Origin of the sequence: Nocardioides sp. (assembly GCF_964229035.1) — a bacterium.
Lineage (GTDB): Bacteria > Actinomycetota > Actinomycetes > Propionibacteriales > Nocardioidaceae > Nocardioides.
The window spans coordinates 110844-166155 of record NZ_CAXRAZ010000033.1 but is presented as its reverse complement, the minus strand read 5'-3'; the positions used below and the strand labels follow the sequence as shown (position 1 = coordinate 166155).

The following is a 55312-nucleotide window of genomic DNA, read 5'->3' as shown; positions in this document are numbered from 1 at the left end:
TCCAGTTCCACTTCTTCTTCCCCGCCGACGGCGAGCAGTTCGTGCTCGACTCCGGCCAGGGCGCCCTGCTCACCGCCTTCCTGGTGCTGGCCACCGTCAACGCCGTGAACTTCGTCGACGGCCTGGACGGCCTGGCGGCCGGCGTGGTGGGCATCTCGGCGCTGGCCTTCTTCGTCTACTGCTACGAGCTCTCCAGCGCCAACGGCATCACCCGCGCCACCACCGGCGCCCTGCTGACGGCCGCGCTGGCCGGCGCCTGCGCGGGCTTCCTGGCGCACAACTGGCACCCGGCCCGCCTGTTCATGGGCGACTCCGGCTCGATGCTCCTGGGGCTGGTGCTCTCGGCCTCGGCGATCACCGTCACCACGCAGTTCTCGCCCGAGGACATCGCGCTGGGGGCCGACGGCACCCGCGCCAGCCTGCTGCCGATGCTGCTGCCCGCCGCCCTGCCGATCCTCATCCTCATCGTGCCCCTGGCCGACCTGGTGATGGCGGTCGTGCGGCGCACCCGCGCCGGCCGCTCGCCGTTCGCCCCCGACAAGCAGCACCTGCACCACCGACTGCTCGAGATCGGGCACTCCCACCGCCGGGCCGTGGCGATCATGTGGCTGTGGGCGGGCCTGATCGCCTTCTCCACCGTGTTGGCGAGCCTGCGCACCGGTCCCTCGGTCTGGCTCAGCATCGCCGGCTGCTTCGGGCTCACCCTGGTGCTCACGTTCGTGCTGCCGGTGCTGCACCGTCCCGGTCAACCGGCGCCGGAGGGCCCGGTCGCCACCCCGTCCGGTGAGAGCGGCGGACCCGATGCCGGGGCGCCGGAGACTTTGTGATAACTTTCACGAGCACCTGAGGAACACCTGAATCCCCCCTCCCAGACCGCACAGATCGGCCGCCGACGATGACGACCGCCACCTCCCGCACCGACCCGCAGTCGCGGGTCGTCGCTGCGCGAGTGCTGTTCGGTTCGGCGCTGGTCACCCTCGCCGGGGGCCTGGTCGTGGCGGTGGCGGGTCTGGTGCTCGACGGTCCCGGGGCCGCCGGCGCGGCCCTGGTCGGTGCGCTCGCCGCGACCCTGGTCATGGTCACCGCCGCGATGGCGGTCGACGTCGTCGCCACCGTGCGGCCCGCGTGGTCGCTGCTCGTGGCGATGCTGACCTACCTGCTCGTCGTCGTGGCGCTGGCGGCGTCGCTGACCGTCGTCTCCGACGCCGAGCGGTGGCCCGAGGGCCTCCCGGTGTCCTGGCTCTCGGCCGGGATCCTCGGCGTCGCCCTCACGTGGACCGTCGCCCAGGTGCGCCTGGCGACCACCGCGCGCATCCCGGTGTTCGACCTCCCGCAGGCGGGTGAACGATGACCCGGACCGGCTGCTATTGTCCGGCTCGCGATGAGTCAGTCGGACGACACCCCGAAGGGCGACCCGTGGCTGGCCTTCGGCTACCTCGTGTCGGGCGTACTCCTGTACGGAGGCGTGGGGTGGTTGCTCGACCGATGGTGGGGCACCGAGTTCATGGTGATCCTCGGCATCCTGCTGGGCGCCGGCCTCGCGCTGTACCAGACCTTCGCACGATTCCGAGCCCCCTCGGACCCGAACTAGTCCAGAAACAGGAGTGCCCATGCTGAGCCTGGTCCTGACCGCCGCGAGCGGCGAGGGAGAGAGCGAGGGGTTCACCCCTCCCAGCCCGGCCGACTTCAACCTGCCGCCCATCGGCGGGAGCACGAGCTCGAGCACCTTCGAGTTCCTGGGCCAGGCCAACTACGCCGGCGTCACCAAGCCCATGGTCCAGCTCGTGCTGGTCGCGATCCTGGTCTTCGCCCTCTTCTACGCCGCCTCGCGCAAGCGCGCGATGGTGCCCGGCAAGCTGCAGTACGTCGGTGAGGAGGCGTACGGCTTCGTGCGCAACTCCATCGGCCGCGACATCATCGGCAGCCACGACTTCCAGCGCTTCGTGCCCTACCTGTTCGCGCTGTTCTTCTTCGTGCTGTTCAACAACTTCGCCGCCACCGTGCCGTTCCTCCAGTTCCCGACGTTCTCCCGATCGGGCCTGGTCTACAGCCTCGCCCTGCTCTCGTGGGTCGTCTACAACGGCGTCGGCATCAAGAAGCACGGCTTCGTCGGCTACTTCAAGCTGCAGAGCGTGCCCTCGGGCGTGCACGGCCCCATCCTGGCCCTGCTGATCCCGCTGGAGTTCCTCTCCAACATCCTGGTCCGCCCGGTCACGCTGGCCCTGCGTCTGTTCTGCAACATGTTCGCCGGCCACCTGCTGCTCATCCTGTTCGCTCTCGGCGGCGAGTACCTCATCGCCGAGATGGGTGGCGCCTACATCGGCGTCGGCCTGCTCTCCTGGGTGCTCTTCATCGCCGTCGCCTTCCTCGAGGTCCTGATCCAGTTCCTCCAGGCGTACGTGTTCGTCCTGCTCACCGCGATGTACATCGCCGGTGCGCTGGCCGACGAGCACTGAGCACCACCACGCAGCACCCAGCCCGCCCCAGTTCTGCACCACCCCAGTAGTTCCAAACCGAAAGGGATCCCATGATCAACGCGCTCGCGATGACCGGTGAGCTGAACGGCTCGCTCAACATGATCGGTTACGGCCTGGCCGCCATCGGCCCGGGTATCGGTATCGGTCTGATCTTCGCCGCCTACATCGCCGGTGTCGCCCGCCAGCCGGAGGCCCAGAGCCGCCTGCAGTCGATCGCCATCCTGGGCTTCGCCCTCGCCGAGGCGCTCGCCATCATCGGTATCGCCCTTGCGTTCGTCCTGAGCTGACCAAGCCCTCGTAGGACCTGGAAGGACCTGCCATGCAGATTCTCAACGCACCCCTGGTGCTGCGGGCGGCCGGGGAAGACCTCAACCCGCTCGTGCCGCACCCGGTCGAGCTCGTGCTCTCGATCGTCGTCTTCGGTCTGCTCTTCCTCGCGGTCAAGAAGTTCATCGTCCCGAACTTCGAGGCCACCTTCGAGGAGCGCACCAAGGCCATCGAGGGCGGCCTGTCCGCCGCCGAGAGCAAGCAGGCCGAGGCCGACGCCAAGCTCGCCGAGCTCGAGGCCCAGCTGGCCGAGGCCCGTCACGAGGCCGCGCGCATCCGTGAGGAGGCGCGCGAGCAGGGCGCCGCGATCGTGGCCGAGATGCGTGAGCAGGCTCAGACCGAGGCTGCCCGGATCGTCGAGCACGGCAAGACCCAGATCGAGGCCGAGCGCCAGCAGGCGGTCACCTCGCTGCGGGCCGAAGTCGGCACCCTCGCCACCACCCTCGCGGGTCGGATCGTGGGGGAGAGCCTGGAGGACGACGAGCGCCAGTCGCGCGTCGTCGAGCGGTTCCTCGCCGACCTCGAGACCGGTAAGTCCGGGGCCCAGTGATGGATCTGCGGGGCGCCTCCGCGGAGGCCCTGGTCACGCTGACCGAGGAGCTGGCGGGTCACACCGCCGACGCCGCGGCAGCGACCCAGGTCTCGGCGGACCTGTTCGACCTGGCGCAGACGCTGCGCCGTGAGGGGGCGCTCCGGCGCTTAGCGACCGACGCCTCGGTGCCGGTCGCGGCCAAGCAGGGCCTCGTGGCCGAGGTCTTCGGGCCCCGGTACGGCGCCGGCGCGGTGGCGGTGCTCAGCGCCGCCGTCGCGCGCCGGTGGACCGCCACCCGTGACCTCGCCGACGTGCTCGAGCACCTCAGCGTCGTCGCCACGGTGACCTCCGCCGGTGCGGAGTCGGGTCGCCTGGTGGACGAGCTGTTCTCGGTCGGCCAGACCATCCGGACCACCCCGGAGCTGCGCGACGCGCTCTCCGACCCGGCCCGGTCCGAGGCCGACAAGGTGACGCTGCTGTCCTCGCTGCTCGAGGGCAAGGCGCTGCCGGCCACGGTCACCCTCGCGGTCCGCTCCCTGGCGGGCACCTACCGCACCGCCCTCGCGGCCCTCGCGGCCTACGAGAAGGTCGCGGCCCAGGTGCACGGTCAGAGCGTGGCCACCATCCGAGCGGCCCGCCCGCTCTCGGAGGCCGAGCTCGACCGGCTCGGCGGCGCCCTGGCGTCGCAGTACGGCCGACCGGTGCACCTCAACCTGGTCGTCGATCCCACGGTGCTCGGTGGCATCCGCGTGGAGATCGGTGACGACGTCATCGACGGGACGGTGTCCAGCCGCCTCGACGACGCCCGCCGGCGACTCGTCGGCTGAACCCACGTACCCACATTTCAAGGTCAGAGAGAAGGAAGACGATGACGGAGCTCTCGATCCGTCCGGAGGAGATCCGGGACGCACTGCAGAAGTACGTCGCCGACTACAAGCCGGAAGCGGCCAGCAAGGAGGAGGTCGGCACCGTCTCGCAGGCGGCCGACGGCATCGCCCGGGTGACGGGCCTGCCCTCGTGCATGGCCAACGAACTCCTGGAGTTCGAGGACGGCACGCGCGGCCTCGCCCTCAACCTGGAGACCCGCGAGATCGGTGTCGTCATCCTCGGTGACTTCGACAAGATCGAGGAGGGCCAGACGGTCCGCCGCACGGGCGAGGTGCTCTCCGTGCCCGTCGGTGACGCGTTCCTCGGTCGCGTCGTGGACCCGCTCGGCACCCCGATCGACGGCCTCGGCGAGATCGCCGCGTCCGGCCGCCGCGCCCTGGAGCTCCAGGCGCCGACCGTGATGCAGCGCAAGTCGGTGCACGAGCCCCTCGCCACCGGCATCAAGGCCATCGACTCGATGACCCCGATCGGCCGTGGCCAGCGTCAGCTGATCATCGGCGACCGCGCGACCGGCAAGACGACGATCGCGATCGACACGATCATCAACCAGAAGCAGAACTGGGAGTCGGGCGATCCGACCAAGCAGGTGCGCTGCATCTACGTCGCCATCGGCCAGAAGGGCTCCACCATCGCCTCGGTGCGCGGTGCCCTCGAGGAGGCCGGCGCGCTGGAGTACACCACCATCGTCGCCTCCCCGGCCTCCGACAGCGCCGGCTTCAAGTACCTCGCCCCGTACACCGGCTCGGCCATCGGCCAGCAGTGGATGTACGACGGCAAGCACGTGCTGATCGTCTTCGACGACCTCACCAAGCAGGCCGAGGCCTACCGTGCGGTGTCGCTGCTGCTGCGTCGTCCCCCGGGCCGTGAGGCCTACCCCGGTGACGTCTTCTACCTGCACAGCCGGCTGCTCGAGCGCTGCGCGAAGCTCTCCGACGAGCTCGGCGCGGGCTCGATGACCGGTCTGCCGATCATCGAGACCAAGGCCAACGACGTCTCGGCGTTCATCCCGACCAACGTCATCTCGATCACCGACGGTCAGATCTTCCTCCAGTCCGACCTCTTCGCGGCCAACCAGCGCCCCGCCATCGACGTGGGCATCTCGGTGTCGCGCGTGGGCGGCTCGGCGATGACCAAGGCGATGAAGGCCGTCACCGGTTCGCTCAAGGTCGACCTGGCTCAGTTCCGCGCGATGGAGGCCTTCGCGATGTTCGCCTCCGACCTCGACGCCGCCTCGCGCCAGCAGCTCGACCGTGGCCAGCGCCTCATGGCGCTGCTCAAGCAGCCGGCCTACTCGCCGTACCCGCTCGAGGAGATGACCGTCTCGCTGTGGCTCGGCACCACCGGCCGCCTCGACGTCCTCGACGTGGCCGACGTGCTGCGCTTCGAGGCCGAGTTCCTCGACTACCTGCGTCGCTCGCACGCCGGCCTGCTCGCCGGCATCCGGGAGACCACCAAGTTCGAGGACGAGGCCGGTCTGGTCGCGGCGTACGACGCGTTCCTGCCGCAGTTCCAGAGCGAGGGCTGAGCATGGCCGTCTCGCTGCGCGAGTACCGCGCGCGGATCAGGTCGACCGAGTCGATGAAGAAGATCACGCGTGCCATGGAGCTCATCGCTGCGTCGCGCATCATCAAGGCCCAGCAGCGGGCGCAGGCGGCGGCGCCGTACGCCCGCGAGCTCACCCGGGCGGTGTCCGCGGTGGCGACGTACTCCAACGTCGACCACCCGCTCACCACCGAGGTCGCCGAGCCCACCCGGGCCGCGGTGCTGGTCGTGACCAGCGACCGCGGCCTGGCGGGTGCCTACTCCTCCAACGTGCTCAAGGAGGCCGAGCGCCTCGGCGAGCGCCTGCGGGGCGAGGGCAAGACCGTCAGCACCTACGTCTGCGGCCGCAAGGGCGAGGCGTACTTCAAGTTCCGCCAGCGTCCGATCGTGCAGGCCTGGACCGGGTTCTCCGACCAGCCCGACTACGACACCGCCGCCGAGGTGGGTCAGACCCTGATCGACGCCTTCCTCGCCGAGGTGGCCGAGGGCGGGGTCGACGAGGTGCACGTCGTGTACACGCAGTTCAAGTCGATGCTGACCCAGGAGCCCGCCGCCATCCGGCTGCTGCCCCTGGAGCTGGAGGACGGCGACGCGCCGGCCGACGGCGAGGTGCTGCCGCTGTACGAGTTCGAGCCCTCGGCCGAGGCCGTCCTCGACGGCCTGCTCCCGCAGTACGTCCAGAGCCGCATCTTCTTCTGCCTCCTGCAGGCGGCGGCCTCCGAGCTCGCCGCCCGTCAGAAGGCGATGAAGTCGGCCACGGACAACGCCGAGGAGCTGATCAAGAAGTACAAGCGGATCGCCAACCAGGCCCGACAGGCCGGCATCACGCAGGAAATCAGTGAGATCGTCGGTGGCGTGAACGCGCTGGCCGACGCGACGTCCGCCAGCGAGTGACCCGAAGGTAAGTGAGAGACATGACCGCAACGGTTGAAGAGACCACCCAGTCCGGTTCGGGCAGCGTCGGCCGTATCGCCCGCGTGATCGGCCCGGTCGTCGACATCGAGTTCCCCGTGGACTCGATGCCCGAGATCTACAACAAGCTCGAGGTCGAGGTCACCCTCGGCGGCGAGACCACCATCCTGCCCCTCGAGGTGGCCCAGCACATCGGTGACGGCATGGTCCGCGCGATCTCGCTGAAGCCCACCGACGGCCTCGTGCGCGGTGCCCAGGTGTCCGACACCGGCGGCCCGATCACCGTGCCCGTCGGCGACGCCACCCTCGGCAAGGTGTTCAACGCCACCGGCGACTGCCTCAACCTCGAGGCCGGTCAGACCCTCGAGGTCAACGAGCGCTGGGGCATCCACCGCAAGGCCCCGGCCTTCGACCAGCTCGAGTCGAAGACCCAGATGTTCGAGACCGGCATCAAGGTCATCGACCTGCTGACCCCGTACGTGCAGGGCGGCAAGATCGGCCTGTTCGGCGGCGCCGGCGTGGGCAAGACCGTGCTCATCCAGGAGATGATCGCGCGTGTCGCCAAGGACCACGGTGGTGTGTCGGTGTTCGCCGGTGTGGGCGAGCGCACCCGCGAGGGCAACGACCTGATCGTCGAGATGGAGGAGGCCGGCGTCATCGGCCAGACCGCCCTCGTGTTCGGCCAGATGGACGAGCCGCCGGGCACCCGGCTGCGCGTCGCGCTGTCCGCGCTGACGATGGCGGAGTACTTCCGCGACGTCCAGAACCAGGACGTGCTGCTGTTCATCGACAACATCTTCCGGTTCACCCAGGCCGGCTCGGAGGTCTCCACCCTGCTCGGCCGCATGCCGTCCGCGGTGGGCTACCAGCCCAACCTGGCCGACGAGATGGGTCAGCTCCAGGAGCGCATCACCTCCACCCGTGGTCACTCGATCACCTCGATGCAGGCGAGCTACGTGCCGGCCGACGACTACACCGACCCGGCGCCGGCCACGACGTTCGCCCACCTGGACGCCACCACCGAGCTGTCGCGCGAGATCGCCTCGCTGGGCATCTACCCGGCCGTGGACCCGCTGACCTCCACCTCGCGGATCCTCGACCCGCAGTACATCGGTCAGGCGCACTACGACTGCGCGATCCGGATCAAGCAGATCCTGCAGCGCAACAAGGAGCTGCAGGACATCATCGCGATCCTGGGTGTCGACGAGCTGTCCGAGGAGGACAAGATCATCGTCTCCCGCGCGCGCCGCATCCAGCGGTTCCTGTCGCAGAACACCTACGTGGCCAAGCAGTTCACCGGCATCGAGGGCTCGACCGTGCCCGTGGCCGACACCATCGAGGCGTTCAACAAGATCGCCGACGGTGAGTACGACCACGTCGCCGAGCAGGCGTTCTTCATGTGCGGTGGCCTCGACGACGTCGAGGCCAAGTGGGCCGAGATCCAGAAGAACCTCTGATCATGGCCGACGCTGAAGTCCTGCAGGTCGAGCTCGTCGCCGCCGACCGGACCGTGTGGTCCGGCTCGGCGACGATGGTGGTGGCCCGCACGGTGGAGGGTGACGTCGGGATCCTGCGGGGCCACGCCCCGCTGCTCTCGCTGCTCACCGACGCCACCGTGGAGATCCTCGCGGTCGACGGTCCGGCGGTCATCGCCGTCGCCGACGGCGGGTTCATCTCCGTGGCCAACGACCGGGTCTCGATCCTCTCCGAGCACGCCGTGCTCGCCGAGGAGATCGACGTCGACCAGGTGCGCATCGACCTCGAGGAGGCCCAGGCGCACGCCCTGGACTCCGCCGACGAGGGCGAGCGCCGCATCCGCCAGGCGGAGGCCCGGCTGAGGGCGGTCGAGAAGGCGCGAGCCTGACCCGCTAGTGTTCCCAGGGTCGAGAGGGGGCGCAGCGTGGCGTGGTGGCAGTGGGTCATCGATGCTGCCGGCGTCGTGCTGCTCCTCGTCCTCCTCGGCCTGGTCGCCCTGGTGGTCCGCCGTCGCCTGATCGGGCGTCACGGCGGCACCTTCGAACTCTCACACCGCGTCCGTCCCTCCGGGGACGGGCGCGGTTGGGTTCTCGGGATCGGCCGCTACTCCGGCGAGCGGCTGGAGTGGTTCCGCATCTTCACCCTCTGGCCCGGTCCGACCCGGGTCTGGGAGCGCGACGAGCTGACCTACGACGGTCGTCGCGAGCCCGTCGGCGCCGAGCAGGCGCTGCTCTACCCCGACCACCTGGTCATCCGCTGCCAGGGGTCCACCGGTGAGGTCGAGCTCGCGATGAGCGTGGCCTCCCTCACCGGCTTCCAGGCGTGGCTCGAGGCGCGCCCACCCGGCACGGACTGGGATCAGTCGCTGCTGCGCTGACCGCCCGGCACCCACAGCACGTCGCCGCTGCCGCGGTTGGCGTACCGGGCCAGGATGAAGACCAGGTCGCTGAGGCGGTTGAGGTACGTGATCGCCAGGACGTTCATCGACTCGCCGTGCACCTCGTAGGCCGCCCACGCCGCCCGTTCGGCGCGGCGGATCACGGTGCGGCACACGTGCAGCTGGGCGGCGGCCGGGGTGCCGCCGTTGAGGATGAAGGACCGCAGGGCGGGCAGGTCCTCGTTGTAGTGGTCGCACCAGGCCTCGAGTCGGTCGACGTAGTCCTGCGTGATGCGCAGCGGCGGGAAGTCGGGCTCGGCCACCACCGGGGTGCAGAAGTCGGCACCGACGTCGAACAGGTCGTTCTGCAGGTGGGTGAGCACGCTGACGACGTCGTCGTCCAGGCCGCCCGTGGCCAGCGCGACGCCGAGGTGGGCGTTGGCCTCGTCGACGTCGGCGTAGGCGTGCAGTCGCAGGTCGTTCTTCGTGGTCACGCTCATGTCGCCGAGGCGGGTCTCTCCGGCGTCGCCGGTGCGGGTGTAGATGCGGGTGAGGTTGACCATGGTCCGACCGTAGCGCGTCGGACGGGGTACCGATCGGGTGGTCAGGCAACCGGAACGGCCTCCAGCACGTCTGAAGGAGTGAGGGCTGTCATCGGACTCGGGAGGACCCATGGACGTGAGCACCGACGGTGCCGTGGTGATGTTGCACGGCGACTTCGACGCGCGCTCGACGCACGAGGTGCGCGACGTCGTGTACGACACCCTCGACCGGCACCGCGCCGTGGTGGTGGACCTCTCGGACGTCCGCGCGGTCGACGTCACCGCCCTGCGGCTGCTCGCGGCGGCGACGTTCGTGGCGCACCGGGCCGAGCGCCGGGTCACGCTGCGGGGCTGCAACGGGTCGGTGCGGCGGCTGCTGCACCGCACGCACCTGATCCGGCTGGTGCACCTGGACCGCGCTACCGCGTGCTGAGCACCGGGCGGGCCTCACCGACCCGCAGGGTCGCGGCCGGGCTCACGACGTCGAGCGTGGCCGGGATCGTGCTCCAGGGGCCGTTCCCCAGGCGGTAGCGGCCCTCGTAGGTGGTGGTGAGCCCGAGGCTGACCCGGCCCGGGGTGGTGTAGGTGTGGGCGAGGTCGAGGTGGGGGTAGCCGCGGCCCGGGGCCGTCGTGGAGCGGGTCGTCCCGTCGCCGTGGCTCCAGGTCCAACCGACCGCCGTGGCCTCGATCGTGATCCGCTGCCCGAGGAGGGTGAGCGTGCGCCGGTGGGGCTCGGTGTTGGTCGTGAACAGGTTGGTCGGGAGGTTCACCAGGGTGCGACCGTTGGTCGGCTGGACCTGCAGGTCGCTCGCCGGCCAGTCCAGGGCCCGGAACTCCCGCTCGATGCGGGCCGGGGTGAGCACCGGGGCCGCGGGCTGGCCGGGCGCGTCGGTCACGCAGGTCTGCCCGAGGTACGTGTCGCCGCGGTAGATGTCGTAGAGGAAGCCGTCATACCCGTCCTCCACGCACGCGGAGCGTGCGAAGCAGAGGGCATCGCCTCCGATGTCGCAACTCGGCTCGTATCGGATGGGTTGCGATCCACCAGTACCGACGGTCTCCAATCCTGGAGTGCCCTCAGGAACTTGACCCTGCGAGCCGGAGACACTCTGAAGGCTGGCGTCTACGTCGATGGGGCTCGGATCCGCAGAAAGCATCAGAATCCAGGCGGCTGCCGCAATCACACTCATGCTCGGTCCACCTCGCCGAACCTGACAATGAACCAGCCGCCACGCGATCTGACCACGTTGACCTGGAAGCGCTCCACGCCCCCGGGAAATCGCTGGTCGACCTCACCTTGCGAGTCCCTTACGACTGTCGGCGCAGTCTCTAGGTCGTACTCCAGGATCGTGACCTTCCCGGGGGTGCCCACCAGGCTTAGGTCCTCAATCTTGGGGAGCTCGACCTCGATCTCGCCGCCCTCCCGATAGATCGAGGTAACGGAGTCGGCCAGATCTGAGCACTGACGACACTCGCGAGACATCGCAAGGTACTGGGAAGTGTCTCCCGTTTGCTGCATGCGAAAGGCTTCCACTTGCCATCGCACGACGAATTCTTCCGCGGTTTCGGGCGGCAGATCTGATGCGACCGGATCGGTAGGCCGTGGGCTGGTCGATCCAGCGGTGTCGCTGGGCTCCAGGGGTGGCGGCTTGGGGGCGGGCGAGCTGGTGCAGGCCGAGAGGGCCAGCAGGAGGGCCGTGAGGGTGGGCAGGGTGGTGTGGAGGCGTGTGCGCATCGTGGTGGTGCCTTCCGAGAAACGATGTGCGACGACCCTAGAACGGGTCGGGCCGGGCGTCCATGGAGTCGGGGTGGGGCTGTGGACGCGGTCGTGCGGCGCGGGCGGCCCTCGGGGAGTGGCCTATCTCCCATCAAGACAGCGGTTACTAATGGTTAACAACGTCGTAGGCTTCGCGCCATGGCTGAGAAGGACCGTCCCTGGGTGATGCGGACCTACGCGGGGCACTCGACCGCCGCGGCGTCCAACAAGCTCTACCGCACGAACCTCGCCAAGGGGCAGACCGGGCTGTCGGTCGCCTTCGACCTGCCGACGCAGACCGGGTACGACCCCGACTCGGTGATGTCGCGCGGCGAGGTCGGCAAGGTGGGTGTGCCGGTGCCGCACCTGGGTGAGATGCGCAAGCTGTTCGACCAGATCCCGCTCACCGAGATGAACACCTCGATGACGATCAACGCCACCGCGATGTGGCTCCTGGCGCTCTACCAGGTGGCGGCGGAGGAGCAGAACCCCGACCTCAGCCCCGAGGCGGTGGCGCACCAGCTGGCCGGCACCACCCAGAACGACATCATCAAGGAGTACCTCTCGCGCGGGACCTACGTGTTCCCGCCGGAGCACTCGCTGCGGCTGATCAGCGACATGATCGCCTACACCGTCCACCAGATCCCCAAGTGGAATCCCATCAACATCTGCAGCTACCACCTGCAGGAGGCCGGCGCGACGCCCACCCAGGAGCTCGCCTACGCCCTGTGCACCGCCATCGCGGTGCTCGACCAGGTCAAGAACTCCGGCCAGGTCTCCGAGGCCGACTTCCCCAAGGTCGTGGGCCGCATCTCCTTCTTCGTCAACGCCGGGGTGCGGTTCATCGAGGAGATGTGCAAGATGCGCGCCTTCGTCGAGCTCTGGGACGAGATCTGCCGCGAGCGCTACGGCGTCGAGGACCCCAAGATGCGTCGCTTCCGCTACGGCGTGCAGGTGAACTCCCTGGGCCTCACCGAGGCCCAGCCCGAGAACAACGTCCAGCGCATCGTGCTGGAGATGCTCGGGGTCACCCTGAGCAAGAACGCCCGCGCGCGGGCCGTGCAGCTGCCCGCCTGGAACGAGGCGCTGGGCCTGCCGCGGCCCTGGGACCAGCAGTGGTCGCTGCGCCTGCAGCAGGTGCTGGCCTTCGAGTCCGACCTGCTCGAGTACGACGACATCTTCGACGGCTCCACCGTGGTGGAGGCCAAGGTGCGCGAGCTCATCGACGGCGCCCGCGCCGAGATGGACCGCGTGCAGGCCATGGGCGGTGCGATCGCCGCCGTCGAGTCCGGCTACATGAAGCAGGAGCTCGTCTCGGCCCACGCCGCCCGCCGCGCCCGGATCGAGAACGGCGAGGAGATCATCGTCGGGGTCAACAAGTTCGACACCACCGAGCCGTCCCCGCTGACCGCCGACCTCGACGGCGCGATCATGGTGGCCGACCCCGCCGCCGAGCAGGCCGCCCGTGACTCGGTCGAGCAGTGGAAGGCCGGGCGCGACGAGGCCGCCGTCGCCGAGGCCCTGGCCAAGCTGGCCGCCGACGCCAAGACCGACGCCAACCTCATGGCCGCCACCCTGGCCGCCGCCCGGGCGGGCGCCACCACGGGGGAGTGGGCCGGCACGCTGCGCGAGGTGTTCGGCGAGTTCCGTGCCCCCACGGGCGTGAGCGGCGCCGTCGGCGTCGCCGAGGCCGGTGCCGAGCTCACCGCCGTCCGCGAGCGGGTCACGGCCACCGGCGACGAGCTGGGGGGCCGGCTCCGCCTGCTCGTCGGCAAGCCGGGCCTGGACGGGCACTCCAACGGTGCGGAGCAGGTGGCGGTGCGCGCCCGTGACGCCGGCTTCGAGGTCATCTACCAGGGCATCCGGCTGACCCCCGAGCAGATCGTCGCCGCGGCCGTGGCCGAGGACGTGCACTGCGTGGGTCTCTCGATCCTCTCCGGCTCGCACATGGAGCTCGTGCCGGCGGTGCTCGACGGCCTGCGCGCCGCGGGCCTCGACGACGTCCCGGTGATCGTGGGCGGCATCATCCCCGAGTCGGACGGCAAGCGGCTTCTCGAGCAGGGTGTCGCCGCGGTCTACACGCCCAAGGACTTCGGCCTCACCGAGATCATGGACGGGATCGTCAGCGTCATCCGTCGCGCGAACGACCTGGACTGATCCGGTCCTTCGGCCACCCAGGAAGGCTTGCCTCACATAAGTGAGGCAAGCCTTTCCTTTGTGTCGTATGCTGTGCTCATGGGCAAGAAGAGCAAGGGCAAGGCGAAGGTGCCGAAGCTCAAGTGCTGCGAGTCGAAGTCGAAGTGCGGGCGCTGCCCGCTGCGCATGCTCAAGGAGGGCTCCCTGCCCTCGGGCTACACCGTCAAGCGGCGCGTCGTCGTGCGCCTCGACGGCGGCAAGGTCACCAAGAAGAAGCTGGCCAAGGCCGCCTGAACCCTGCGTCGGGGGTGAGGCGACCCTTCGCGGTCCCCGCCTTCCCCGTGCTGAGAGAATTCCTGACGTGACTGCAACCCGATTCGCCGAGGCGCTCAACGCCCAGATCGGCAACGAGCTGGCCGCCCACAACCAGTACCTCGCCGTGGCGGTGCACTACGACGCCCTGACGATGCCGCGCCTGGCGTCGTTCTTCTACGCCCAGGCGCTGGAGGAGCGCGAGCACGCCATGATGATGGTGCAGTACCTCCTCGACACCGACGCCGAGGTCGTCATCCCCGGCGTCGAGGCGCCGGTGCCGAGCTTCGACGGCGTCGTCGCGCCGATCGAGCTGGCCCTCGCGCAGGAGAAGCGCGTCACCGACCAGATCAACAACCTGCTGCGGATCGCCCGCGAGGAGAGCGACTTCGCCTCCGAGCAGTTCATGCAGTGGTTCATCAAGGAGCAGGTCGAGGAGGTCGCCACGATGAGCGACCTGCTGACCGTCGCCACCCGCAACGCCGAGAACCTCGAGCGCATCGAGGAGTACGTGGCCCGCGAGCAGGGCGGCGAGGGCGAGGACGCCACCGCCCCCAAGGCGGCCGGCGGCGCCTGAGCCGTCCCCGGACACCGATCGGGCCCCGCAGCAGCCGCTGCGGGGTCCGATCGCGTCACGGCGCGGTGTGGGGGCTCAGAGGTCGTCGAGCTTGGTGTCGGGGTCCTCGCCGTCGCAGCCGGTGAGGGCGGCGTCGGCGGCGATCTTCTTCTGGTCGTCGGTGAAGGAGTCCCACTGCTCCTTGTCGCTGTCGGACCCGTTCTGGTCGACCTCCTGGTCGATGAGGTCGATGCGCTCGGAGTCGGACATCTTCGTGAACTCACCGCAGGTGGTGTCGCCGGGGGAGTCGGAGCAGGCGGTGAGCGAGGAGCCCAGGAGCACGGCGCCCAGGACCATCGCGGCGGGGGTGCGCAGCAGCACCCGGGTGTCGGGGATCGAGATCATTGGCGGAGCCTAGCCCGCCCCGGACCCGCTGTCTGCGGTGCGCGCCGCGCTCAGTCGACGATCTCGGCGAAGGTGGTGTCGGGGTCTTGGTCGGCGCACACCGCACGGCCCTCCGCCGCGGCCTTCGCCTGCTGCTCGGGGGTCAGGGCGTCCCACTGCGCGCGGTCGGCGTCGTTGCCCTTGCGCTGGACCTCCCGGTCGACGAAGGCCACCTGCTCCTCGACGGTCATCGCGAGGTACTCCCCGCAGGTCGTGTTCGCCGCCTCGGTCGTCATGAGGTCGGACTCGGTGGTCACGGCCTCGGACGGGGTGGGGTCGTCGGAGGCCACGGTGTCGTCGCCGCCGCAGGCGGCGAGGGACAGGAACAGCAGGGTCGCCGCGGCCACAGGGGCGAGGGAGCGTCGCAGGGAGGTCACCGCAGCAGGGTAGTCGGCGCGACTCACTGCAGGTCCGCGAGTGCCGGATCGTCGGTCGCCGCCCTGCACCGGGTGACGTCGGCCTTCACGGCCGCCGCTCGTGCGTCGTCGTCGAGGGCCTCCCAGGCCTTCCGGGCCTCGTCCTGCAAGTCCTCGGCGATGTCGTCGAGGGTCGCCAGGCGCTGCGTGGGCGCCTGGGCGAGGAACTCGCTGCAGGTGACCTCGCGCGCGGTGTCGCTGCACGCCGCGAGGAGGGGCAGGGCCACGGCCACGGCCGCCACCGCGGATCGGAGCCGGGTGCGGGCGGGCTGCGTGGTCACGCGGCGAGCGTAGCCAACGCCCCGGGGGCACCGATCTCCCCGTCGTCCACAGGCCCGGCTCTCCCCGTTCGGAACTGGCGGTGCTTGCGGGTGGACTGGCCAGATGCAGATGGGCGCGGGTGGGGTGCGGGAGTGGGCACGGGTTGCCGATGACGCGCTGGCCCACGCCCTGGCTGCGCCGGCGTGGTCGACCGGTGCGGAGGACACGCGGGAGGCGTTGCTGGAGCTCGCGCGGGTGGAGGCTCGTGCGGCGGCGCTCAAGGCGCGGCTCTTGGTGCACGCCGAGGAGATCGGGGCGCATCAGGAGTCGGGTGCGGAGTCGGTCGCGGTGTGGCATGCCCGCGCGACGCGGACCACGGTCGCTCAAGGTCGGGCGGCGCTGCGGGAGGCGGTGGCGCTAGAGGCGCGGCCGGACGTCGCCTCGGCGTTGGCCGGCGCGGAGATCAACCCGGCGCAGGCGAAGGTGATCGTCGACGCGGTCGCGGAGGTGCCGGAGGAGGACCGCGACCGGGCCTCGACGTACCTGCTGGAGAAGGCGGGGACGCATCACGCGAAGGACCTGCGGGTCCTGGGCCGCCGCGTGTGGGAGGTGCTGGACTCGGTCGCGGCGGATGCGCGGGAGTCGGCGGCGTTGGAGCGGCAGGAGGCGCGTGCTGCGCAGCGGGTGCGGTTCTCGATGGTCGAGCACGACGACGGCACGATGGAGGGCTGGTTCCGGGTGCCCGTGCTGCATGGCGCGATGCTGCGGAAGATGCTCATCTCGATCGGTGCCCCGAAGGCTCGTCGTGCGGCGGAGGGTGCGGGTTCCTACGACCCGACTATCAAGACCCCGGCGCGGTGGGGGCAGGCGTTCTGTGACCTGATCGAGCGGATCGAGGACAAGGACCTCCCCGACCGGGCCGGGTGCGGCGCGACCGTCGTGGTGACGATGACGATCGAGAACCTCCAGGGACAGTTGGAGCAGGCCGGGCTGCTGGACACCGGCGAGAAGATCTCCGCCACCGCTGCCCGGCGCGTCGCTGCGAGGGCCGGGATCATCCCCGCCGTGCTCGACGGCACCGGCATGGTGCTCGACTGGGGCCGGACCCGCAGGTTCCACACCAGGGCGCAGCGGATGGCGATCGCGACGGTGCACCGCACGTGCGTCCACCCCGACTGCGACGTCCCTGCCAGTCACTGCGAGATCGACCACGACCCACCCTGGGAGTCCGGCGGCGGCACCGACCTCACCGGCAAGCCACGATGTCCCCGCCACCACCGTGAACGACATCGGGACAGGGGCACCGACCCGCCGGACGACTGAGCGCGGGTGATCTCCGCACTTCCTCGACGAACGTGGGGAAGGACGGTCGTCGAGGAGCGAGCGCAAGCGAGTGTCACGAGACGCCCGCACCCGACAGGCCGCCGTCCCCCGACGCCGACTCTTCCCTCGCCGCGCCCTGTGACGGCGCCGGGGCGCCTCCTCGACAAACGTGCGTGGCCCGGTGCCGAACACCGTGGAGAAAGACGGTCGTCGAGGAGCGAGCGCAAGCGAGCGTCACGAGACGCGCGCACCCGGCAGACCGCCGTGGCTCGACACCGACTCTGGTCTCGCCGCGTCTCGTGACGGCGCAGGGCGCCTCCTCGACGAACGTGAGTGGGCACGGTCGGCGGAGTGCGCGCGGGGCGGTCCGGTCAGAACAGACGCTCGGTCGGGTCGTCCAGACCTCGTAGCGCGTCACAGTCCATGAGTGCGCACGTGATGCCCTTGTCGGTGGCCAGCACTCTTGCCTGGGGCTTGATCTCCTGCGCCGCGAAGATGCCGCGCACCGGCCCCGTGACGGTCAGGAGCGGGTCTCGGTTCAGCAGATCCACATACCTTTCCAACTGGAGAACGCCTCAGCTGCGGCGGCCTACTCCCAACCGTTCTTGGCATAGGACTTCATGTCCCAGTCAAGGTCGGTCGTGTAGGTGCCCCAACCTTGATATTCGTAGTACTTCGTCATCGCCTCGACGTGGGTGGAGGCGTCGACGGTCCACACGACCTTCGCATCCGATGACAGCAGCGCACGGGCTTGGTCTCCGTGAGGTCCTGCGAGGCAGAACATGAACCGGCCCTCTTCGAGTGGGTCGTCCCAAAGTTCGTGAAGCACGACGTCTTCTAGGTCAGAACAACCGCTCCGTGGGGTCGTCCAGCCCGCGGAGTGCGTCATAGTCGACGAGCGCGCACGAGATGCCCTTGTCGGTCGCGAGCACGCGCGCCTGGGGCTTGATCTCCTGGGCGGCGAAGATGCCGCGGACCGGGCCCTTGGCGGTCAGGAGGGGGTCGCGGTTGAGGAGGTCGAGGTAGCGCTCGAGTTGGAGGACGCCGTCGATCTCGCCGCGGCGCTTGATCTCCACCGCGACGCTGAGGCCCTCGGAGTCGCGGCACATGAGGTCGACGGGGCCGATGGCGGTGGGGTACTCGCGGCGCACCAGGGTGAGGCCGTCGGCGAGGGTGGCGGGGTGGTCGGCCAGCAGCTCCTGGAGGTGCTTCTCGACGCCGTCCTTCTGCAGGCCCGGGTCGACGCCGAGGTCGTGCAGGGAGTCGTGCTCGATCGACTCGATGGTGATGCGCAGGGTGTCGTCGGTCTTGGAGGTGACGACCCACTCGATGCGGCCGTCCTCGGTGGTGCCCTCGCGCAGGGTGCAGGGCGGCGACATCCAGTTCAGCGGCTTGTACGAGCCGCCGTCGGAGTGCACCAGCACCGAGCCGTCGGCCTTGAGCATGAGGACCCGGGTGGCCATGGGGAGGTGGGCGGAGAGCCGCCCGGCGTAATCGACCTGGCAGCGAGCGACGACGAGTCTCACGCAGGTGACCCTAGACGGTGACGCCGACGGGGCCGGCCGCGGTGTGCGGCCGGCCCCGTCGGGAGGTGCTCAGGAGTCCTGGCAGAGGGTGAAGGTCTTCTCGAAGAACGCCGAGATCTTGTCGAGGTCGTCCTTCGGGAACACGTCCTGCGGGTCGCCGCTCTCGCTGAGCTTGGTGACGTCGTCGCCCTCGATCCCGGACAGGAAGTCGACGAACGCCACGAAGCCGTCGCGGGCGTCGCCGCTGATCTCGGCCGGCGTGCCGACCTCGGCGAGCTTCTTGCCGTAGTCCTGGATCTGCTCGGCCGACGGGTCGTCGAACTGGCTGTCCGCGTTGAAGGCGGTGCAGTAGTCCTCGACCGAGGCGTTCTCGGGGGAGCCCGCCGCGTCGTCGCCGCCGCAGGCGGTGAGCGAGAGGACGAGCAGAGCGGGTGCGGTGGCCGCCGCGAGGCGGCGGAACGTGCTGGTCATGCGCGCACCATCTCAGAATCCCCCGATCGGCGCCATCAGGGGGTGACCTCGGGCATCTCCGGCATGTCGGGCATGTCGGGCATGTCCTCCATCATCTGGTCCGCGCAGAGGGAGAAGCCCTCCGTGAGGTACGACTCGACCTTCGTGCCGTCCTCCTCTCCGAACACGTCGGCGGCGTTCTCGGCGTCGTCCACGGCGTTGACGTCGTCGACGTCGCTGAAGTAGCCGAAGAAGATCTCGAAGCCGTCGCGGGCGTCACCGCTGATGTCGGCGGGGGTGCCGACCTCGATCACCTTGTCGGCCCACGCGTTGACGGCGTCGGCGTCGGGGTTGTCGGAGTCCAGCGGGCTGTTGTCGAGCAGGGCCGCGCAGTAGTCCTCCACCGAGGCGTCGGTGGGGGAGTCCTGCGCGGCGGCCTCGCCGCCACCGCCGCACGCGCCGAGGGCGAGGAGGAACGGGACGGCCGCGATCGCGAGGCCGCGGCGCTGGGTGACAGTCATGGTGAACCTTTCCTAGGGGGTCGGCGCGAGCCTCGCGGTCGTACCGACCGAGGTCAACCCGTCGCGGGTGAACGGCGTGCGTCGCCGCGACGGATCCCGGGCTGGGGCGCCGGGACCATGCCCCGTCGGCGGCGGCTGACACCTCCCCGCCCGTGTCGGTGGCGCCTAGGGTGGCGGGATGGAGGTGCGCGTGATGTCCGCCCGGCCCCGCGACCTGCGGGCCCTGGCCGCGATCGAGGACGCCGGTCTGGCGTTGTTCCTCGACTGGTTCGGCCCCGGGGTGCAGGAGGGTCCGCTGGCCGGCCCGGCGCCCGACGGTCGGGACCGCGCGCTCGTCGGACGGCTGCTGGTGGCGGTCACGCCCACCGACGACGTCGTCGGGTTCGCGCACGTCGTGCCCGGCGACCCCGACGACGCCGGGGACTCCGCCCACCTCGAGCAGCTCTCGGTCCACCCGGCGGCGGGCCGCCGCGGCGTCGGCGCGCGGCTGCTGGCCGCCGTCCACGAGGAGGCCCGCTGGGACGGCGTGCGGCACCTGACGCTGTGCACGTTCCGCGACGTGCCGTGGAACGCGCCGTTCTACCGGCGGCACGGCTACGCCGAGGTGCCGGAGCCGCAGGGCGCCCTCGCCCGCCGGCGTGACCACGAGCGGCGGATCGGACTCGACGACGTCGGCGCCCGGGTGGCGATGGACAGGCTGCTCGCGCGGGCGTGACGTATCACACCCTGAACGCGGTTACCCGTGGGTAGAACTCATGTCATCCTTCCGTGCATGACCCAGGCTGAGCAGTTCACGGACACGTTGGTCCTGCCGTACCTCAACCACGCGGTGCGGATGTACGAGGCGTCCTACGCCTCCCGCGGTGACATCGACGCCGCCATGCGCTTCGGCTGCGGCTACCCCAAGGGTCCGCTGACCACGCTGGACGAGCTCGGCCTCGACACCGTGCGCGACGCGCTCGCCGCCCGCTACGCCGAGACCGGCGACCACCTGCACCAGCCCGCCGACCTGCTCGAGAAGCTGGTCGCCGAGGGCCGCACCGGCGCGAAGTCCGGCCGCGGGTTCTACACCTGGGCCGAGGGCGCCGTGGTCGCCGACGACGAGACCCCCTCGGCCGACGACGCCCCCCAGCTGCGCCACGAGATCACCTCGGTCGGCGTCGTGGGCACCGGCACCATGGCCTCCGGCATCGTCGAGGTCTTCGCCAAGGCCGGCTACGACGTCGTCTACGTGGGTCGCGGCGAGGACAAGGTCGCCGGCGTGCGGGCCTCGATCGAGAAGTCGCTGGACAAGGCGATCGCCCGCGGCAAGCTGGAGGAGGCCGAGAAGGCCGCCGTCCTGGGTCGCCTCACCGGCGCCACCGAGCGCAGCGCCCTGGCGGGCGTCGACCTCGTGGTCGAGGCGATCGCTGAGGACCTCGAGATCAAGAAGCAGCTCTTCCGCGACCTCGACGCCATCTGCAAGCCGGGCGCGATCCTGGCGACCACCACCTCCTCGCTCCCCATCGCCGAGTGCGCGGCCGTGACCGAGCGCCCCGCCGACGTCATCGGCATGCACTTCTTCAACCCCGCCACGATCATGAAGCTGGTCGAGGTGGTCACCACCGAGCTCACCGGCGCCGAGGTGGACGAGACCGTGCGGGCGCTGTGCGCGAAGGTCGGCAAGGTGGCCGTGTCCTGCGGCGACCGCGCCGGCTTCATCGTCAACGCCCTGCTCTTCCCCTACCTCAACGACGCCGTCACCCTGCTGGAGTCCGGTGTCGCCGACGTCGTCGAGCTCGACGCCGCGGTCAAGGAGGGCACCGGCTTCCCGATGGGTCCCTTCACCCTGCTCGACGTCGTCGGCAACGACGTGTCGCTGGCCATCCAGAAGGAGCTCTTCGCGGAGTTCAAGGAGCCCGGCTTCAAGCCGGCCGCCTCCCTGGAGCAGGCCGTCGCCGAGGGCCGCCTGGGCCGCAAGACCGGCGCCGGCTTCCTCACCTACTGATCCGCTGCTGAACCGCTGCTGATCCGCCCGCGAGCCCGGGTGCCCCGTGTCACACTCCTGACATGAGGCGCTCGGGCTCGTTGCGGTCGGTGGTCCTGCTCCTGCCGGTGATCCTGCCGGTGATCCTGGTGGCGGGCCTGCTCGCCGCGTCCGCCACGCCGGCCGGGGCGTGGGAACCGCTGCCGGCCGACGTCGACGCCGACTACCAGCTCGGTGGCAACGCCGCGCTGCCCGACGACGTCGGCGTCGTCGTGCGCGACCGCCGGGCCGCCCCGGCGCCCGAGCGCTACAACGTCTGCTACGTCAACGCCTTCCAGACCCAGCCCGACGAGAAGGCGTTCTGGCAGGCCCGACCCCGGCTGCTGCTCACCGACGCCGACGGGGACCGCGTGGTGGACGCGGCCTGGGGGGAGTGGCTGCTCGACCTGCGCTCCGCCCCCGACCGCCGCGACCTCGTGCGCATCGTCGGACGCTGGATCGATCGCTGCGCGGCCGACGGCTTCGACGCCGTGGAGTTCGACAACCTCGACTCCTTCACCCGCAGCCGCGGCCTGCTCACGCGCGCCGACGCCCTGACCTACGCGCGGGCGCTCGTGGTGCGCGCCCACGCCGCCGACCTGGCGGTGGCCCAGAAGAACCTCGCCGGCTACGACGGCCGCCGCCTCGGCTTCGACTTCGCGATCGCCGAGGAGTGCGGCCGCTACCGCGAGTGCGCCGCCTACGTCGAGGACTACGGCGACCAGGTGCTCATGGTGGAGTACGGCGACGCGGGGTTCGCGCGGGCGTGTGCCGAGTTCGGGGACCGGGTCTCGGTGGTGCGCCGCGACCGCGCCCTCGCGCCGTCGTACCGACCGCGGTGGTGCTGAGGTCCGGGACCGTTCAGCGGTAGCGGGTCGTGCAGGCGTACCCGAGGATCTTGTCGGGCCCGGAGAGGCGGCGCTTCGCCGAGGCGATCGCCGCGGGACGGGTACGTCCGTAGCCGTAGTCGATCTTGCTGATGAAGCCGTCGGCGCCGGTGCGGTAGGCGATCGCCGCGCAGGCGTTGCGGAACCACACGATCTTGCGGCAGGTGCCGGGGAAGTCGGCGGTGCGCCGGCACGTGGCGTAGGCGTCGCGGATCGCGCCGGACTTGGTGCGGCGGTCCAGCGCGTAGGCGAACGCGCCGTCGGCGGAGACCGAGATCGAGCCGTAGTAGTCGCGCGCCCGCTCCAGCGGAGCCGGCGCGGCGACGGCCACGGTCGGGGACGTCGTGGTGACCAGCGTGGCGAGCAGGGCCGCGAGGAGCGCGGTCACCAGGACCAGCGGCAGGCGGTGGAAGGGGATCGTCATGGCGGTCGTCCTTCCCCCGGGGGCGGGGGTCCGAACCGGCCTCAGGACCCGCCGGTCTGCTCGCCGGTCTGCTCGGCCTGGCGGGCGCGGTAGGCGGCCACGGCGTTGCGGTTGCCGCAGGCGGTGGAGCAGAAACGGCGCGAGCGGTTGCGGGAGAGGTCGAGCACGATGCCCTCGCAGCCGTCGTCGGCGCAGGTGCTCAGGCGTGTCATCTCGTCGGCGCGGATGACGTCGACCATCGCCATCGCGGCCTCGACCAGGATCCTCACGTGGAGGGGCTCCTCGGTGGACACCGCGTGCAGGTGCCAGTCGAACTCGTCGTGGCGCTGCAGCTGGGGGAGTGCACGGTTCTCGCGCAGGAGGTCGTTCACGTGCTCGACGGCGGCGTCGCGGTCGGCGGTGAGCAGGGCGTACAGACGTCCGCGGATCGCCCGGACACCGTCGAGCTCGGAGTCGTCGTGGTCGCGTCGACCGGAGTAGCGGTACTCGGTGCAGAACGCGTCGAGCTCCTCGCGCTCGGTGAGCGTGTCGGGCTCCAGGCCCGAGTTGGCGAGGTGGACCGCCGCCTGGAGCGCGAGCTCGGTGTCATGGGTGAAAACCACTTTGACATCTTACCGCCTCGCGCGTAGCGTCATGACCCATGGCGACGATGACTCATGACGCGCGTGCGACGGCGCACCGCACCCCGGCCGCCGGCGGTCTGCTGATCGCGCTGGCCTCCGCGCTCTCCTTCGGCATGTCGGGCGGTCTGGCCCGCCCGCTGCTCGAGGCCGGCTGGACCCCGGGCGCCATCGTCACCGTCCGCATCGCGCTCGGCGCCGCCGTCGTGGTGCCCTTCGGCCTGCGCGCCCTCGGCGGCCGCTGGCACCTCGTGCGTCGCAACGCCGGGCTGATCGTGCTCTACGGCCTGCTCGCCGTGGCCGGGGCGCAGTTCTGCTACTTCTCCGCCGTCTCGCACATGCAGGTCGGCCCGGCCCTGCTGATCGAGTACACCGCCCCCGCGGCCGTCGTCGTGTGGCTGTGGCTGCGCCACGGCCAGCGTCCCGGCGCGATCACCCTGGTCGGCGCCGTGATCTGCGCCGTGGGTCTGATGCTCGTGCTCGACCTGTTCTCCGGGGCCGACCTGAGCCTGGTCGGCGTCGCCTGGGCGCTGGGAGCCATGGTGGGCTGCGCCGCCTACTTCATCATCTCCGCCGACGACACCACCGGCCTGCCGCCGCTGACCCTCGCGGCCGGCGGCCTCGTCGTGGGCGCCGTCCTGCTCGGCGGCCTCGGCGCCGTGGGTGTGCTGCCGCTGGCGGCCTCGACCGCCGCGGTCACCTATGCCGGCGTCGACGTCGCCTGGTGGGTGCCGCTGCTGGTGCTCGGGCTCGTGACCGCCGCGCTCGCCTACGTGCTGGGCATCGCCGCCGGGCGCGCGCTCGGCTCGCGGCTGGCCTCGTTCGTCGCGCTGAGCGAGGTCGTGGCCGGCGTCGGCTGGGCCTGGCTGCTGCTCGGCGAGCTGCCCGGTCCGGTGCAGCTGCTCGGCGGACTGCTGATCCTGCTCGGCGTCGTGGCGGTCAAGCTCGGCGAGCCGGGCGAGGACGGCGCGGCGGGCCCGCTGGACACCGCCGAGCCGGTCCTGACCTGAGACGCGGCCCGGGGCGCAGCGCGCTCAGCGCTCGTCCTGGCGGGCCACGACGACCTCGCGCACGAGCAGCAGGATGGCCGCCGCGGTCGGGATCGCGAGCAGGGCGCCCACGATGCCCAGCAGGGCGGTGCCGACCAGGGCGGCGATCACGGTGACCGCCCCGGGCACGTCCACCGACCGCTTCATCACGCGCGGGTAGAGCACGTAGTTCTCGACCTGCTGGTAGATGACGTAGAAGACCACGCAGGCGATGCCGATCTGCACGTCGGTGGCGAAGCCGATCGCGCACACCACCACGGCGCCGAGCGTGGCCCCGATCATCGGGATCACGTCGAGCAGGGCGACGACCACGGCGAGGGCGACGGCGTACTCGGGGAGGCCCACGACGAGCAGGAAGACCAGCGAGGACACCCCGGCGCACAGCGCCACCACGAACGCACCGGAGACGTAGCCGCCGATGCTGCGGATGATCTGGTCGGTGATCCGGGTGACGCGGTCGCGCCGCGAGGCGGGCGCGAGCTGGTAGAGGGCGTGGGTGGTGGTCTTGAGCGAGGCCAGGAAGTACAGCGTCAGGACCAGCACGATGAAGGCGTTGAACAGCACCGAGAGCACCCGCAGGCCGAAGCCGAGCGCACCGCCGAACAGGCCCGAGATGAAGTCGCCGTTCTCGATGTAGTCGCGCAGCTTGGTGAGGAGGTCGTACTCCTGGTCCAGCTGCTGGATCGTCTCGTTGCCCTGCAGCTGGTCGATCCAGATCGGCACGTTGTCGTTGAGGGCGGTGATCTGGTCGGTGATCACCGGCACGAGCGCCACGACGAACAGGGCGACCGCCCCGAGGGCGGCGACGATCACCGCCGCGCACGCGAGGGAGCGCCGCAGGCCGCGGCGCTCGAGGAACTCCACCGAGGGGTTGAGGCCCGCGGCGAGGAAGAACGAGACCACCACGAGGATGAGCACCGAGCTGATGCCCGCCAGAGCGGAGGCGAGGAAGAAGGCGAGCATGGCCCCCAGGCCGCCGACCAGCCCCATGTAGAAGGGGCTGCGGCGGTCCAGGGGCGCCCCGAGCCGGCCGAGGGCGGGCTCGGTGTGCTCGGTGATCTGCTCGGCGACCTGGTCGACGGTGTGCTCGACCTTGCCGACGGCGACGTCGAGGTGGTGCCCGCTCTCGGCGAGGTCCTCGGCGACGTGCTCGACCCGGTCGGCGGCGTCCTCGACGCGCTGCGCGGCGTCGGTGACCCGGGCGGCGGCCTGCTCGGCCGGGCCCGGCTCACTCACTCCGATTCCTCGCCGAACCCGGCGACGACGTCGCGCAGTGAGGCCAGCTGGGCCGTGATCGCGTCGCGGCGCTTGGTGAGCCGCTCGAGCTCGGCGCGGGTGGCCGCGATCTTGCGCTCCTGCTCGTCGTCGGCCGCGGTGGTGATGGACTCGGCCTTGAGCTCGGCCGAGGTCACGATCTGCTCGGCCTCGCGGTGGGCCCGCTGCAGCAGCTGCTCGGCCTCGGTCTGCGCCGCGGCGCGGGCGGCGGCGGCGGCCTTGGTGGCCTCGGCGGCCCGCTCCTCGGCCGCCAGGGCGCGCTGCTCGGCCTCGGTGACCAGCCGCTGGGTCTCGGCCACGGCGGTGCGGTGGTGGTCGGTGGCCTCGCGGGCCAGCCGCTCCTTCTCCACCGCCAGGGTGCGCCGGGCCTCCTGCACCTCGCGGTCGACGGCGGCGCGGGCCTGTTCGACCTCGCGCTCGACGCCCGCCCGCTGCTGGGAGGTCTCCTGCTGGGCGGCGAGCCGGACCTGGTCGGCCTCGCGGCGGGCCGCGCCCTTGAGGTCCTCGGCCTCGGCCAGGGCGACCGCGCGCGCCTGGTCGGCCTCGGCCTTGAACCGCTCCCGGGCCTCGTCGAGCTCCTTGAGCTGGACCATCTTCATGTCCTGCGCCTCGCGCTGGGCGTCGGCGCGCACGGCCTTGGCGTCGCGCTCGGCCTGGGCCCGGATCTCGGTGGCGTCGCGCTGGGCGATCTCGCGGATCTGGTCGGCCTCCTCCTCGGCCAGGCGCAGCATCGTGCTGGCCCGTCCGCCGAGGCCGGCGTAGGTGGGGGAGGTGGCCTCCTTGAGGTCGGAGCGCAGCTGCGCGAGCTGCTCCTCCAGCTCCAGCACCCGCTGCTCGGACTCGGTGAGGCTGGCGCTCAGGCCGGCCTTCTCCGAGGACAGCTGGTGGAGCTTGACGTCGACCGCCGCGCGGTCGTAGCCGCCGCGGCGCACGATCGGGAAGGCGTCGACCAACGGGCGCGAGACGCCGCCGATCGGGGCGCCGCCGGCCGCAGGGGCCGGTGCGGCCGCCGCGGGGGCGGCCGGGGCCGCGGGGCGCGCGGCCGGGGCGGCGGGGCGTGTGGTGGGGGCGGCCGGCTTGGTCACCGGGATGACCTGGGTCTTCTCCGCGTCGGGGTCCGCGCCGGCGGGGGTGGGGGAGTCCTCGTCGAAGATGGACAGGCCGTCGTCGGTCATGGAAGAAAACCTCTTCGTTGCAGGGGTGGGTGTGCTCATGATCCCCGATGGTGGTGACGACGCGCGACCCGGCCACGCCGGGCCGAGACGACTCGGCCCCCACGGTCCCGGTGTTCCGGGGCCGTGGGGGCCGAGCGGGTGGATCAGCGCCGGTCGCGCGCGGGATCAGACGCCGCGGAAGCGGTTGATCGCCGGCAGGTGCTTCTCGCGCAGCTCGTGGTTGCGCACACCCAGGCCCTCCTCGGGGGAGAGGCAGAGCACGCCGACCTTGCCCTGGTGGGCGTTCTTGTGCACGTCGAGCGAGGCCTGGCCGACCTCCTCCAGGGCGTAGGTCTTGGACAGGGTCGGGTGGATCTTGCCCTGCGCGACGAGGCGGTTGGCCTCCCACGACTCGCGGTAGTTGGCGAAGTGGCTGGAGACGATCCGCTTGAGGTTCATCCACAGGTAGCGGTTGTCGTACTCGTGCATGTAGCCCGAGGTCGAGGCGCAGGTGGTGATGGTGCCGCCCTTGCGGGTCACGAACACCGAGGCGCCGAAGGTCTCACGGCCCGGGTGCTCGAAGACGATGTCGATGTCCTCGCCGCCGGTGAGCTCGCGGATCTTGGCGCCGAAGCGCTTCCACTCCTTGGGGTTCTGGGCGGTGTTCTCCTCGTTCCAGAACTTGTAGTCCTCCTCGGAGCGGTTGATGACCAGCTCCGCGCCCATGCTGCGGGCGATCTGCGCCTTCTCCTCGTTGGAGACCACGCAGACGGGGGTGGCACCGCCGTTGAGGGCGTACTGGGTGGCGAAGCCGCCCAGACCGCCGGAGGCGCCCCAGATCAGGACGTTGTCGCCCTGCTTCATGGCGCCACCGTTCTTGGAGACCAGCTGGCGGTAGGCGGTGCAGTTCACCAGACCCGGCGACGCGGCCTCCTCCCAGGTGAGGTGCTCGGGCTTGGGCATGAGCTGGTTGGCCTTGACCAGGGCGAGGTCGGCCAGGCCACCGAAGTTGGTCTCGAAGCCCCAGATGCGCTGCTCGGTGTCCATCATCGCGTCGTCGTGGCCGTCGGGGCCCTCGAGCTCGACGGAGAGGCAGTGGGCGACGACGCGGTCGCCGGCCTTCCAACGGGTCACGCCCGGGCCGACGGCCAGCACGACGCCGGACAGGTCGGAGCCGACCACGTGGTAGGGCAGGTCGTGGCGCTTGGTGAGCTCCGAGACCCGGCCGTAGCGCTCGAGGAAGCCGAAGGTGGAGACGGGCTCGAAGATCGAGGTCCACACCGTGTTGTAGTTGATGGCCGAGGCCATCACGGCCACGATCGCCTCGCCGGGGCCGAGCTCCGGGGTGTCGACCTCGCCGATGTGGATCGACTTGCGCGGGTCCTTCTCGCGCGAGGTCAGACCCTCGAACATGTCCACGTCCTCCTTGCGCACGTAGGCGGCGCGGTAGGACTTCGGGATCTCGAGGGCGGCGAAGTCCTGCGACGTGGCGTCGTCGGCTTGGATCGCATCGAGGATGTGCTGCACGGGTGTTCTCCTAGCAGGGGCCGGGGCGTGACCCGGGAAAGATACCGGTCGGTAACCCCGTCGTGGGTTCGGTGTGTCGGACGTCTCAGGGGGTCAGTGGTGCGAGGCGGCCGGCTGGACGATCTCGACCAGCACGCCGCCGGCGTCCTTGGGGTGCACGAAGTTGATGCGCGAGTCGGAGGTGCCGCGCTTCGGGGCGTCGTAGAGCATCCGCAGGCCGCGCTCGCGGAGGAGGGCGGAGACCTGCTCGACGTCGGTGACGCGGTAGGCGATCTGCTGGCAGCCGGGGCCGTTGCGGTCGATGAACTTGGCGATCGTGGACTGCTCGTTGAGCGGGGCGAGCAGCTGCACGCACGAGGTGGAGTCGCCCACGGCCATCATCGCCTCGCGCACGCCCTGCTCCTCGTTGACCTCCTCGTGCGCGAGGGTCATGCCGAAGACGTCGCGGTAGAACGCGATCGCGGCATCCAGGTCCGGCACGGCCATGCCGACGTGGTCGATCGCGGTGAACAGGTGCTCGGGCAGGTCGAGGGGTGCGCTCATGGCCCCCATGATGACCGAGGACGAGTGTGAGGCGCGCCTCACGGCTGCTCGCCGGACACCCTCCCCTTCCGGGCGTACCCGTCGGTAGTGTCCACGGCATCGGCACAGCGCCGTCACGCCCGCGACGGGCGTGCCGCGGCGCTTCTCAACTCTTCCTGCGGAGGCACCATGTCCGGATCCGTCATCGTCGCCGGAGCGCGTACGCCCATCGGCCGCCTGCTCGGTGGTCTGAAGACCCTCTCGGCCGCCGACCTCGGTGGCGTGGCCATCAAGGGCGCGCTGGAGAAGGCCGGCGTCAGCGGCGACCAGGTCGACTACCTGATCATGGGCCAGGTCATCCTCGCCGGTGCCGGCCAGAACCCGGCCCGCTCGGCCGGTCTCGCGGGCGGCATCCCGTGGAACGTCCCCTCGATCACGATCAACAAGGTCTGCCTCTCGGGCCTGAACGCCATCGCGATGGCCGACCAGATGATCCGCGCCGGCGAGGCCGACATCATCGTGGCCGGCGGCATGGAGTCGATGACCAACGCCCCGCACGTGCTGCCCAAGTCCCGCGAGGGCTACACGTTCGGCGACACCAAGCTGATCGACTCCATGGCCTACGACGCCCTCTACGACCAGGCCACCAAGCAGGCCATGGGCGGGCTCACCGAGCAGATCAACGCCAACAAGCTCTCCCGCGAGGAGCAGGACGCCTTCGCCGCCGCCTCGCACCAGAAGGCCGCCGCGGCGCAGAAGAACGGCGTCTTCGACGACGAGATCGTCCCCGTGTCGATCCCGCAGCGCAAGGGCGACCCGATCGTCGTCACCGCCGACGAGGGCGTGCGCGGCGAGACCACCGCCGAGTCGCTCGGCAAGCTGCCCCCCGCCTTCGCCAAGGACGGCACCATCACCGCCGGTTCGGCCTCGCAGATCTCCGACGGCGCCTGCGCCGTCGTCGTGATGAGCAAGGCCAAGGCCGAGGAGCTCGGCCTGGAGTGGCTCGCCGAGATCGGCGCGCACGGCATGGTCGCCGGTCCCGACTCCAGCCTCCAGCTGCAGCCGGCCAACGCCACCGCCAAGGCCTGCGAGAAGGAGGGCATCACGCCCGCCGACCTCGACCTGGTCGAGTTCAACGAGGCCTTCGCCGCGGTGGGCATCGAGTCCGCCCGGGCGCTCGACCTCGACGACGCCAAGGTGAACGTCAACGGCGGCGCCATCGCCCTGGGTCACCCGGTCGGCATGTCCGGTGCCCGCGTGGTCCTCCACCTGGCCCTCGAGCTCAAGCGGCGCGGCGGCGGCATCGGTGCCGCGGCGCTGTGCGGCGGCGGTGGCCAGGGCGACGCCCTGATCGTGCGTGTCCCGAAGAACTGAGTCCGTCCAGGACCTGATCGCGCGCGCCCGGGGCGGTGAGCCCCGGGCGGTCGCGCGGTTGATCTCGCAGGTCGAGGACGAGTCCCCGAGCCTGCGCGAGGTGATGGCCGGGCTCGCCCCCCACACGGGGCGGGCCCAGGTCATCGGACTCACGGGGGCTCCCGGCGTCGGCAAGTCGACGTCGACCAACGCCCTGATCCGCGCCTTCCGCGCGCGCGGTCGCACCGTCGGCGTGCTCGCGGTCGACCCCTCCTCGCCGTTCTCCGGCGGGGCCCTGCTCGGCGACCGGGTGCGGATGGGCGACCACGCCCTGGACGCCGGGGTCTACATCCGCTCGATGGCCTCGCGGGGCCACCTCGGCGGTCTCGCCTGGTCGACGCCGCAGGCGATGCGGGTGCTCGACGCGGCCGGCTACGACGTCGTGCTGGTGGAGACCGTCGGCGTGGGGCAGAGCGAGGTCGAGATCGCCGGCCTCGCCGACACCACGGTCGTCCTGCTGGCCCCCGGCATGGGGGACGGCATCCAGGCCGCCAAGGCCGGCATCCTGGAGGTCGGTGACCTCTACGTCGTCAACAAGGCCGACCGCGAGGGGGCGCCCCGCACCGCCCGCGAGCTGCGCGGCATGCTCGCGCTGGCCGATCGTGCCCGCGACGCCTGGACCCCCCCGATCCTGCTCACCACCGCCCAGGCCGGCACCGGCGTGGACGAGGTGGTCGAGGCCCTCGACGCCCACCACGCGTGGCTGCACGAGACCGGGGAGCTGCGACGACGCCGCGAGCGGCGGGCCGCCGCGGAGATCGAGGCGATCGCCGTCGCGTCGCTGCGCGCGCGCTGGGCCCACCTGGACGGCCACCGCGACCTCGCGTCGCTCGCGGCCGCGGTCGTGTCCGGCGCCAGCGACCCCTACGCCGCGGCCGACACGCTGCTGGGCACCGACCGAGGCTGAGCCCGTCGGTTTCAGCCGCTGCCAGGCGGGCACCGCCCTGGGGGGAGGTGGCCGTGTACGGAGACACGACGGTGATCCGCCGACTGGCGGGACGGATGGACGAGCGCGCCGGCGAGCTGCGGCGCACCGCGACGCGGCTGGGCGCCGCCGCCGAGGGTGCGCACTGGTGGTCGGTGAGCGCGGAGGCGATGCGGGCCCGCGTGGAGGAACGGGCGGCGGTGCTGGAGCGCCTCGCCGCCGACTACGAGGAGGCCGCGGGCGCCCTGCGGCACCACGCCGACGAGGTGGACGAGGTCAAGGCGCTGATCGCGCACATCGAGCGAGCCGTCGGCAACCTCGTCGAGGGCGCGATCGACCGCCTCCGGGCCGCGGGGCACACGATCGTCGAGGGCGTCAAGGACGGCGTGAAGGCCGTGGGGCGGCTGGTCGGGATCGGCGACGACGAGCCCGATCCGCACGACGTGCGACTGGCCGGCTTCACCCCACCGCCGCCGGGGGACCGGGCCTGGCTCGAGGCGCCCGACCAGCTGGGGGTGCGGGTCTGATGCCGGTCGTGACGCTGGGCCGCGTCGGCCCCCCGCGCGACGTGGTCGTGCCCGGACGCGAGCGCCTCGAGCTGGTCGAGGTGGTGCGCCTGGCCCGCGAGGTCGGGGTGGTGCTGCCGTGGCGCACCGACCTCGTCGACGCCGTGCTGGACCGGCCCGACCTCCGGGCCGTACGGACCGGGGAGGCGCGTCGTGCCTGGTTCGCGCGGCTGGGGGAGGACGCCCGGCCGCCGGAGGACGCCGTGGCCGCACTGCTGGAGGAGCAGGCCCGCCGGGTGGAGGAGCGGGCCGAGGAGCGGGCCCGCGACGACGCCGACGCGGGGGCGCAGGCCCGGCGCGCGGCGCTGAGCGCCTTCGGGGCGGCCGAGGTGCTGATCGAGCTCGACGTCGCCCTGGCGCTCGGCCCGACGCACCCCGACCGGATCCGTGCCTGGGTCGGGGCGCACGGCGAGGCGGCGGTGTCGCTGGCGACGCTGACCGGTGTCGACGTCGAGCTGGCCTGGGGCGCGGTCGGCGCGCTGCCGGAGATGCTCGCGCACCTGGTGCGGCTGCCCGCCACCACGAGGGACGCCGACCCCGAGGACGACCGCGCGCCCCTCGGCGCGTTCACCCTGCCGGTGGAGCTGATGGCCGCGGCCGACACCGGGGAGCGACGCGACGACCTGCTGCCCGCCCTCGCGGCGCGGTTCCCCGGCGGCTCGACGCGCGACGGCGCGCCGGTGGACGCCGCCGGCGCCGCGGCGCTCGCGGTCCGGCTGCGTGACGGCCTCACGGCGCGGCTGCGCGCCGTCGTGCGTCGTCGCGACGACAGCGAGCGGGCCGGCCTCGTGGTGTGGCTGCGCGTGGAGGACCGGTGGTTCTCGCTGACCCCCGGGCGCACCGCGACGGGGGTCGCGCTCGCGCAGGGACGCGCGGTGGATCCCCGCGACCTGGCCCGCGACCTCGGCCCGGTGCTGGCCGGGGTGTGGGGCCGGGACGCAGGTGCGCCGTGAGTGAGCCGCCGATCGTCTCGGTGACCGGCGGGGCCGGTGGCATCGAGGCGCGCTACGAGGACCTGGAGACCCTGGCCCGACTCTTCGACGACACCGGCGACGGTCTGCGATCCGCCGCGTGGGACGACAAGGCGATCGCCGCGAACGGCGACCTGCTGGAGTCGGCGGTCCTCTCGCCGGGCTCCTTCGCCGACGCCGAGGGTGCCGTGCTCGGAGCGACCGTGGGCCCGGACGGTCTCGCGGTCTCGGCGGTCGGCTTCGAGGTCGACGCCCTCGGCATCCGCGCCAACGTCGGCATCCTGCGCGGAGTGGACGACCTCCAGCGCCGGCTCTTCGAGGGCCTGGACTACCTCGCCGGCCGGGCGCTGGGCACGATCCTGCCCGGCCTGCTGCTGGTCGGGGGTGCGGGGCTGCTCACCCTCGCGGCCAGCAACCCCGCCCTGGCGGCGCTGGTCGCGGCGCACCGCGACGAGCTCGCCGGGATGGGGAAGGAGGAGCTGATCGCCTTCCTCGAGGACCATCCCGAGGTGGTGCAGCACCTCATCAACGGCAGCGGCGGTCTGCTGGACGGACTGCTGAGCAACGTGCCCCCCGGCCTGCGGGGACCGCTGCTGGCCGGTCTCGGGCTCGACCCCCTCCACCCCACCCTCAACGGTGCCGCCGGCGACCTCGCCGGGCTCTTCGGCGACACCGGGTACGAGGTGACCCCCGGCGGCGCGGCGGACGCGCAGCGCGAGTTCGGGGCGCCGACCTCGCTCGCGGACCTGATCCGGTCCCTGGACGCCACCAACGGCGGCATGCCGGACGCCACGGGGGAGGTGCCTGCGGAGAGTCGGCCCGGCGACGGCGAGATCGACATCATCACCATCGGCGAGCCTCCCGACGTGCGCTACATCGTCAACCTGCCCGGCACCGACGACTTCGGGGTGACCGGCGACGCCGTGCGCGACTCCCGGGCCAACCTGGAGCTGATCGGCGGTCAGGGCACCGCCTACGCCGCGGGGATCCGGGCGGCGATGGAGCAGGCCGGCATCCCGCCGGGCGCACCGGTCGCGCTGGTCGGCCATTCCCAGGGCGGCATGACCGCCGCCTACCTCGCGAGCGACCCCGGGTTCCGCGACGCCTACGACGTGCGGCACGTCGTCACCGCCGGCGCCCCCACCGCGCAGATCCCGGACCTCCCCGACGACGTGCAGGTGCTCTCGCTGGAGAACACCGGCGACGTCGTGCCGCTCACCGACGGCGAGGACAACCCCGACGAGCCCAACCGCACCACGGTGCGGTTCGACGGCGCGACGGGCGACATCGCCCGCAACCACGGGCTGGACGTCTACACCGAGGGCGCGGCCGCGGTGGACGCCTCGACCGACCCGTCGCTGACCGAGTCGCTGGACCAGCTGCGCGAGGACGGCTTCCTCGGCAATCCCGGCCCGACCTCGACCTCCACCTACACGATCAGCAGGTCCGGCGGATGAGGGCGACCCGGACCGCGGTGACGGGTCTGACTGTTCTGACGGGTCTGCTGGCCCTCGCCCTGACCGGCTGCGGCACCGACGAGCGCGACCGGTTCGACGACCGGGTCGACGAGCTCACCGGCGCGGTGCCCTCGTGCGTCGCCGACGGGTGCGTGCCCGAGGTCGACGCCCTGCGGGCCCCGCTCGCCGCGCTGCCGGGCGTGGAGGGCATCGAGGCCCTGGGCTACCTCGAGGCCAGTGCGACCGACGGGGCGTCGGTCGGCGGCCGGCTGGTCGTCGCGCCGGGTGTGGTGTGCCAGGACCTCGCCGAGCGGGTGGCCGAGCTCGCGTGGCGCTCGTCGGTCGCGCCGCTGGACGCGGTGCAGTTCCAGTGCGTCGAGCCCGGGGCCGCACCGCAGGACGGTCCGGCGAACAACCTCTCCGCGCTGGTGCGCCCGGCCTCCGAGGACCAGCTCGCGGCCTGGGGGGAGCGGGGCACGCTGGGCCGGTGAGGGCGCCGAGGGGGCGCCACTAGGATCGTCGTCATGACGCAGCAGCCGTTCACCCGACGTGGCGCCATCGACCTCTCCGCCCTCAAGCGGCCCGCTCCGGCGGCCCCCGCCGGCGCCCCCGCGGCCGGCGGCGGTGCGCCCGCAGGAGCCGGCGCGTACACCGTGCAGGTGAGCGTGGAGTCGTTCCAGGCGGTGCTGGAGGCCTCGATGACCGCCCCGGTGCTGCTGGTGCTCTACTCGGCCGCCCGCTCGCCCGAGACCGCGCAGTACGCCGCCGACGTGGCGGCGCTCGCGGAGTCCTACGACGGCCGGTTCCTGGCCGCGCTGGTCGACGTCGACACCGCGCCCGAGATCGCCCAGGCGCTGCAGGTGCAGCAGATCCCGCAGCTGCTCGTCGTCCTCGACGGCCGCCCGGTCACCCAGCCGCTGCCCGGCATCATCCCCGGCGCCGAGCTCTCGGCGCTGCTCAACGAGCTCGGCCAGCAGCTCACCGCCCAGGGCGTCACGGGCCGGCACCAGCCGCAGGCGGGGGCGCCCGCCACGGAGGCCGGCGAGGACGACGGTCCGGTCACCGACCCGCGGTTCGTGCCGGCCGAGGACGCGCTCATGGCCGGCGACGTCGACGGCGCCGTGGCCGCCTACCAGAAGCTCGTCGACGCCCACCCCGCCGACCACGAGGCCGCCGCGCGCCTGGCGATGGTGAAGGTGCTGCAGCGCACCCAGGACGCCGACCTGCAGGCGGCCCGGGCGGCGGCGGCCGCCGCCCCCGACGACGTCGACGCCCAGCTGCTGGTGGCCGACCTCGACCTCGTCGGCGGCCACGTGGAGGACGCCTTCGCCCGCCTGATCGGGCTCGTGCAGCGCACCGCCGACAAGGAGCGCGACCGGGTCCGCGAGCGGCTGCTGGAGATGTTCGCCGCGGTCGGCAACGACGACCCGCGGGTCCTCAAGGGCCGGCAGGGCCTGGCCTCCGCCCTCTTCTGAGGCGACCCCCGGCGATGGAGCGCTCGCTCACCCGGGTCCGGCAGGAGGCCGGCGACTTCCGGCGCGGGGTGTCCTACCTCGGCCGCGGCTTCGAGCTGCTGCGCTCCCGGCCCCGGCTCTACCTGATCGGGATCATCCCGGCCCTGGTGGTCTTCGTGGTGCTGGCGGCGGCGTTCGTCGTGCTGCTCGTGCACCTGGACGACGTGGTGGCGTGGCTGACGCCGTTCGCCGACGGCTGGTACGACCTCCTGCGCCGGATCCTGCGGATCGGTCTGGGGATCGTGGTCGTGCTGGGGGCGGTGATCCTGTGGTCGGCCACCTTCACCGGCCTGACGCTCACCCTCGGGGACCCCTTCTACGAGCACATCTGGAAGCAGACCGAGCAGATGCTGGGCCCGGAGCCCCTGGGCGACGGACTGGGGTTCTGGGACTCCGTGCGCGACGGCCTGGTGCTCACCGCGATCGGCCTGGCCACCTCGCTGCTGGTGCTGGTGAGCGGCTTCATCCCGGTGATCGGGCCGTTCCTCGGGATCGCCCTGGGCGTGACCCTGTCGGGACGGATCCTGGCCCGTGAGCTGGTGAGTCGGGCCCTGGAGGGACGCGGGATGCGGGCCGCGGAGCAGAAGGCGCTGCTCGCCCCCCACCGCCGCACCGTGCTCGGCTTCGGCGTGGTGACCCAGGCCTGCTTCCTCATCCCCCTGGGCGGGGTGCTCGTGATGCCGGCGGCGGTGGCCGGTGCCACCGCCCTGGCGCGCGACGTGCTGCCGCCCCCGCACCTGCGGGCCACGAAGGTGCGCCGCTGAGCCTGCTGGCGGCCCGTGTCGGTGTCGGCCCGGCTCAGGCGCCGGACTCGGTGTACGCGGCGCGTCCGGTGCGGCGCGCCTCCAGCGCGGCCCGGATGCGGCGCGCGGTGAAGTCCGCGCAGTGCTCCTCGACCTCGGCGAGGGTGCAGAACCGGGCGTCGCGGATCTCGCGGGCCTGCTTGACGACGGCGTCGACCAGCGAGGCCGGGTGGGTGCCGCCGTCGAAGACCAGGCACACGGCGTCGTCCCAGCCGCCCCAGGGCGGCAGCCAGTCGGTGAGCAGCAGCGCGCCGGCCGGGACGTCCAGGCCCAGCTCCTCCTCGACCTCGCGCGAGACCGCGAGCCGCGGGGACTCCCCGACCTCCACGACCCCGCCGGGCAGGTCCCAGTCGCGCTTGTAGGTGAGCTGGCACAGCAGCACGCGGTCCTCGGCGTCGCACACCAGCATCTGACCGATCGCGCGCTTGCGTGGCAGGAAGGAGTTGAGCAGCGTCCGGAACGCGCCGGGGTCGGTGAGCGGAGGGTCGGTGGCCAGGCGCGCGAGCACGACGTAGGACTCCGCGGCGGCGCGGGCCCCGGTGCCGGGCACGATGCGGCGCAGCCCCTCGCGCTGCAGGCCGCTGCGGGTGGCCACGCGCAGGGAGCTCTCGTTGCCGGGCTCGAGGTGGGCCTCCACGCGGCTGAAGCCGCCGCCGCCCTCGCCGGCACGGCTCAGTGCCCAGTCGACCGCCACCCGCACCCCGCGGGTGGCGAAGCCGCGGCCGCGACGACCGGCGTGCAGCCAGTAGGACAGGGTGGCGCTGTGGGCGTCGGTCGGCTCGAGCTCCACGACGCCGACCGGGGCGTCCTCGGCCTCGATGACGAAGCTGAACCGGCGGCCCTCGGCGTGCTCGACCCGCCACTGCGCGACCAGGGCGTGCCAGCCCTCCACCGAGTCCGGCACGGGGGCGTCGGACCACCGGGCGGCGTGCTCGTCGTGCCCGGCGTGCGCGGCCGCGGCGTCGGTGTCGCGCCAGGGGCGCAGGGTCACGACGCCGTCGGTGAGCACCGGCGGGGGAGTCCCGGGGGTCGCAGCAGGCACGGGTCCACCCTAGCCAGCCGCCGGTGCACCTCCGGGTGCCCGCAGCCACACGGTGCCCAGCGGAGGCAGGACGACGTCGGCGTGCGCGGGCCGGCCGTGCGCCCCGCCCTCGACCGCCAGGACGGCGCCGAGGTTGCCGACGCCGGAGCCGCCGTAGTCGGGGGCGTCGGTGTTGAGGACCTCCGCCCAGCGACCGGCGCGGGGGAGCCCGATGCGGTAGCGGTCGTGGGGCACGGGGGTGTAGTTGGTCAGGCACACCAGGTCGGCCTCCCCGGGGGCGCGCCGCAGGAAGGCGTACACGCTGGCGTCGGTGTCGTCGGCCTGGAGCCACTCGAAGCTCGCCGGGGTGTCGTCGGCCGCCCACAGTGCGGCCTGCTCGCGGTAGCGGTGGTTGAGATCGCCCACGAGCCGCTGCAGGCCGCGGTGCTCGGGATGGGCCAGCAGCCACCAGTCGAGCTCGCGCGACTCGGCCCACTCGGCCTCCTGGCCGAACTCGTCGCCCATGAAGAGCAGCTGCTTGCCGGGGTGGGCCCACATGAAGCCGTAGGTGGCGCGGAGCGTGGCCAGCTGCTGCCACCGGTCGCCGGGCGCCTTGCGCAGCAGCGAGCCCTTGCCGTGCACGACCTCGTCGTGCGAGAGCGGCAGCACGAAGTTCTCGGTCCAGGCGTAGCTGCTGGCGAAGGTCAGCTCGTGGTGGTGGTGGCTGCGGTGCACCGGCTCCCGGCGCAGGTAGCGCAGGGTGTCGTTCATCCAGCCCATGTTCCATTTGAAGCCGAACCCGAGGCCGCCCTGCGAGGTGGGCGCGGTGACGCCGGGCCACGACGTCGACTCCTCCGCGATCGTGCAGACCCCCGGGGCGCGCTTGTACACGGTGGCGTTCATCTCCTGGAGGAACTGCACCGCCTCGAGGTTCTCGCGTCCGCCGTGGATGTTGGGGGTCCAGCGGCCCTCCTCGCGCGCGTAGTCGAGGTAGAGCATCGAGGCGACGCCGTCGACCCGCAGCCCGTCGACGTGGAACTCCTCCAGCCAGTACAGCGCGTTGGCGTAGAGGAAGTTGCGCACCTCGGGACGGCCGAAGTTGAAGATGTAGGACCCCCACTCCTCGTGCCAGCCGCGCTGGGGGTCGGGGTCCTCGTAGAGGGGCGTGCCGTCGAAGCGGGCCAGCGCCCAGGCGTCGGTGGCGAAGTGCCCGGGCACCCAGTCCAGCAGCACGGCGACGCCGGCGGCGTGGAAGGCGTCGACCAGCCGACGGAACCCGTCGGGGTCGCCGAAGCGGGCGTCCGGGGCGAAGTAGGAGGTGACGTGGTAGCCCCACGAGCCGCCGAAGGGGTGCTGCATGACCGGCATCAGCTCGACGTGGGTGAAGCCGAGCTCCACGACGTAGGGCACCAGGTCGGCCACCAGCTGGTCCCAGGTCCACAGCCCGCCGCCGGGGTGGCGCTTCCACGAGCCCAGGTGCACCTCGTAGATCGACATCGGCTCGGCGACAGGGCGGCGGGCGGCTCGGGCGGCCAGCCAGTCGTCGTCGGTCCAGACGTGGTCGGACTCGTGCACCCGCGAGGCGGTGCTGGGCGCGACCTCGGCGTAGCGGGCCATCGGGTCGGCCTTCTCGTGCCACGCGCCGTCGGCCCCGAGCAGGCGGTACTTGTACGCCGTTCCGCTGCCCACGCCGGGCACGAACAGCTCCCACACCCCCGAGGTGCCGAGCTGGCGCATCGGGTGGGCGCGGTCGTCCCAGGCGTTGAGGTCGCCGGCCAGCCGCACCGCCCTGGCGGCGGGGGCCCAGACGGCGAAGGAGGTGCCCGAGATCGTCTCGCCCCACGGGTCGCGGTAGTGGTGCACCCGGGCGCCCAGCACGCTCCACAGCTGCTCGTGGCGGCCCTCGTTGACCAGGTGCAGGTCGATCTCGCCGAGCGTGGGCAGGAACCGGTAGGGGTCGTCGAGGACGACGGGACCCTCGCCGTAGTCGACCTCGACGCGGTAGTCGGGCACCTCGGCCAGCGCGGCCGCGCCGCACCACACGCCCTCGTACTCGTGCTCCAGCGGCACCCGCGCACCCTCGGCCAGCACGGTGACGGTGCGGGCCAGGGGCCGCAGCACCCGGAAGGTGACCCCGCCGTCGTGGGGGTGCGGGCCCAGCACGTCGTGGGGGGCGCCGTCGCGGCCCTCCACCAGCGCGGCCAGCCGCTCGGCGGGCACCGGCCGCACCGCCGGGGTGCTCATGCGCCGATCCGGGCGAGCGAGGCCAGCGGGATCGCGACCCAGTCGGGCCGGTTACGGGTCTCATAGACGGTCTCGTAGACCGCCTTGTCGGCGAGATAGGCCTCGACCACGGTCTGCTCCTGTTCGTCCAGCTCCCCGCCGGCGTAGGCGGTGAGGAAATGGTGCTGGCTGCGCTGCGCCCAGGCCACCCCGCTCCCGCTCGGCCCCGTGATGGACCCGGTGCCAGCTCCCGGGCCGGCGCCGTGGACGCCCGCCACCGCCGCCGGCACGTAGTCGAAGGAGCGCAGCATCCCGGCCACGTCGCGCCACGGCGAGTCCGGACGACGACGCTGCGCCGCCGGGCGGGCCGGCTCGCCCTCGAAGTCGACCAGTCGCCAGCCGTCGGCGGTGCGCAGGGTCTGGCCCAGGTGGAGGTCGCCGTGCACCCGCTGCGGGTGCAGCCCCGGCACGTCGGGCAGCGCCGCGAGGCGGTCGTAGAGGGCGCGCAGGCGGGGGGCGTGCTCGGCCAGGTCGGGCACCAGCCTCAGCGCGTCGTCGAGCCGGGCGCGCATGTCGGCCGCGGCCTCGGCGGGGGTGGGCCCGCCGGACGCCGCCGAGGCGCCGAGCAGGTCGTGCACCGCCCGCACGGCCTCGCCGAGCCGCGCGGCCTCGGGGCCGAAGTCGCCCCCGGCCTCGGCGGGGTCCTCGGCGTCGCCGCCCATCAGGTCGCGCACGCTGGCGCAGGCCAGGTCCCAGCCGTCGGTGGCGGTGCGCAGGAACTCCTGGAGCATCCCGAGGCAGGTGCCGTCGACCTCGAGCCAGCCCCACAGCTGCGCGACGTGGGGGGAGTCGGCCTCGGTGAGCACCCGGTGCAGCTCGACGTCGGGGTGCTCGCCCGGGGTGAGCTTGCGGAACAGCTTGAGCACGGCGGTGTCGTCGAAGAAGACCGAGGAGTTGGACTGCTCGCCGCTGAACAGGCTGCCGACCGCGCCCGGGTCGAGCGCCGGGCCCGCCACGCGGTGCACCCGCAGGCCTCCCGCCGTGCCGACCTCGCCCGGGGCGAGGTCGGCGAAGGAGCGCCACCACAGCGCGAGCGCCGCGGGGTCGTGGGCGGCGTCGTAGGCGTGCCAGTCGCCGCCGCCGGTGCCGGAGTGGGGGCGCACGGGCCCGATCAGCGCGTGCTCCAGGCGGGGCTGCGGCGCGGGGTAGCAGGCCAGCGGCACCTGGTAGCGCTCCGGCTCCCCGGCGTCGGCGTAGGCCACGTCGACGGCGAGCACCAGGAGCACCGGGGCGGGGTCGGCGGCGAGCCTGGCGAGCACCGTGGCGCCCACGACGTCGGCGTCGCGGCCCTTGCCGCCGAACCAGCGGGTGCGGGGGAGGTAGGCCGCCAGCAGGGCGGGATCGATCACCGCAGCGGTCACAGCAGCCCCCGGTGGTCGACCGCCGGGCCGGGCTGCAGCTTGAACCAGTAGAAGCCGTGCCCGCCGAGGGTGAGCAGGTAGGGCGGCTCCCCGATCCGGGGGAACTCCACCCCGCCGAGCAGCTCGGTGGGCACCATCCCGGCGAAGCGGCGCAGGTCCAGCTCGACCGGCTGCGGGAACCGCGAGAGGTTGTGCACGCACAGGATGACGTCGTCGGCGTACTCGCGGGTGTAGGAGAGCACCGAGGCGTTGGAGCCGCCGAGGTCGTGGAACTCCCCGAGCCCGAAGGCCAGGTGCTGGCGGCGGGTGTGGATCATCCGCCGGGTCCAGTGCAGCAGCGAGGAGGGGTTCTCCAGCTGGGCCTCGACGTTGACCGACTGGTAGCCGTACACGGGGTCCTGGATGGTGGGCAGGAACAGCCGCCCCGGGGTGGCGGCGGAGAAGCCCGCGTTGCGGTCCGGCGTCCACTGCATGGGGGTGCGGACGCCGTCGCGGTCGCCGAGCCAGATGTTGTCGCCCATGCCGATCTCGTCGCCGTAGTAGAGGACCGGCGAGCCCGGGAGCGAGAGCAGCATCGCGGTGAACAGCTCGATCTGGTTGACGTCGTTGTCGAGCAGCGGGGCGAGCCGGCGCCGGATCCCGATGTTGGCTTTCATGCGGGGGTCCTTGGCGTACTCGTCCCACATGTAGTCGCGGTCCTCGTCGGTGACCATCTCCAGGGTCAGCTCGTCGTGGTTGCGCAGGAAGATGCCCCACTGGCACCCGTGGGGGATGGGCGGGGTCTGCGCCAGGATCTCCGAGACGGGGTAGCGCGACTCGCGGCGCACCGCCATGAACAGCCGCGGCATCACCGGGAAGTGGAAGCACATGTGGCACTCGTCGCCGCCCACGGCCGGGTCGCCGAAGTAGTCCACGACGTCGGCCGGCCACTGGTTGGCCTCGGCGAGCAGGACCCGCCCGGGGTACTTCTCGTCGACGAAGCGCCGCACGGTGCGCAGGAACTCGTGGGTCTCGGGCAGGTTCTCGCCGTTGGTGCCGTCGCGCACGTAGAGGTAGGGCACCGCGTCGAGCCGGAAGCCGTCCAGACCCATCTCGAGCCAGAACTCCAGGGCCTCCAGGATCGCCGCGTGCACGGCGGGGTTCTCGAAGTTGAGGTCGGGCTGGTGGTGGAAGAAGCGGTGCCAGAAGTACTGCCCGCGCACCGGGTCCCAGGTCCAGTTGGACGGCTCGGTGTCGATGAAGATGATCCGGGCCTCGGGGTAGCGCTCGTCGGTGTCGGACCAGACGTAGAAGTCGCCGTAGGGACCCTCGGGGTCGCGTCGGCTGGCCTGGAACCACGGGTGCTGGTCGCTGGTGTGGTTCATGACGAAGTCGATGATCACGCGGATGCCGCGCTCGTGGGCCGCGGCGACGAAGGCCCGGAAGTCCTCGATCGTGCCGACCTCGGGCAGGATCCCGGTGTAGTCGGCGACGTCGTAGCCGCCGTCGCGCAGCGGCGAGGTGAAGAACGGCGGGATCCACAGGCAGTCCACGCCGAGCCACTGCAGGTAGTCGAGCTTGTCGGTGAGGCCGCGGAAGTCGCCGGTGCCGTCGCCGTCGGCGTCGCGGAAGCTGCGCACCAGGACCTCGTAGAACACCGCGGTCTTGAACCACTCCGGGGTCTGGTTCACCGGCTCGCCGGGAGGTCCCGGCAGCACCGGCTGGTGCACGGGCAGGTCCAGGGTCGGGGGGCCGGCGGCACTCACGGGCGGCCCCGCAGGGTGAGCAGGTGGGCCGGTTCGTGGTGGGGGTCCAGCCGGACGTAGTTGTGCTCGCCCCAGGCCCACTCACCGCCCGTGATCTCGTCGTGCACGACCACCCGGTCGCCCCAGTCCAGGCCGAGGGCCGGCAGGTCGAGGTGCACCGTGGTCTCGCGGGTGCCGTGGGGGTCGAGGTTGAGCACCACCAGCACGACGTCGTCGCCGTGGCGCTTGCTGAACACCAGCACGTGGTCGTCGTCGGCGCCGTGGATCGCGAGGTTCCGCAGCTGCTGCAGGGCGGGGTGGGCGCGGCGCAGCTCGTTGAGGCGGGTGAGGTAGGGCGCCAGCGTGCGCCCCTCGGCCTCGGCGCCCGCCCAGTCGCGGATGCGGATCTGGTACTTCTCCGAGTCCAGGTACTCCTCGCTGCCCGGCTTGACCGCCACGTGCTCGAACAGCTCGTAGCCGGCGTAGACCCCCCACGACGGGGAGGCCATGGCCGCCAGGACCGCCCGGATCTTGAACGCCGGCGGCCCGCCGTACTGCAGGAACGCGTGCAGGATGTCGGGGGTGTTGACGAAGAAGTTGGGTCGCATCAGGTGGTCCGAGAGGCCGGTGACCTCGCGCAGGTAGTCCTCGATCTCCGCCTTGGCGGTGCGCCAGGTGAAGTAGGTGTAGCTCTGGTGGAAGCCCACCGCGCCGAGGGCGTGCATCATCGGCGGCTTGGTGAAGGCCTCGGAGAGGAAGAGCACGTCGGGGTCGGTGGCGCGGATGTCGGCGAGCAGCCGCTCCCAGAACGCCACCGGCTTGGTGTGGGGGTTGTCGACGCGGAAGATCCGCACCCCCAGCCCCATCCAGTGCCGCACGACCCGCTCGACCTCGGCCGCGATCCCCGCGGGGTCGCGGTCGAAGTTCACCGGGTAGATGTCCTGGTACTTCTTCGGCGGGTTCTCCGCATACGCGATCGAGCCGTCGGCGCGCACCGTGAACCACTCGGGGTGCGCGCTCACCCAGGGGTGGTCGGGGGCGGCCTGCAGCGCGAGGTCGAGGGCCACCTCGAGGCCGAGGTCGTGCGCCCGGTCGACGAACGCCGTGAAGTCGGCCTCGGTGCCGAGGTCGGGGTGGATCGCGTCGTGACCGCCGTGGCGGCTGCCGATCGCCCAGGGCGAGCCGACGTCGTGGGGGCCGGGGTCGAGGGTGTTGTTCGGGCCCTTGCGGTTGACCTCGCCGATCGGGTGGATCGGCGGCAGGTAGAGCACGTCGAAGCCCATCGCGGCCACGGCCGGCAGCCGCTCGGCGGCGGTGCGGAACGTCCCGCTCCGGACCGTGCCGTCGGGCTCGCGCACCGCACCCTCGGAGCGGGGGAAGAACTCGTACCAGGAGCCGTACAGCGCCCGTTCGCGGTCGACGGACAGGGGGAAGGGCCCCTCGACCGTGAGCAGGTCGCGCAGCGGATGGGACGCCAGCACCTCGGCGAGCTCGGGGGACTGCAGCTGGGCCAGCCGCGCGGGTGCGGGTCGTGCGGTGTCGCGCGCCGCGGCGAGCGCGGCCTTCACGACGGCCCGCGCCGCCGTGCCCGGGCGCCCCTTCGGCAGCTCCGTGCCCAGTTGGGTGAGCAGCCGGGTGAGCAGCAGCACGGCCTCGGCGAACATCAGCTCGACGTCGATCCCGGCCGGCACCTTGATGCCGGCGGCGTGGTCCCACGTGGCCCACGGGTCGGACCAGGCGTGGATCTCGAAGCCCCAGGCACCGACCTCGTCGGGCACGACGAACGCCTCGTGGCGATCGACCGGGTGGGGGAGTCGCCGCATGCGCACCGGGGCCCGCCGACCGCCGTCGGGGCCGACCAGCACGACCTCGGCGCCGAGGGCGTCGTGACCCTCGCGGAACACCGTGGCCCGCACGGGGATCGACTCCCCGACCGTCGCCTTCGCCGCCAGCCTCCCGTGGTCCACGAGCGGCATGACCTCCATCACCGGGATGCGTCCGACCATGCCTCCACCCAACCGGCATCCCCCGGGTGGTGCAAGAAGGCGGGTCGGCTCAGCGCCGGATCGAGCGCTCCGGGGCGAGGATGCCGTAGGAGGAGCGCCAGGAGCCGAAGCGCGTCGTGAACGCCTGCAGCTCCGCCACGTGGCTGGTCAGCCCGCTCTCCGAGGCCGTGCGGCAGTCGGTGTCGTTGAGCGGGTCGGCGTCCAGCTCCCCGGCGTAGCCGCGGTAGCCGGTGCACTGGTTCTCCAGCACCACCAGGCGCACCGCCGCCGCCCGCGTCGGCCGGATCGCGAAGGCGCGCATCACCAGGTTCGGCGCCACCGGACGGGGCCGCAGTGCCGGGAACGCGGCGGGGGAGGAGGTGTAGACCCGCTTCCAGCGCGCCGACGGGCTGCCGCAGTGGGTGAGGCAGGACTCGATCGCGAACCGGCGCAGCGCGGTGAACCGCGAGCCGGCCTTGTCGTCCTTGCTGAACGCCGGGCGCAGCATCGCACTGACCGCGACGGTGCGCACGGTGTGCACCTTCCCGGCGAGGTCGACCGCGATCCGCGGGTGCACGACGTCGACGTTGCGCTCCCCGCTCCAGCGCCAGGAGAACTCCTCGGTGCCGTCGATGAGGAAGCCCGGGTTGCGCGAGCCCGGGGTCGCGGCGATCACCCGGGCGCCGGAGGCCTTGGCCGCCAGGTTGGGGCTGGTGGCGACCGTGACGGTCTGCTTCCCACCGCCGGCCGGGACGGTGAGGGTGAAGCGCATGAAGCCGTGCGTGCGACCGACGTAGAGCAGGTCGTAGGTGCCGGGCGTGAACGCGGTGCGCGAGGTGAGACGGGTCGAGCGCAGCGTGTCGGCCACCGGGGTCACCCGGGCCTCGTAGTCGCCGACGAAGATCTCGCCGGGGGCGGCGGTGCGGAAGGTGATCAGCCGGTTGCCGCGCCCGGGGGCCCGGAAGCTCGGGCGCGGGTCGGTGTCCTCGGCGTCGCTCACCTTCGCGCCCTCGCCCATGCCGCGGCGGGCGAAGGCGGCCCACAGGGTCGGCACGTCGGCGCCGCCGAAGCGCATCCGGTCCGCGGCGAGCATCGCGTCGCGGGCGTCCAACATCGACGTCGCGCCCTGCTGGAGCAGGAAGGAGTCGAACATCAGCTGCACCCAGCGCCGGTTGCCCGGGCACTGCTGGGCCGGGACGACGCCGGTGGTGGCGTCGGCGTTGGCGCAGGCCAGCTGCGCCTTCCGGTCCCCGTAGGGGTGGCTGCGGCGGTACTTCTCGACCAGCGCCTGCCGGACCTCCCACTGGGTGCCGTTCCAGATCTCGCCGTCGGAGTGCACCTCCGCGCCGGTGGTGTCGAAGCCGTAGTCGGAGAAGTTCAGCGGATTGTGGTCGATCGAGTAGTCGCGGATCGCGACGTCGCGGTTGCCGGTGGCGTACACCCCGACCGCCCAGATGTTCCCGCCGTTGCGGTAGCCGTGGGAGAACTGGTACTCCGCGGCCACGAGGTCGCTCCAGCTCTCCCCCATCGCGCCGCCGTGCTCGCTGGTGAGGCCCTCGTCGGGACCGCCGACCATGCGGTTGCTGATGGCGTGGGTGTACTCGTGACCGACGATGCCCATGTCGAGCCCGCCGTCGGTGCAGGGGGCGTAGAAGGCACCCGCGATGGGCTGGAACAGGTACTGGTTGGTGATGCCGGGCACGCCGTCCTGCAGGGCGATCTGGTTGGCGTTGTCGCGGCCCAGGAAGCTCGGCTGGCCGCCGGTGAGGGCCCCGGCCTGGGCGTTGCCGATCTCCTGGTCGCCCTCGGTGCCGCCGCGGCCGAGGTTGTCCAGCTGGAGGTTGTAGTTCTCCTCGGTGAAGCCGAGGTAGTAGGCGTAGTCGTGCATCCGGTTGTGGCTGGCGAACAGGTTCTGCACCGAGAAGTCGATGTCGTTGCCGCCGGGCACGAGCTCGGTCGGGTTGCACCGGGAGTTGTTCCAGGCGTCGGTGAACCGGGTGGTGTAGCTGCCGGTGGCCGAGATGGGCGCCTGGGCGAGGCCGCCCGGGGTCAGCGGGCTGACCCAGGCCTCGTGGGTGTTGGCGTTGTTGCCCACGGTGGTGTTCGAGGGCAGGCCGACCGCGGTGAGGTAGTCCCACGGACCCGGGGCGGCGACGTTGCGCAGCTCGCCGCTGGGCTCGGAGCACCCCGTGGTGCGCCGCCAGCAGCCGACCACCGAGTTGCGCGGCGTCTGCGTGGGGGAGTCCAGCCGCGGGTTGGCGGCGAAGTAGCGCCAGCGCGGGTTGTAGTCGGTCACCAGGTCGGGCGAGGGCGCCTCGGCGTCGCTGGTGACCACGGTCATCGCGTAGTTGAACGGCGGCAGCAGCGGCGTCGTCGGGCTCTCGAAGGGGCAGACCTGCGCGGCGTAGGTGCCGGCCGGGATCGAGGCGGCGCTGTAGCTGAGCACCTCCGGGCTGGTGGCGAGGTCCTGGCTGGCCAGGGTCGCCCCGCCGGGGCCCAGGAGGGAGAGGGTCAGGTCGTTGGCCACGTTGAGGTAGGAGGCCACGACCTGGATCGACCTCGTGGCGCCGTCGGTGACCTCGAAGGAGTGGCGCGGGCCGCAGGCGGTGGCGGTGGTCGCCCCGCTGAACGGGAAGGCGTCGCTGGAGTTCTCCACCTGGTTCTCGCGGTGCAGCACGGTGCCGTCGACGGCGTCGACCATCACGGTGTACGCCAGCGCCTGGCCGGCCACGACGTCGACGACGTTGGACTCCAGCACCGGACGCACGCGGCCGTCGCCGAGGGCCAGGGCGCGCAGGCGCACCTGCTGCTCCTGCAGCAGCCCGGGGACGTCGAGCCGCGTCCAGCCGTCGGCGACGGTGGTGGTGATCCCGGAGATCCGCGCGAGGCCGAGGTCGAGCCCGACGTCGCGGGCCGCGGCGAGCCAGCCCTCCCGGGGCGTGAGCACCGCGGCCGGCGCCGCGCCGCCGCGGGTGAGGGAGGAGGAGACGTAGCGGATCGCGCCGTCGGAGACGCCCACCGTGACGGCGCTGCCGAGGGCGGGCAGCAGTCCACCGAAGCGCTGGCGCAGGAAGACGGCGGTGGCGTCGGTGCCGACCAGCGGCTGGGCGATCGCGTCGAGACCGCGCACCTGGGCCGCGCTCAGGCCGAACAGCGTGCGCTCGCGGGCGAGGTAGGCGCGGGCCGCGGCGACGGGGGAGCGGCCACCGGTGCGGGCCAGCACGCCATCGCGCGGCAGCAGGGAGGTGGGCGTGCCGAAGCGGCCCCAGCGCACGTCCCCGAGGTCCTCCCGGGCCTGGAGCGACCGCAGTGCACGGCGCTGGAGGGCGGTGGGGGCGACGGCGACCCGCGCGTCGACGTCGGACAGGCCCGCGACGGGGTCGCCGAGCGTGCGCACGTCCTCGGCGAGCGTCGAGACGGCGCTCGCCGCCGTGGGTGCGACGGCGTCGGGGCTCTCGGCCAGGGCCGGGAGCGAGAGCAGGCCGGGCACCGCGGTGGCGGCGAGGACGGCGGCGGTCAGGGTGAGGCGGGTGCGCCGGGCCAGGTGTGTCGCCCGGTTCCGCGGGTCCGAGGTCATGACGTGCCCAACGCGGGAATCGGTGTGCCGTTATGCGAGACATTCCACGCACGGGACTTGGAACGATCCAATCCGTGGGTCTACCGTCCTCCCATGCGCGCGATCCGACGCTTCACGGTGCGTCCCGTCCTCCCTGCCGAACTGGCCGCCCTGGGCGAGCTGGCCCTCAACCTGCGGTGGTCCTGGCACCCCCCGACCCAGGACGTCTTCGCGGAGGTGGACCCCGAGCTGTGGGACGCCACGGGCCACGACCCGGTGCGGCTGCTGGGGGCGGTGGGCCGCGAGCGCTTCGACGCGCTGGCCGCCGACGCCGGCTTCCGCGCGCGGCTCGAGGCGGCCGCGGCCGACCTGCGCGCCTACCTCGACACCCCGCGCTGGTACCAGCAGCGCGGCCCCCAGAACGGCCCCGCCGCCGTCGCCTACTTCTCCCCGGAGTTCGGCATCACCGCCGTGCTGCCGCAGTACTCCGGCGGCCTGGGCATCCTGGCCGGCGACCACCTCAAGGCCGCCAGCGACCTCGGCGTCCCGATCATCGGCGTCGGCCTGCTCTACCAGCACGGCTACTTCAAGCAGTCGCTCTCCCGCGAGGGCTGGCAGCAGGAGACCTACCCCGTGCTCGACCCCGACGAGCTGCCGATCTCGATGCTGCGCGAGGAGAACGGCGCCCCCGCCACGATCACCCTCGACCTCACCGACGGTCCGCTCGTGGCCCGGATCTGGGTGGCCAGCGTCGGTCGGGTGCCGCTGCTGATGCTCGACACCGACGTGGAGGGCAACCCCGACCACTACGTGGGGATCACCGACCGGCTCTACGGCGGCACCACCGAGCACCGGCTGCGCCAGGAGCTGCTCCTCGGCGTCGGCGGCGTGCGGGCGGTGCGCGCCTACTGCCGCATCACCGGCCACCCCGCGCCCGAGGTGTTCCACACCAACGAGGGCCACGCGGGCTTCCTCGGCATCGAGCGCATCCGCGAGCTCACCGCCGCCGAGGGCGGCCCCGGTCTGGACTTCGACACCGCGCTCGAGGTCAGCCGCGCCTCCACGGTCTTCACCACCCACACGCCCGTCCCGGCCGGGATCGACCGCTTCCCGCGGGTCCTGGTCGAGCAGTACCTCACCGCGCCCGGTGCGACCCCCGGCGTGCCGGTGGACCGGATCCTGGCGCTGGGCACCGAGGACTACGCCGGCGGCGACCCGTCGGTGTTCAACATGGCCGTCATGGGCTTCCGGCTGGCCCAGCGCGCCAACGGCGTCTCGCTGCTGCACGGCGAGGTCAGCCGCGGCATGTTCAACGGCCTGTGGCCGGCCTTCGACGAGGCCGAGGTGCCGATCGGGTCGATCACCAACGGCGTGCACGCCCCGACCTGGGTCGGGCGCGAGGTGTTCGCCCTGGCCGGCGACCACGGCGTCGTCGACGCCGACGACCCCGACGGTTACTGGGCCGCCGTCGACGCCATCCCCGGCGAGCGGATCTGGTCGGTCAAGCGCGAGCTGCGCGAGCACCTGGTCGCCGACGCCCGCCGCCGCCTGCAGCGCTCGTGGGAGAAGCGCGGGGCCGCGCCGGCCGAGCTCGGCTGGATCAGCGAGGCGCTCGACCCCGACGTGCTCACCCTGGGCTTCGCGCGCCGGGTGCCCTCCTACAAGCGGCTCACCCTGATGCTGCGCGACCCCGAGCGGCTCAAGCGCCTGCTGCTGCACCCCGAGCGTCCGGTGCAGCTGATCATCGCGGGCAAGTCCCACCCCGCCGACGACGGCGGCAAGCGGCTGATCCAGGAGATCGTGCGCTTCGCCGACGACCCCGAGGTGCGCCACCGCATCGTGTTCCTGCCCAACTACGACATCGCGATGGCCCTGCCGCTCTACCCCGGGTGCGACGTGTGGCTCAACAACCCGCTGCGGCCCTACGAGGCCTGCGGAACCTCCGGCATGAAGGCCGCCCTCAACGGCGGGCTCAACCTCTCCATCCTCGACGGCTGGTGGGACGAGTGGTTCGACGGCGAGAACGGCTGGGCGATCCCGTCGGCCGACGGCGTCGAGGACCCCGACGTGCGCGACGACCTCGAGGCCACCGCGCTCTACGACCTGCTGGAGAAGGAGGTCGCGCCGCGCTTCTACGACGTCGACGCCTCCGGGGTGCCGCTGCGCTGGGTCGAGATGATGCGCCACACGCTGAAGTCGCTGGGCCCCAAGGTGCTGGCCACCCGCATGGTGCGCGACTACGTCGCCCAGCTCTACGCCCCGGCGGCCGGCAACGCGCGCGCCCTCAACGCCGACTACGCCGGCGCCCGCGCGCTGGCGGCCTGGAAGCAGCGCGTGCGCGGCGCCTGGGGCGAGGTCCGGGTCGAGCACGTCGAGGGCTCGGGTGTCGGCGACGCCCCCGAGGTGGGCGCCACGCTCGCCGTGCGGGCCTTCGTGGCCCTCGGCGCCCTGACCCCCGACGACGTCGAGGTGCAGCTGGTGCACGGCACGGTCCGCTCCGACGACACTCTCGCCGACACCACCGCCGTGGCGCTGAGCGCCGCCGAGCACTACGACGGCGGCCGGGTGCGCTTCGACGGCGAGGTCACCCTCGCCCGGAGCGGGGCGTTCGGCTACACCGTCCGGGTGGTGCCGCGTCACGGTCTGCTCACCTCGGTGGCCGAGCTCGGGGTCGTGGCGCTGGCCTGAGGGCCCCGTGGACTGGTCACGGGACGCGGTCGGGCTGCTCGCGGGCTTCCTGGTCGCGGTGCTCACCACCCCGGTGGGCGTGTCGGGGGCGGTCTTCCTGCTCCCCGTGCAGCTCTCGGTGCTGCAGGTCCCGCAGCCGCGGATCACCCCCACCAACCTGCTGTTCAACGTCGTCGCCGGGCCCGGGGCGCTGCTCCGGTACCGGCGGCGCGCGCCGCTGGACCGGACGCTGGCGCGCCACCTGATCCTCGGCTCGGTCCCGGGCGTCGTCCTGGGCTCGGTCGCCCGCGCGTTCGTCGCGGCGGACCCCGACGTGTTCCGGGTCATCGCCGCGGCGGTGCTGGCGCCGCTGGGATGGTCGCTGGTGCGACGACACGACCCCGCGCCGCGGGCCCCGCGCACGCCGCTGACGCCGCGGCGGGTGCGGTGGCTCGCGTTCGCCGTCGGGGTGGCCGGCGGCCTCTACGGCATCGGCGGCGGCTCGGTGCTCGGACCGCTCCTGGTGGGGTCGGGCCTGGCGGTGGCCACGGTGGCGCCCGTCGCCCTGCTCGCCACCTGGGTGACCTCGCTGGTCGGGGTGGCCACCTTCGTCCTGCTCTCGCTGGTGGCCGAGGGGCCGGTCGCGCCGGACTGGTCGCTGGGGATCTGCCTCGGCCTCGGGGGTCTGGTCGGTGGGTGGGTCGGTGCGTCCCTGCAGCCGCGGGTGCCGGAGCAGGCGCTGCGCCGGATGCTCGGTGGTCTCGCGCTGCTGCTGGCCGCGGTCTACCTCGCGCAGGCGCTCGCCTGAGGCCCTCCCGGATCAGTCCGAGGCGCGCAGCACGACCGTGCTGCGGGCGTCGAGCAGGAGGTCCTCGCCCACCCGCAGCCGGCGGCCGAGGGCGACGTCGGGGTCGGTGCTGAGCACGACCTCGGCCTCGCTGACCCACTGGTTCACCGGGTGCTGGACGGACACCGCCTCGGTGCCCCCGTGGATCCAGACCACCAGCGAGGCGTCGACCTGCTGCTCCCCGCGGGGGCCGGGGGAGCGCAGCGGACGGCCGTTGAGGAACACGCCGAGCGTGCGCAGGCCGCCGTCGTGCCAGTCGGCCTCGGTCATCTCCCGACCCGCGGGGTGCAGCCACACCAGGTCCTTGGGGCCGCCGACGACGGTCGGCACGCCCTCGAACCAGTGGCGCTGGCGCAGCACGTGGTGCTCGCGACGCAGTCGCAGCGCGGTGCGGGCGATGTCCCAGACCTCGGGCCAGGCGTTCTCGGGTGACCAGTCGATCCAGGAGATCGGGTTGTCCTGGCAGTAGGCGTTGTTGTTGCCGCCCTGGGTACGGCCCCGTTCGTCGCCGGCGGTGAGCATGGGCACGCCGTTGGACAGGCACAGCGCGGCCATCATGTTCGCCGCGGTCCGGCGCCGCAGCCGCTGCACCTCGGGGTCGTCGGTCTCGCCCTCCACGCCGAAGTTCTGCGAGCGGGAGTGGTCGCTGCCGTCGCGGTTGTCCTCCCCGTTGGCCTCGTTGTGCTTGTGCTCGTAGGTCACCAGGTCGCGCAGCGTGAACCCGTCGTGGGCGGTGAGGAAGTTGACCGAGGCGTAGGGCGAACGGCCGTCGTCGGCGTAGAGGTCGGAGGACCCGGCCACGCGGGTGGCGAGGGTGCGCACGCCGTCGGAGGCGCCGCGCCAGAAGTCGCGCAGGGCGTCGCGGTACTGGTCGTTCCACTCCACCCAGGGTGCGGGCACCTGCCCGACCCGGTAGCCGTCCATGGTGGCGTCCCAGGGCTCGGCGATCAGCTTCACCCCGCGCAGCACCGGGTCCTGGGCCACCGCCGACATGAACCGTCCGGCGACGTCGAGCTCGCGGTCGGTGCGCGTGAGGGCGGAGAGCAGGTCGAAGCGGAAGCCGTCGACGTGCATCTCGGTGGCCCAGTAGCGCAGCGAGTCCAGGATCAGCCGCAGCGCCGGCGGGTGGTTGGTGTCCACGGTGTTGCCGCAGCCGGTGGCGTCCCAGTAGGTGTCGGGCGGGGCCTCGGCGTCGGGGTCGATGCGGGTGTAGTAGCCCGCGTCGTCCAGGCCGCGCAGGCTCAGGCAGGGGCCGTCGGGGCCGGCCTCGGCGGTGTGGTTGTAGACGACGTCGAGGAACACGTCGAGGTCGGCCTCGTGGAAGGCGCGCACCATCTCCTTGAACTCCCGCACCTGCTGGCCGCGGTCGCCGGCGGCGCTGTAGGCGGCGTGCGGGGCGAAGTAGGCCAGGGAGTTGTAGCCCCAGTAGTTGGTCAGCCCCCGCTCCATCACCCCGGGCTCGGACACGAAGTGGTGCACGGGCAGCAGCTCCACCGCGGTGACGCCGAGCTCCTTGAGGTGCCCGATCACCGCCGGGTGCGCGAGGCCCGCGTAGGTGCCGCGCAACTCCTCGGGAACCAGTGGGTGCAGCGCGGTCATGCCCTTGACGTGCAGCTCGTAGATCACGGTGTCGCGCCAGCGCCGCCAGCTGGGGGTGTCGCCGCGCCAGTCGAAGTCCTCGAGGTGCTCGGGACCCACCACGACGCCGCGGGGCACGTAGGGCGCGGAGTCCTCCGGCCCGGGGCGGGTCGGGTCCTCGGGGTCGTGCGCCGCCAGCGCCGGGTGCGGCACGAGCTCGCCGCACACCGCGCGGGCGTAGGGGTCCAGCAGCAGCCGCTGCGGGTTGAAACGGGCGCCGGTGGCGGGGTCCCAGGGGCCGTCGAGCCGGTAGCCGTAGCGGGTGCCGGGCGCGACGCCGGGCACGGCGCCGTGCCAGGTGCCCATGGTGTGCTCCGGCAGCGGATGCCGGGTCTCGGCGCCGTCGTCGTCGAACAGGCACACCCAGGCGGCGGTGGCCCGCGGGGCGTGCACCGCGAAGTTGGTGGCCTGCTCGCCCCAGGTGGCGCCGCGCGGCTCGTACCGGCCGGGCCAGACGTCCGACCGTTCCCCGAGCACCTGCCACGTCCTGGCTCTCACCCTCGTAGATGATAGGGATCCACCACCCCCTCCGGCACCGTGTTCACCGCAGTGCCCGGACCCCCTCGTCGAAGGAGCAGGACATGTCGGAGTTCGTGCGGCTCGAGGTCGCGGACGGCGTCGGCACCATCCGGCTGGACCGGCCGAAGATGAACGCCATCAGCACCCAGGTGCAGGCCGAGCTGCGTCAGGCCGCCGCCGAGGCCACCGAGCGCGACGACGTCCGGGCCGTGGTCATCTACGGCGGCGAGCGCGTGTTCGCCGCCGGCAACGACGTCAAGGAGATGGCCGACCTCTCCTACGCCGAGATGGTGGTGGTCAGCGAGTCCGTGCAGTCCGCCGTCGACGCCGTCGCCGCGATCCCGAAGCCGACCGTCGCCGCCGTCACCGGCTACGCCCTGGGCGGCGGCTGCGAGCTGGCGCTGGCCGCCGACCTGCGCTTCGCGGCCGACGACGCCACCTTCGGGCAGCCCGAGATCCTGCTCGGCATCATCCCCGGCGCCGGCGGCACGCAGCGGCTCTCGCGGCTGGTCGGTCCCAGCCGGGCCAAGGACCTCATCTACACCGGCCGGTTCGTCAAGGCCGCCGAGGCGCTCGAGATCGGGCTGGTCGACCGGCTCTTCCCGGCCGACCGGGTCTACGCCGAGGCCGTGGCGTGGGCCTCGCAGTTCGCCGGGGCGGCCGCCCTCGCGCTCCGGGCGGCCAAGACCGCCATCGACCGGGGTCTGGAGACCGACCTCGCGACCGGCCTGGAGATCGAGCGGATGCAGTTCGCCGGGCTGTTCGCCACCGAGGACCGCGAGCGCGGCATGACCTCGTTCGTGGAGAACGGGCCCGGCAAGGCCGTCTTCGTCGGTCGCTGAGTACCGGACCCGGACCCCGCGCCGATGACCACGTCCTCCCCGGCCGCCTCGGCGGCGACCGCCGTGCGCTGGGCCACCCGCGTCGCGGCGGCCCTGCTCGCGCTCGTCGGTGCCGTCCTGATCCTCGACCCGAGCGAGGAGAACCGGGCGGTCCGGGCCTGGAGCGAGGGCTCGTCGACCTCGCCGGTGTTCGCGGTCGCGGTGGAGACCGGGCAGCTGCTCGACCTGGGCCTGTTCGACCTCGGCACCTCGCCCCTGGGGGCCGAGGACCCGTCGGCCTCCTCCTTCTTCATCACCGACAGCGGTCCCGACCTCGCGGACCTCGACGTCTCCGCGGTCGACAGCCACGCCGCCCCCGCCGATCGGGTCCTGCTGAACTACGGCCTCGCCGCGCTGGTGTGGCTCGGCCTCGGCCTGGGCCTCGCGCGGGTGCTCGAGCGCGTGGCGACCGACACGGCGCCGGCGTGAGCGACGCGAGGTCCCCGG

57 protein-coding genes and 1 pseudogene (2 of these 58 only partly in view) are annotated in these 55312 nt (G+C 72.4%); 34 read left to right on the top strand and 24 right to left on the bottom strand.

What is annotated here, in order from left to right:
- The 12 genes from ACERUN_RS10920 to ACERUN_RS10865 form a co-directional block, all read left to right on the top strand.
- Positions 1–827 carry the 3' portion of a glycosyltransferase family 4 protein gene (locus ACERUN_RS10920; RefSeq protein ID WP_370289959.1) on the top strand. It extends 370 nt beyond the left edge of the window, so the window shows 827 of its 1197 coding nt (coding positions 371–1197); its start codon lies off the left edge, out of view; its stop codon occupies positions 825–827.
- 68 nt (positions 828–895) lie between these two features.
- Entirely contained in the window at positions 896–1351 is a 456-nt protein-coding gene (locus ACERUN_RS10915; RefSeq protein WP_370289958.1) for a hypothetical protein, read from the top strand.
- Between the two features lie 30 nt (positions 1352–1381).
- A complete protein-coding gene (locus ACERUN_RS10910) occupies positions 1382–1591 on the top strand; it encodes a hypothetical protein (RefSeq protein WP_370289957.1) in 210 nt (69 codons plus the stop codon).
- A gap of 19 nt (positions 1592–1610) precedes the next feature.
- Complete coding sequence (gene atpB, locus ACERUN_RS10905; RefSeq protein ID WP_370289956.1) at positions 1611–2456, top strand: F0F1 ATP synthase subunit A; 846 nt, start codon at positions 1611–1613, stop codon at positions 2454–2456.
- A gap of 89 nt (positions 2457–2545) precedes the next feature.
- On the top strand, positions 2546–2764 hold the full coding sequence (gene atpE, locus ACERUN_RS10900) for an ATP synthase F0 subunit C (protein ID WP_370289970.1): 219 nt from the start codon (positions 2546–2548) through the stop codon (positions 2762–2764).
- A gap of 32 nt (positions 2765–2796) precedes the next feature.
- Positions 2797–3354, top strand: coding sequence for a F0F1 ATP synthase subunit B (locus tag ACERUN_RS10895; protein WP_370289955.1), 558 nt, complete (start codon positions 2797–2799; stop codon positions 3352–3354).
- Positions 3354–4163, top strand: a complete 810-nt coding sequence (locus tag ACERUN_RS10890) for a F0F1 ATP synthase subunit delta (protein ID WP_370289954.1) — start codon at positions 3354–3356, stop codon at positions 4161–4163. The genes ACERUN_RS10895 and ACERUN_RS10890 overlap by 1 nt, the downstream gene beginning before the upstream one ends.
- A 41-nt stretch (positions 4164–4204) precedes the next feature.
- Positions 4205–5749, top strand: a complete 1545-nt coding sequence (gene atpA / locus ACERUN_RS10885; protein WP_370289953.1) for a F0F1 ATP synthase subunit alpha — start codon at positions 4205–4207, stop codon at positions 5747–5749.
- A gap of 2 nt (positions 5750–5751) precedes the next feature.
- Positions 5752–6660 carry a F0F1 ATP synthase subunit gamma gene (locus ACERUN_RS10880; protein ID WP_370289952.1) on the top strand — a complete coding sequence of 303 codons (909 nt, stop codon included), beginning with the start codon at positions 5752–5754 and terminating at the stop codon, positions 6658–6660.
- Between the two features lie 20 nt (positions 6661–6680).
- Positions 6681–8135: a F0F1 ATP synthase subunit beta gene (gene atpD / locus ACERUN_RS10875; RefSeq protein WP_370289950.1), complete on the top strand. Its 1455-nt coding sequence runs from the start codon at positions 6681–6683 to the stop codon at positions 8133–8135.
- 2 nt (positions 8136–8137) lie between these two features.
- On the top strand, positions 8138–8542 hold the full coding sequence (locus tag ACERUN_RS10870) for a F0F1 ATP synthase subunit epsilon (RefSeq protein ID WP_370289949.1): 405 nt from the start codon (positions 8138–8140) through the stop codon (positions 8540–8542).
- Between the two features lie 36 nt (positions 8543–8578).
- Complete coding sequence (locus tag ACERUN_RS10865; protein WP_370289948.1) at positions 8579–9031, top strand: DUF2550 domain-containing protein; 453 nt, start codon at positions 8579–8581, stop codon at positions 9029–9031.
- Here the strand turns inward: ACERUN_RS10865 and ACERUN_RS10860 are convergent.
- Positions 9013–9594 carry a cob(I)yrinic acid a,c-diamide adenosyltransferase gene (locus ACERUN_RS10860; protein ID WP_370289947.1) on the bottom strand — a complete coding sequence of 194 codons (582 nt, stop codon included), beginning with the start codon at positions 9592–9594 and terminating at the stop codon, positions 9013–9015. The genes ACERUN_RS10865 and ACERUN_RS10860 overlap by 19 nt on opposite strands.
- 115 nt (positions 9595–9709) lie before the next feature.
- Here ACERUN_RS10860 and ACERUN_RS10855 point away from each other — a divergent pair, with 115 nt between their 5' ends.
- Positions 9710–10006 (top strand): STAS domain-containing protein, encoded by a 297-nt coding sequence (locus tag ACERUN_RS10855; protein WP_370289946.1) that lies wholly within the window; start codon positions 9710–9712, stop codon positions 10004–10006.
- On the opposite strand, the gene ACERUN_RS10850 is transcribed toward ACERUN_RS10855, so the two are convergent.
- Both ACERUN_RS10850 and ACERUN_RS10845 read right to left on the bottom strand, forming a co-directional pair.
- Positions 9993–10538, bottom strand: a complete 546-nt coding sequence (locus ACERUN_RS10850) for a hypothetical protein (RefSeq protein ID WP_370289944.1) — start codon at positions 10536–10538, stop codon at positions 9993–9995. The genes ACERUN_RS10855 and ACERUN_RS10850 overlap by 14 nt on opposite strands.
- Before the next feature lie 218 nt (positions 10539–10756).
- Positions 10757–11305: a hypothetical protein gene (locus ACERUN_RS10845; RefSeq protein WP_370289943.1), complete on the bottom strand. Its 549-nt coding sequence runs from the start codon at positions 11303–11305 to the stop codon at positions 10757–10759.
- A gap of 180 nt (positions 11306–11485) precedes the next feature.
- On the opposite strand from ACERUN_RS10845, the gene ACERUN_RS10840 reads away from it, so the two are divergent.
- From ACERUN_RS10840 to ACERUN_RS10830, 3 genes are all read left to right on the top strand, one after another.
- Positions 11486–13483 (top strand): protein meaA, encoded by a 1998-nt coding sequence (locus ACERUN_RS10840; RefSeq protein WP_370289941.1) that lies wholly within the window; start codon positions 11486–11488, stop codon positions 13481–13483.
- Positions 13484–13561: 78 nt separating this feature from the next.
- Complete coding sequence (locus tag ACERUN_RS10835; RefSeq protein ID WP_370289940.1) at positions 13562–13756, top strand: hypothetical protein; 195 nt, start codon at positions 13562–13564, stop codon at positions 13754–13756.
- 67 nt (positions 13757–13823) lie between these two features.
- Entirely contained in the window at positions 13824–14351 is a 528-nt protein-coding gene (locus tag ACERUN_RS10830) for a ferritin (RefSeq protein WP_370289939.1), read from the top strand.
- A gap of 75 nt (positions 14352–14426) precedes the next feature.
- On the opposite strand, the gene ACERUN_RS10825 is transcribed toward ACERUN_RS10830, so the two are convergent.
- The 3 genes from ACERUN_RS10825 to ACERUN_RS10815 are packed head-to-tail and all read right to left on the bottom strand — an operon-like array spanning position 14427 to position 15471.
- Entirely contained in the window at positions 14427–14735 is a 309-nt protein-coding gene (locus ACERUN_RS10825) for a hypothetical protein (protein WP_370289938.1), read from the bottom strand.
- A 50-nt stretch (positions 14736–14785) separates the two neighbouring features.
- Positions 14786–15151, bottom strand: a complete 366-nt coding sequence (locus ACERUN_RS10820) for a hypothetical protein (RefSeq protein WP_370289937.1) — start codon at positions 15149–15151, stop codon at positions 14786–14788.
- A gap of 23 nt (positions 15152–15174) precedes the next feature.
- Positions 15175–15471 (bottom strand): hypothetical protein, encoded by a 297-nt coding sequence (locus tag ACERUN_RS10815; RefSeq protein WP_370289936.1) that lies wholly within the window; start codon positions 15469–15471, stop codon positions 15175–15177.
- Positions 15472–15574: 103 nt separating this feature from the next.
- On the opposite strand from ACERUN_RS10815, the gene ACERUN_RS10810 reads away from it, so the two are divergent.
- The gene (locus tag ACERUN_RS10810) at positions 15575–16774 is read left to right on the top strand and encodes a DUF222 domain-containing protein (protein WP_370289935.1); all 1200 of its coding nucleotides are present in this window, start codon (positions 15575–15577) and stop codon (positions 16772–16774) included.
- Positions 16775–17145: 371 nt separating this feature from the next.
- Here the strand turns inward: ACERUN_RS10810 and ACERUN_RS10805 are convergent.
- The 5 genes and pseudogenes from ACERUN_RS10805 to ACERUN_RS10785 form a co-directional block, all read right to left on the bottom strand.
- Positions 17146–17349 (bottom strand): annotated as a pseudogene (locus ACERUN_RS10805) (endonuclease NucS domain-containing protein); the annotation flags it as partial.
- Positions 17350–17363: 14 nt separating this feature from the next.
- Positions 17364–17603 carry a hypothetical protein gene (locus ACERUN_RS10800; protein ID WP_370289934.1) on the bottom strand — a complete coding sequence of 80 codons (240 nt, stop codon included), beginning with the start codon at positions 17601–17603 and terminating at the stop codon, positions 17364–17366.
- A 13-nt stretch (positions 17604–17616) separates the two neighbouring features.
- Positions 17617–18300, bottom strand: coding sequence for an endonuclease NucS (gene nucS, locus ACERUN_RS10795; protein WP_370289933.1), 684 nt, complete (start codon positions 18298–18300; stop codon positions 17617–17619).
- A 69-nt stretch (positions 18301–18369) separates the two neighbouring features.
- Complete coding sequence (locus ACERUN_RS10790; protein WP_370289931.1) at positions 18370–18771, bottom strand: hypothetical protein; 402 nt, start codon at positions 18769–18771, stop codon at positions 18370–18372.
- Between the two features lie 35 nt (positions 18772–18806).
- Positions 18807–19271: a hypothetical protein gene (locus tag ACERUN_RS10785; protein ID WP_370289930.1), complete on the bottom strand. Its 465-nt coding sequence runs from the start codon at positions 19269–19271 to the stop codon at positions 18807–18809.
- Between the two features lie 178 nt (positions 19272–19449).
- Here ACERUN_RS10785 and ACERUN_RS10780 point away from each other — a divergent pair, with 178 nt between their 5' ends.
- The 3 genes from ACERUN_RS10780 to ACERUN_RS10770 all read left to right on the top strand — a co-directional run bounded on the left by ACERUN_RS10780 (position 19450) and on the right by ACERUN_RS10770 (position 22124).
- Positions 19450–19986 (top strand): GNAT family N-acetyltransferase, encoded by a 537-nt coding sequence (locus ACERUN_RS10780; RefSeq protein WP_370289928.1) that lies wholly within the window; start codon positions 19450–19452, stop codon positions 19984–19986.
- 57 nt (positions 19987–20043) lie between these two features.
- Complete coding sequence (locus ACERUN_RS10775) at positions 20044–21258, top strand: 3-hydroxyacyl-CoA dehydrogenase NAD-binding domain-containing protein (RefSeq protein ID WP_370289927.1); 1215 nt, start codon at positions 20044–20046, stop codon at positions 21256–21258.
- A 62-nt stretch (positions 21259–21320) separates the two neighbouring features.
- Positions 21321–22124: an endo alpha-1,4 polygalactosaminidase gene (locus ACERUN_RS10770; RefSeq protein ID WP_370289926.1), complete on the top strand. Its 804-nt coding sequence runs from the start codon at positions 21321–21323 to the stop codon at positions 22122–22124.
- Between the two features lie 13 nt (positions 22125–22137).
- On the opposite strand, the gene ACERUN_RS10765 is transcribed toward ACERUN_RS10770, so the two are convergent.
- Together ACERUN_RS10765 and ACERUN_RS10760 are read right to left on the bottom strand one after the other, a co-directional pair.
- Positions 22138–22587 (bottom strand): DUF4189 domain-containing protein, encoded by a 450-nt coding sequence (locus tag ACERUN_RS10765; protein ID WP_370289925.1) that lies wholly within the window; start codon positions 22585–22587, stop codon positions 22138–22140.
- A 41-nt stretch (positions 22588–22628) separates the two neighbouring features.
- Positions 22629–23189, bottom strand: coding sequence for a CGNR zinc finger domain-containing protein (locus ACERUN_RS10760; RefSeq protein ID WP_370289924.1), 561 nt, complete (start codon positions 23187–23189; stop codon positions 22629–22631).
- Positions 23190–23227: 38 nt separating this feature from the next.
- Here ACERUN_RS10760 and ACERUN_RS10755 point away from each other — a divergent pair, with 38 nt between their 5' ends.
- Positions 23228–24217, top strand: coding sequence for a DMT family transporter (locus ACERUN_RS10755; RefSeq protein WP_370289923.1), 990 nt, complete (start codon positions 23228–23230; stop codon positions 24215–24217).
- 24 nt (positions 24218–24241) lie between these two features.
- On the opposite strand, the gene ACERUN_RS10750 is transcribed toward ACERUN_RS10755, so the two are convergent.
- The 4 genes from ACERUN_RS10750 to mce all read right to left on the bottom strand — a co-directional run bounded on the left by ACERUN_RS10750 (position 24242) and on the right by mce (position 28764).
- Positions 24242–25492 (bottom strand): AI-2E family transporter, encoded by a 1251-nt coding sequence (locus ACERUN_RS10750; protein WP_370289922.1) that lies wholly within the window; start codon positions 25490–25492, stop codon positions 24242–24244.
- On the bottom strand, positions 25489–26706 hold the full coding sequence (locus ACERUN_RS10745; protein ID WP_370289921.1) for a hypothetical protein: 1218 nt from the start codon (positions 26704–26706) through the stop codon (positions 25489–25491). The genes ACERUN_RS10750 and ACERUN_RS10745 overlap by 4 nt, the downstream gene beginning before the upstream one ends.
- 165 nt (positions 26707–26871) lie before the next feature.
- Entirely contained in the window at positions 26872–28212 is a 1341-nt protein-coding gene (gene ccrA, locus ACERUN_RS10740; protein ID WP_370289920.1) for a crotonyl-CoA carboxylase/reductase, read from the bottom strand.
- Between the two features lie 93 nt (positions 28213–28305).
- Positions 28306–28764 carry a methylmalonyl-CoA epimerase gene (gene mce / locus ACERUN_RS10735; protein ID WP_370289919.1) on the bottom strand — a complete coding sequence of 153 codons (459 nt, stop codon included), beginning with the start codon at positions 28762–28764 and terminating at the stop codon, positions 28306–28308.
- A gap of 159 nt (positions 28765–28923) precedes the next feature.
- On the opposite strand from mce, the gene ACERUN_RS10730 reads away from it, so the two are divergent.
- From ACERUN_RS10730 to ACERUN_RS10695, 8 genes are read left to right on the top strand one after another with little or no spacing between them, the layout of a single operon-like run.
- Entirely contained in the window at positions 28924–30108 is a 1185-nt protein-coding gene (locus tag ACERUN_RS10730; RefSeq protein ID WP_370289918.1) for an acetyl-CoA C-acetyltransferase, read from the top strand.
- Complete coding sequence (meaB, locus tag ACERUN_RS10725) at positions 30092–31054, top strand: methylmalonyl Co-A mutase-associated GTPase MeaB (RefSeq protein ID WP_370289917.1); 963 nt, start codon at positions 30092–30094, stop codon at positions 31052–31054. Before ACERUN_RS10730 ends, meaB begins: the two co-directional genes overlap by 17 nt.
- A 53-nt stretch (positions 31055–31107) precedes the next feature.
- Positions 31108–31599, top strand: a complete 492-nt coding sequence (locus ACERUN_RS10720) for a WXG100 family type VII secretion target (protein ID WP_370289916.1) — start codon at positions 31108–31110, stop codon at positions 31597–31599.
- 8 nt (positions 31600–31607) lie between these two features.
- Positions 31608–32591, top strand: a complete 984-nt coding sequence (locus ACERUN_RS10715) for a hypothetical protein (protein ID WP_370289915.1) — start codon at positions 31608–31610, stop codon at positions 32589–32591.
- Positions 32588–34066: an esterase/lipase family protein gene (locus ACERUN_RS10710; RefSeq protein ID WP_370289914.1), complete on the top strand. Its 1479-nt coding sequence runs from the start codon at positions 32588–32590 to the stop codon at positions 34064–34066. The genes ACERUN_RS10715 and ACERUN_RS10710 overlap by 4 nt, the downstream gene beginning before the upstream one ends.
- The gene (locus ACERUN_RS10705; protein ID WP_370289913.1) at positions 34063–34557 is read left to right on the top strand and encodes a hypothetical protein; all 495 of its coding nucleotides are present in this window, start codon (positions 34063–34065) and stop codon (positions 34555–34557) included. The genes ACERUN_RS10710 and ACERUN_RS10705 overlap by 4 nt, the downstream gene beginning before the upstream one ends.
- Before the next feature lie 33 nt (positions 34558–34590).
- Positions 34591–35541 (top strand): co-chaperone YbbN, encoded by a 951-nt coding sequence (locus ACERUN_RS10700; protein WP_370289912.1) that lies wholly within the window; start codon positions 34591–34593, stop codon positions 35539–35541.
- Between the two features lie 14 nt (positions 35542–35555).
- Positions 35556–36344, top strand: coding sequence for an EI24 domain-containing protein (locus tag ACERUN_RS10695; RefSeq protein ID WP_370289911.1), 789 nt, complete (start codon positions 35556–35558; stop codon positions 36342–36344).
- A 34-nt stretch (positions 36345–36378) separates the two neighbouring features.
- Here ACERUN_RS10695 and ACERUN_RS10690 read toward each other — a convergent pair whose 3' ends face one another.
- Genes ACERUN_RS10690 through ACERUN_RS10665 form a run of 6 tightly spaced genes read right to left on the bottom strand, consistent with a single transcriptional unit; the run spans position 36379 to position 48334 of the window.
- Positions 36379–37425, bottom strand: a complete 1047-nt coding sequence (locus ACERUN_RS10690) for a GNAT family N-acetyltransferase (protein ID WP_370289910.1) — start codon at positions 37423–37425, stop codon at positions 36379–36381.
- A gap of 9 nt (positions 37426–37434) precedes the next feature.
- Positions 37435–39648 (bottom strand): 1,4-alpha-glucan branching protein GlgB, encoded by a 2214-nt coding sequence (glgB, locus tag ACERUN_RS10685; RefSeq protein WP_370289909.1) that lies wholly within the window; start codon positions 39646–39648, stop codon positions 37435–37437.
- Positions 39645–41048, bottom strand: coding sequence for a phosphotransferase (locus ACERUN_RS10680; RefSeq protein WP_370289908.1), 1404 nt, complete (start codon positions 41046–41048; stop codon positions 39645–39647). Before ACERUN_RS10680 ends, glgB begins: the two co-directional genes overlap by 4 nt.
- Positions 41045–42757, bottom strand: a complete 1713-nt coding sequence (gene treS, locus ACERUN_RS10675) for a maltose alpha-D-glucosyltransferase (RefSeq protein WP_370289969.1) — start codon at positions 42755–42757, stop codon at positions 41045–41047. The genes ACERUN_RS10680 and treS overlap by 4 nt, the downstream gene beginning before the upstream one ends.
- Positions 42758–42789: 32 nt before the next feature.
- Complete coding sequence (locus tag ACERUN_RS10670) at positions 42790–44778, bottom strand: maltotransferase domain-containing protein (RefSeq protein ID WP_370289907.1); 1989 nt, start codon at positions 44776–44778, stop codon at positions 42790–42792.
- 49 nt (positions 44779–44827) lie between these two features.
- Positions 44828–48334 carry a M36 family metallopeptidase gene (locus ACERUN_RS10665; RefSeq protein ID WP_370289906.1) on the bottom strand — a complete coding sequence of 1169 codons (3507 nt, stop codon included), beginning with the start codon at positions 48332–48334 and terminating at the stop codon, positions 44828–44830.
- A gap of 93 nt (positions 48335–48427) precedes the next feature.
- Between ACERUN_RS10665 and glgP the strand changes: the two genes are divergently transcribed.
- Complete coding sequence (glgP, locus tag ACERUN_RS10660; RefSeq protein ID WP_370289905.1) at positions 48428–51001, top strand: alpha-glucan family phosphorylase; 2574 nt, start codon at positions 48428–48430, stop codon at positions 50999–51001.
- Positions 51002–51008: 7 nt separating this feature from the next.
- Positions 51009–51788 (top strand): sulfite exporter TauE/SafE family protein, encoded by a 780-nt coding sequence (locus ACERUN_RS10655; protein ID WP_370289904.1) that lies wholly within the window; start codon positions 51009–51011, stop codon positions 51786–51788.
- 12 nt (positions 51789–51800) lie between these two features.
- Here ACERUN_RS10655 and glgX read toward each other — a convergent pair whose 3' ends face one another.
- Positions 51801–53963: a glycogen debranching protein GlgX gene (gene glgX / locus ACERUN_RS10650; protein WP_370289903.1), complete on the bottom strand. Its 2163-nt coding sequence runs from the start codon at positions 53961–53963 to the stop codon at positions 51801–51803.
- Between the two features lie 83 nt (positions 53964–54046).
- Here glgX and ACERUN_RS10645 point away from each other — a divergent pair, with 83 nt between their 5' ends.
- The 3 genes in view from ACERUN_RS10645 to ACERUN_RS10635 are tightly spaced (at most 24 nt apart) and all read left to right on the top strand, a layout consistent with a single transcriptional unit that may run on beyond the window.
- Positions 54047–54826, top strand: a complete 780-nt coding sequence (locus ACERUN_RS10645; RefSeq protein WP_370289902.1) for an enoyl-CoA hydratase/isomerase family protein — start codon at positions 54047–54049, stop codon at positions 54824–54826.
- A 24-nt stretch (positions 54827–54850) separates the two neighbouring features.
- Positions 54851–55294, top strand: a complete 444-nt coding sequence (locus ACERUN_RS10640) for a hypothetical protein (RefSeq protein WP_370289901.1) — start codon at positions 54851–54853, stop codon at positions 55292–55294.
- Positions 55291–55312, top strand: the start of a protein-coding gene (locus ACERUN_RS10635) for a hypothetical protein (RefSeq protein ID WP_370289900.1). Its footprint extends 332 nt past the window's final position; the window shows 22 of its 354 coding nt (coding positions 1–22); the start codon lies at positions 55291–55293; the stop codon falls past the right edge of the window. Before ACERUN_RS10640 ends, ACERUN_RS10635 begins: the two co-directional genes overlap by 4 nt.

Bases quoted from the DNA above. Each gene is read 5' to 3' on its own strand.
- ACERUN_RS10915 (WP_370289958.1), top strand. From the start codon at position 896: ATGACGACCGCCACCTCCCGCACCGACCCGCAGTCGCGGGTCGTCGCT.
- ACERUN_RS10910 (WP_370289957.1), top strand. From the start codon at position 1,382: ATGAGTCAGTCGGACGACACCCCGAAGGGCGACCCGTGGCTGGCCTTC.
- atpB (WP_370289956.1), top strand. From the start codon at position 1,611: ATGCTGAGCCTGGTCCTGACCGCCGCGAGCGGCGAGGGAGAGAGCGAG.
- atpE (WP_370289970.1), top strand. From the start codon at position 2,546: ATGACCGGTGAGCTGAACGGCTCGCTCAACATGATCGGTTACGGCCTG.
- ACERUN_RS10895 (WP_370289955.1), top strand. From the start codon at position 2,797: ATGCAGATTCTCAACGCACCCCTGGTGCTGCGGGCGGCCGGGGAAGAC.
- ACERUN_RS10890 (WP_370289954.1), top strand. From the start codon at position 3,354: ATGGATCTGCGGGGCGCCTCCGCGGAGGCCCTGGTCACGCTGACCGAG.
- atpA (WP_370289953.1), top strand. From the start codon at position 4,205: ATGACGGAGCTCTCGATCCGTCCGGAGGAGATCCGGGACGCACTGCAG.
- ACERUN_RS10880 (WP_370289952.1), top strand. From the start codon at position 5,752: ATGGCCGTCTCGCTGCGCGAGTACCGCGCGCGGATCAGGTCGACCGAG.
- atpD (WP_370289950.1), top strand. From the start codon at position 6,681: ATGACCGCAACGGTTGAAGAGACCACCCAGTCCGGTTCGGGCAGCGTC.
- ACERUN_RS10870 (WP_370289949.1), top strand. From the start codon at position 8,138: ATGGCCGACGCTGAAGTCCTGCAGGTCGAGCTCGTCGCCGCCGACCGG.
- ACERUN_RS10860 (WP_370289947.1), bottom strand. From the start codon at position 9,594: ATGGTCAACCTCACCCGCATCTACACCCGCACCGGCGACGCCGGAGAG.
- ACERUN_RS10845 (WP_370289943.1), bottom strand. From the start codon at position 11,305: ATGCGCACACGCCTCCACACCACCCTGCCCACCCTCACGGCCCTCCTG.
- ACERUN_RS10840 (WP_370289941.1), top strand. From the start codon at position 11,486: ATGGCTGAGAAGGACCGTCCCTGGGTGATGCGGACCTACGCGGGGCAC.
- ACERUN_RS10835 (WP_370289940.1), top strand. From the start codon at position 13,562: ATGGGCAAGAAGAGCAAGGGCAAGGCGAAGGTGCCGAAGCTCAAGTGC.
- ACERUN_RS10825 (WP_370289938.1), bottom strand. From the start codon at position 14,735: ATGATCTCGATCCCCGACACCCGGGTGCTGCTGCGCACCCCCGCCGCG.
- ACERUN_RS10810 (WP_370289935.1), top strand. From the start codon at position 15,575: ATGCAGATGGGCGCGGGTGGGGTGCGGGAGTGGGCACGGGTTGCCGAT.
- ACERUN_RS10790 (WP_370289931.1), bottom strand. From the start codon at position 18,771: ATGACCAGCACGTTCCGCCGCCTCGCGGCGGCCACCGCACCCGCTCTG.
- ACERUN_RS10785 (WP_370289930.1), bottom strand. From the start codon at position 19,271: ATGACTGTCACCCAGCGCCGCGGCCTCGCGATCGCGGCCGTCCCGTTC.
- ACERUN_RS10780 (WP_370289928.1), top strand. From the start codon at position 19,450: ATGGAGGTGCGCGTGATGTCCGCCCGGCCCCGCGACCTGCGGGCCCTG.
- ACERUN_RS10775 (WP_370289927.1), top strand. From the start codon at position 20,044: ATGACCCAGGCTGAGCAGTTCACGGACACGTTGGTCCTGCCGTACCTC.
- ACERUN_RS10770 (WP_370289926.1), top strand. From the start codon at position 21,321: ATGAGGCGCTCGGGCTCGTTGCGGTCGGTGGTCCTGCTCCTGCCGGTG.
- ACERUN_RS10765 (WP_370289925.1), bottom strand. From the start codon at position 22,587: ATGACGATCCCCTTCCACCGCCTGCCGCTGGTCCTGGTGACCGCGCTC.
- ACERUN_RS10755 (WP_370289923.1), top strand. From the start codon at position 23,228: ATGGCGACGATGACTCATGACGCGCGTGCGACGGCGCACCGCACCCCG.
- ACERUN_RS10745 (WP_370289921.1), bottom strand. From the start codon at position 26,706: ATGACCGACGACGGCCTGTCCATCTTCGACGAGGACTCCCCCACCCCC.
- mce (WP_370289919.1), bottom strand. From the start codon at position 28,764: ATGGGGGCCATGAGCGCACCCCTCGACCTGCCCGAGCACCTGTTCACC.
- ACERUN_RS10730 (WP_370289918.1), top strand. From the start codon at position 28,924: ATGTCCGGATCCGTCATCGTCGCCGGAGCGCGTACGCCCATCGGCCGC.
- ACERUN_RS10705 (WP_370289913.1), top strand. From the start codon at position 34,063: ATGAGGGCGACCCGGACCGCGGTGACGGGTCTGACTGTTCTGACGGGT.
- ACERUN_RS10700 (WP_370289912.1), top strand. From the start codon at position 34,591: ATGACGCAGCAGCCGTTCACCCGACGTGGCGCCATCGACCTCTCCGCC.
- ACERUN_RS10695 (WP_370289911.1), top strand. From the start codon at position 35,556: ATGGAGCGCTCGCTCACCCGGGTCCGGCAGGAGGCCGGCGACTTCCGG.
- glgB (WP_370289909.1), bottom strand. From the start codon at position 39,648: ATGAGCACCCCGGCGGTGCGGCCGGTGCCCGCCGAGCGGCTGGCCGCG.
- ACERUN_RS10670 (WP_370289907.1), bottom strand. From the start codon at position 44,778: ATGGTCGGACGCATCCCGGTGATGGAGGTCATGCCGCTCGTGGACCAC.
- ACERUN_RS10665 (WP_370289906.1), bottom strand. From the start codon at position 48,334: ATGACCTCGGACCCGCGGAACCGGGCGACACACCTGGCCCGGCGCACC.
- glgP (WP_370289905.1), top strand. From the start codon at position 48,428: ATGCGCGCGATCCGACGCTTCACGGTGCGTCCCGTCCTCCCTGCCGAA.
- ACERUN_RS10645 (WP_370289902.1), top strand. From the start codon at position 54,047: ATGTCGGAGTTCGTGCGGCTCGAGGTCGCGGACGGCGTCGGCACCATC.
- ACERUN_RS10640 (WP_370289901.1), top strand. From the start codon at position 54,851: ATGACCACGTCCTCCCCGGCCGCCTCGGCGGCGACCGCCGTGCGCTGG.